Source organism: Marinobacter fonticola (genome assembly GCF_008122265.1).
In the GTDB taxonomy this organism is placed as follows: Bacteria; Pseudomonadota; Gammaproteobacteria; order Pseudomonadales; family Oleiphilaceae; genus Marinobacter_A; species Marinobacter_A fonticola.
In genome coordinates, this window is record NZ_CP043042.1 from 4,485,356 (window position 1) to 4,543,026 (window position 57,671).

Here is a 57,671-nt window from a genome sequence, read left to right on the forward strand (position 1 = left end):
CAAGGCAGTCGGGCGGCACCGATACGTGTTTAACCGTCCCAATGCGACTCCGGAACCCGCTGCACATGAAAATGTGCCAGCAGGCGGATTGTCGGCCGAATCAGGAACTGGAAACTGCCGATAATAAACAGCCAGATGGCCGCTGTTTCCAGGGACGGGTATAGAAACAACACACTGCCAACAAAGAACCATATCGCAATCATGAAATCGTTGAGGATGCTCAGGATTTCATAGCGGCGGCGAATAACCAGCTGTTCATGGCCGATGGTCAGGGTTAGCGGATTGTCCGTAGTGTCCTCTTGTTTCATTCTGCAAAGCTCCTGAGTGCAATGTGGCGTCACTGCCATTCTATGGAACCCGCGAACAAGTTGTCGAAACAAGGATGATCATGGTCTTGCTTCAGGCTCGGTTGCGGGCGAGCATGATCTACCTGCTGATGCGCCTCATGGGCACCCTGATAAATTGGCCTCATCCGGCGAGTAAATAATGGCCTGAGCACTGAAAGAGGAGGTCCTACTTCATATCAGCGCACGGTACGACGACGGTGCATGCCCGTGGCTGTACCTCCTCGCGTGTCCTGAGGCCTCAGGCCGGCATTGGCTCCCCCGCAACCGCCCGCAACGCCGCAGACGTTTCGCACCGATACTGCTCCGCATCGAACCGGCTTGTCTGCTGCCGGAACGCCCAGGTAAAGCTCGGCCAAAGCGCAGTGTTCTTGCCGTGTTCGTTGACGTACCAGCTGTTGCAGCCAGTCTCCCACACCGAACCGCCGGACTTGAACTGGAGCATGGCGTTGTATTTCACCTGCGGCTGCTCCTTCACTTCCACCGCGTCCCAGCTTTCCTGCTTCATCCGCGCCAGGGCATCCATCACGTACTGAATTTGGGACTCGATCATGTAGACCATCGAGCTGTGACCCAGCCCGGTGTTGGGGCCGACCAGCATGAAGAAGTTGGGGAAGCCGTGGACGGTGGTGCCCTTGTAGGCCTCGGCGCCCTCTTTCCAGGCGTCCAGCAGATCCTGCCCGTCGCGCCCGAAGATCATCCCCGGCGCGATCGGCTCCTGGGCCTTGAAACCGGTGCCGAAGATAATGGCGTCCACTTCCCGCTCCACGCCGTTCTTATCCATAACGCCCTTGGCGGTGACTTCCCGGATGCCGTCGGTGCGCACGTCCACATGCTCCTGGGCCAGGGCCGGGTAATAGTTGTTGGACAGCAGGATGCGCTTGCAGCCGATGGTGTAGTCCGGCGTGACTTTCTTGCGCAGTTTCTTGTCCGGGATCTGGCGGCGGATATGCCGGCGGGCCTCCAGTTCGGCGACCTTCATCAGCCGCGGATTGAGTGCCAGGGCCAGCACCCGGGCTTCCAGTTGCCAGTAGATGGAGTTGCGCAGGGCTGACTGCGCCGCCGGCATCCGGCGGAACAGCGCCTTTTCCCAGCCTTTCATCTCACGGTCCGGCTTGGGCATGACCCACGGCGGGGTACGCTGATACAGATCGACGCGGGCGGCCTGCTTCGCCACCTCAGGCACGAACTGGATAGCGCTGGCGCCGGTGCCGATCACGGCGATCCGCTTGCCTTTCAGGTCGTAGCGGTGGTCCCAGTCCTGGGAATGGAACATCTTGCCCCTGAACGTATCCAGCCCCTTGATCTTCGGGTACGACGGCGTACTCAGGCCGCCCATGCCGGACACCAGCACGTTGGCGTACATTGTCTCGAATTTCGGCAGTTCGGGATCGTCGATGTCCAGGGCGTCGCCGGGCTTGAGCCCCTTCTTCTGCATGTAGGCCCACAAAGCCGGACTATCGGCCGTCGCCAGCGTCCACAGGTTGCGCTGCTCATCATAGTGGGCGGCGGCCAGGTGGGTATTGAAGCGGATATGCGGCATCAGCCCGTACTTCTCGGCGCAGTGGCGCAGGTAGTCGAGAATCTCCGACTGCTGGGCGTACATGCGCGACCAGTTGGGATTCTGTTCGAACGAAAAGGAGTAAAGCGGCGACTGAACGTCGCAGGCACAGCCGGGATAATGGTTGTCGCGCCAGGTGCCGCCCACCTCGTTGCCCTGCTCGAGGATCACGAAGTCCTCATAGCCGGCTTCCTTCAGCTTGATCGCCATGCCCAGCCCGGCAAAACCGGTGCCGATAATCGCGATAGGCGTGTTCTTGCTCATAGCCATCCACCTCGTTGCCACCTCCGCTTGCGGAGGCCCATTGTTGTTCGAGTGATTCATGTAGACACTTGTCTACGTCGGTATACAGACGTATACATCAACAAGTAGACGCCTGTATACTTTCGCTGTTCAATAAATCGTCGTTTTGGCCCACACAGACAAGAAGGCGTCCTGATGAGCGTGATGACCGGAGGCAAACTGAAGCTGGTACAGGCGGCCCTGCGCCTGACCACGCAGAGTCGCAGCCTGACGTCGCTGGGTCTAAGGGAACTGGCCCGGGAAGCGGGATTGAATCCGAACACCTTCTACCGGCATTTTCGCAATCTCGACGAGTTCGGTTTACAGGTGCTGGGCTATATCGCCGAGGAAATGAAAGCGGGCGTCCGTGAGTTGCGTCGCATGGCGGAAAGCTCGGACCAGGCCTCACACGATACCGTGGCGTTCGTCTACAGCTACTTTCTCAGCAACCCGGCCGCGACCACCGTGGCGGTGCGTGAACTGCACGGACCTTCCGCCATTCTACGCCGCGCCCTGGAAGCCCAGCTGAACGCCAGCGCCCGGGAAATGGCGGAAGACATCATCGAGCGGGAGTTGGTCAGCGGGCTGGACGAGGCGACGATCCACGAGATTTCGCATATGACCATCCGCTACATCCTGTTCCGGGCCATGGACTATATCGAGAAGGCGGATCAGCGCGAACGGATCCAGTTGGAAACCGAGCGGTTCATCAACCGCCAGTTTCGGGGGGCGTTGGTGGAGCACCTGTCTCCAGAGGAGATTGCCGAACGGGTCAGTAAGCACTGACCCGCCGGCGGGCTGCCGGCCTTACTCGCCGGTGGTGTTATAGACGTAGGAATCGACGGTGCCGTCCGCATTGAAGCGCACCACCAGGTCTGTGGTCTCGGCATCGCTGAAGGCGGACCAGCGGTACTTGCCGTAGGTCCAGGTGCGTTTGCCGTCTTCCAGACCGGTACGCCAGGGCTCGCCAAACATTTCCTGGATCTCGGCGCGGGTGGTCTGATCGATCCTGATCTCGTCCACGTTGTGGGTGGCAAAGTCCTGACCCACTGTCGCGCAGCCTGCCACCAGTACCGCAGCCGTCAGAACACCGGCACCCAACAGCGATTTCATGCCTTGCATAACAACATCTCCGGGGGTTGATTTGCCTCCATCATACCGCTTCACCTGCCGCTTTCGATTACGGACCCGTAACGCCCCGGGGTCGCCGCGCAGGGCGCAAGAAGATCCGATGTCCGAAAAAGAAAAGCGCCAGACCGGCGAGAATCAGCCCGCTACCCAAAGCCAGTGCCGCCGAGATAATTTCCCCGTTGAGCCACTGCCCCAGGTACAGGGCAAACACGGGGGTAATCAGCGTTACCAGCGCCACCGTGCTGGCCGAGAGATGCCGCAGCACGTGGTAGTAGCTGACGAACCCCAGCAACGAACCGAATAGTGCGAGATACACAATCGCCCAGGGCGACGCCGACGACCAGTCGACTGACGGAACCGACCCATCCAGCACAAGCCAGGTGACCGCGAAAAACGGCTGGCTCAGCAGCAAGGTGCCAACCGTCTGCGCCAATGGATGCGCCGGCGACGCTGTTTTCTTGACCATGACCGCGCTATAGCTGAACAGCGCAACCGCCACCAGAATCAGTAACACGCCGGGAACAATGTCCCGACCGATTGCCACATCATCCAGAAAGATCGCCCCCAAACCGGCCAACGCAACGACACAGGCTATCCAGCGATAAACCGGCAGTGGTGGCTCATTCAGCAGCCATTGCGCGAGTAATGCCGACAACAAAGGCGAGAGCCCAAAAAGCACTGAGATAAGGCCTGACGGTACGGTCTGCGCCGCCACATAACTCAGGCTCAGCGCGCCATAAACACCGAGCAGCGCATAGCCGTATGCCCGCAGATGCGGCCCGCGCCAGGACAGCGGAATGCGCAACGCCCGCAGCAGCAGCCAACCCAGCACCGCGGCAATGGCCATACGGGACCACGCGGCCATGATGGGATGGATGGTTTCGCCACTCCAGACGATGCCGAGCGGCGTGGTGGACCAGACAAGAACGACGATCAGGTAAGCTGCCGGGACGTGCATGGGGTTCCTTCTCCAGTGGGCTCCGTAGAAAAAATCCCCTAAAACCCAACACCTCCGCCCCAACGAAAAAGACCGCAGGGCAAGAAGCGCTGCGGTCTTTGGGAGATTCGATTCTGATTCAGCAGTCGGCGTCTCCAGCCCCAGCGCATGACACACGGGCCCACAGGACCACGCGCATTAGGCGCGCCAGTCGGCGGGCGTCGGTCATTGCTGGAAGGCGGGTTGGCATCGAAGACTATTCCGGTTGGGAACGGTTGCTGAAACAGAAATCAAGCATGCCCGGCGGAGATAGAGGTGTCAACGCGAGATATTCACTGTTGCGGGCCGGTTTGGCTTCCTCCCTTGTATTTCGGCCTGGAAGCCAGCCTTGAACGCACTAACTCTTTGTTAACTGCCGCAGCCGCTCATAAAGCCGCTCGGCTTCCGAATTTCCGAGATCCATCGCCCGCTTTGCGTCTAACTTGGCTGCGTCAAAATCCTGCAAATGGTAGTAGGTGCCGGAACGTTCAAGGTAAGCGCGATCATCGTTTGGTTTCAGTGCGAGGTAGCTCTCCCAATAATCCAATATGTCCCGGGTTCTACCCTGTATGAACAAGGCATGGTCGGCCAGCTGGTAGTAGCGGAACTCGGTGGGGCTCATTCTGATAGCCCGATCCAAAATCACTTTCGCCTGTTCTGGCTGCCTGTCTTCTATCAGCTTCTTCGCCTGCCTGAACAGAGACTCTGCGCTTCCGGCGTCGCTTGCCCCTGCGTCCACGGGGGGAATATCGGACCTCTTCGCATACGACATCAACTTCACACGAAACTTGTTGATCCACTTGTCTTCGGGTTTGAGTTCATAGGCACGCTGGATATCAATGAGCGATTCATCGTAACGCTTGACCGCAGCAAACGACTTGGCGCGCCAGTAGTAATAATCTCCATCCTCTTTATCCTGTTTAATAGCGGCGTTGAAATCCGCCAGCGCTTTCTCATGATCGTCCTCGCGCGCATAGATCTTGCCTCTCATAAAGTAACTACGCGGGCGTCCGCCGTTTTCGATTGCAATTGAGAGAAACTCACTGGCTTTTGCGTATTCTTTGTTGATATACGCCATGCGTCCGGCTTCGTAGTAGGCGTAGGACAGCAACCGATGAAGTCGGGGATTAATATCGGCGTAGTGCTGCGCACTGGTCGCGAAGCCGACCATGGAAAGGGGTGAGCCTCCCCATTTGGGGTCCAGCGTTTCGATATAGTATTTCCGTGCCAGGTAGGTCGCGGGGTAGCGTGTCGTCGCTTGCTCCAGCGTGTAGAGCGCGCCCTTGTAGTTGCCGCCTGATTTGGCGATATTGATTCGAACACAGTAGGCCCAGAGAGTATCGGCTTCCAGGTCTAACGCCCGGGTCAGATCAGCCTGCGCCCGGTCCATGAACGCCCTCATCTGATCGATGTATTCCTGAGGGGTCTTGTCAATGTATGCGCCTCCACGGGCCTCCCATCCGCGATAAACCAGATAGGTTGCCCGTGCGAGATACCCTTGATACTGCTGCGGATATTGTGAAACCCAGCGGTCAAAGAGTACTTCCCAGGCAGGATCGTCCTGTCGGAATACTTGGTATACCTCCCGAAGGTGGGATTCGTTGCCGATATCCTTCTTGACGGCTTGCAAGCTGTCGGCCAGCACACGATTTAGCTGGTCGAATTTACCACTCTCAAAGAGTTTTCGTACCCGCAGGACTTCGCTTGCACTTGGATGGCTATAACTCGTCTGAGCTTTTGGAGCCGAAGCGCCTGGACGATTGCTCTGTACAGTTGAGACTGTTGAACTAGCAGCTGACGCCTTCTTTGATGCTTCTACGTTCTGCTTCTGTTGACCAGCCGGAGGCTTGTCGCTGAAGTGCGTCCGCCCATCCTTATCAACCCATTTGTAGAACTCCGCCTGAACCCCAAATGAGACAGACAGGCAAAGGAATACGATTAACCTGAATGTCTCGGACACTGTCGCTCCTTGCTTGATAATTGTAACTATGATTCGGTTTATCTTTCATTTCTTCAAACGCTTTCACTAGATTTAAACCAAACTCTAAAATCTTTATTTAACGCTAAAATTACAATCAAAATCAAACCTAAAATGGAAAGAAATACAAAACCAGGGAGATGTAAAGATTTTCCTTGATCATCTAAAAAAGGATATATACACCATGAATTCATTAACCATCCAAAATATAGAATAAAAAATCCTCGCCCTTTCTTATCGACCAAAAGATGCAATCCCAAAAAATATACAAAAACTCCAGGCGCAAAAGATAAATAGGCCGTGTTTGAATTGATATTATATTCACTACTCAATAGCTCGAGTGGAACCCCAAGAACTGGGCTAACAAGCATGATAAATCCAACCAAATAAGCAGCCCTTAAGACTTCCGGCAACCTGAAAAATATGTTAACAAACTGGTCACCGTGCAGACATCGTGGAACCATGTAAACCGCCTAACTCCCAACCGGTTTAAAGGACACTCAAAATTAATAATTAGGTTAATTTACCGAGACATGTCCAGTTCGCGAATATATCTTCTTATAGTCCATAGAATATATATTAGGATTAAATTTATAAAGATTGAAAAACCCAAGAAGAACAACCAAAGCATCATATTTTTGGACAAAACAACCTGGACATACGAAACAACTTCCGCGGAGGCCCGCTCGGAAATAAAGCCCAAAAAATTATCAAAAAATATATTTTCTGAAACATAGATCATACCGGCACCAAAAACAACCAAAATTATAAGCAAGCCTGCCGCAGGCCATACTCTTAGCTTTTGTAGTTTTAGATAAAGTTTTTCGCTTTCAGGAGTCGTCATAATAAACAGAACCTATTTCGCAATTGGTTTAATTGGGGCATGAAGCGCCTTCACCATCGCTATTATTAAACCCTCCATTAAGCTCTTTCAGGTTCTTCATGCTCTCCTCTATCTGCTTCATATCCTCACCATTTTTTATATTGTCAATCATTTCTACGGGCTTGGTAGCCCAGTCCCATATTGTCAGGCCTCCAGCAACTGCAGATAGTCCGAGTCCCACTGCAGCTGCGATAGGGTTACCCGTTGCAATACCAATTCCAATCAGACCGCCCCCGGTGGCACCTATTACTGCCGCAGTCGGTCCTACCCAGTTAGGCGCCAATCCAAATGGATCAACGAAGTTGATGGGGTTGCCAAGCACATAGCCATAAAGGTTTGTGTCTCCACCTGTAAAACTGATCGGATCCCGTGCTGTCCAACGCCCCGTACTAGGAAGATAGTCTCGATACCCGAACCTAATCAGCCCGGTATCGACATCTTTGATTCCACCACCAAACCCGAACGGAATCGTTAAACTCGGCTGGCTATCCGCAATCACATTGCCATAAGCATCGTACTCAATCGCTTTGATCACCTGACCCGCACTGTCGGCAATGATGCGTGGACTGCCCAACTGGTCGCTCAGCACGAAGTAGATCTCACCATTCTCGGTAAAACTGGTTGGGGTATGACCCAGCGTATACTCAAACCGCTGCTTAAGATTCCCTTCCCCATCATACGTAGCCAGCAGCGTCGTTTTGTCCTGCCAAAGGTAGTGTTCAACCACCTCACCATTTTTTAGCTTGGCAACCCGGTTACCCATCGCATTATGACGATACTCAATGACATGCTCCGGCGTTTCGACGCGCTTCAGCCGCCCTTGGCTACTGTACTCATAGGTCGTGACCTCATTGCCTTCCGGCGTTGACGTCGTTTTCTTGCTTAACCGACCGTTGGCATCGTACTCGTAGGTACTGTCGCCCGCGCCCTCCAGTTGATCGCCAAGATTGAAGCTGGCGCTTTGGGCCGAGATGCCTATTTCCAGACTTGTAGCCAGGGTGCGGTTACCGTTGGCGTCGTATTGATAGGTTTCGACCTGTTGGTCGTTCTTGTACACACCCGTCAAACGGTAATTGTCGTCATACTCGTAGCGGTACTCGATTTCCGCACCAGAGGGGAGCGTCTCGGTCTTGCCGATGATCTGGCCCACGCTGTTATGTTCAAGCTCGTAGCTGTAGGTCGCGTTCCCACCCACGGTGTTGGTTACCGCTGCCATTTCGCCATATGCGTTGTACACCAAGCTCTGGTCGAACACGCCGTCGCTGACGTTTGTGGGCAAGCCATGGTCCTGATGGCGCGTTATGGCAAAGCCATTGATGCCTGTCAGGAGGCCATCGGCATCATAACTGAGGTTCGTCTGGCCACCGGCATAGCTCAGGCTGCTAACCCGGAAGTCGGCGTTGTAGTCATACAGGATGCTTTCGTTGAGCTCGCCTTGGTAGCGGGCTTCCTTAAGCAAGGTCCCGTCCCAGGTGTAATTCAGCGATTCGCTTCCTTCGGAGACCTGACTGAGTTGGTCGCCATGATGGTAGGTGTAGAGAATGGCCCCCTCTGGCGTGTCTGTGCGACTCAGGCGATCACCGATGTAGCTATGCTCGATGCGCTGGCCGGATGGCAGTTCGATGGCCGTCAGTCGCCGATCCCGGTCGTACTCATACTGAGTGACCTCATCGAGCGGTGTACTTTCTTCAACGACCTTATCGATGCCGTTGAATTCGTAATCCCCTTAAATACTCAAACGAAGACGGGCCATGTTCTAAAACGCTTAAGTAATCCGCGCAAGGGGACGTTACTCACTTTCCCATTTGAATACTTTGACATGGTGAACCAATTCGGCGCCTTGATTCTGTTTATCACTGGACAGCTCATCACCACCCCAATCTTCCGTCATCAAATGTATATGATCAATTTCACTATGAGCGGCTAGCTTTAAGAGTTGCGAGACCAAGTCATTCAATCCGTTTGCATCTGCATGTATCTCAAGTTGTTCTGCTTCACTGTCCCATTCAAACGTCAACATAGAGCCTCTATCATTCAATTAGCCGGTCGCCCAAGGGGAGCTTCTTCTTGGGCAAAGCCGAGCTTGATGGTCGATGGACATCTACATGAGGCAGCTCTGTTCCTTTTTTATATTTTCCGCCTTTGTCGATGTAGTACTTTCTTCCAGTACGGGGGTTAATATAACTTCCCTTTCCCGTAGCAGGGTCAGGCCCTTTTAGTTCGAATCCTTTGTCGCGGAGCATCTTATCGATTTGCTGAGGAGTTTTTCCTTTGAATGGATTGCCACCTAACCCCTTTTCCGTAACCTTACTAAGCTTTCCGATCTTATCAAGCAGTCCGCCACCAACCGCGCCCATTGCCGCCGCAGCAGCTACTTGCCCTCCGTCGACACAACTCCAGGACTTACCCTCCACAATCATCTGCCAGGCCAAATCAGCACCCGCACCCACGATTGCGCCGACGATCCACGCAATTTCACCGGTTGGATCGACAAAGTTAACAGGATCGTTCGCCACGTATCCGTAAAGGTTCGTATCCCCACCCGCAAAACCAATCGGGTCCCGTGCCGTCCAGCGGCCTGTTTCTGCATCGTAGTCTCGAGACCCGAACCGGATCAGCCCAGTATCGCTATCTTTCAAGCCCCCCGCAAAACCAAAGGGAATCGTGATATTCGGATTGCTGTCACTGATCACATTGCCGTAAGCATCGTACTCGATGGCTTTGACCACTTGCCCCGCACTATCAGTAATCACCCTTGGACTGCCCAACTGGTCGGTCAACAGGTAATAGGTCTCGCCGTTATCGGTGAAGCTTGTGGGAGCATGACCCAGCGTATATTCGAAACGCTGACTAAGGTTGCCGTCCCCATCGTAGATGGCCAGCAGAGTGGTCTTGTCCTGCCACAGGTAGCGCTCCACCACTTCACCATCCTTGACCTTGGCAACCCGGTTGCCCAGGGCGTTGTGGCGGTATTCGATGGTATGTGCCGGGGTCTGTACCTGTTTGAGACGGCCCTGGCTGTCGTAGTCGTAAGTTGTGACATCCGTGCCGGTGGTTGTCTGGTTCAGACGGCCGTTGGCATCATAGCTGTAACTGGTGTTGCCCTGGCTTTGCAGTTGGTCGCCCAAGTTGTAGCTGGCCGTTGTACCGGACACGCCCCGTTCAGTGCTGGTGACCAGGGTTCGGTTACCGTTGGCGTCGTACTGGTATCGCTCCACCAACTGATTGTTCTTCGTCACCCCGGTCAGGCGGTAGAGATCATCGTACATGTAGCTGTACTCGTTGATCACTCCGCCCGGCAGGGTTTCCGTTTTGCCGACGATTTGGCCAACGCTGTTGTAGGTCAGTTCGTAATCGAAGGCCACAGCCTGATTCAGCTCGGTGCTGACGTCAGTGACTTCGCCGTGGCCGTTGTAGGCAAACGTTTTGTTCAGGGTGCCATCGTCCAGGCTTACCGGTAGGCCATGCTCGGTATGGCGGCTGATGGTGAAGCCGTGGATACCGGTTAGCAAGCCGTCCCGGTCATAGGCCAGGCTGGTGCTGTCGTCGGCATAGGACACCTGGCTGACCTGGAAGTTGGTATCGTGCTCATACTGGATGCCTTCGTTGAGCTCACCCTGATACCAGATTTCCTTCAGCAGGCTGCCATCCCAGGTGTAGGAGAGGGTTTCACTGCCTTCGCTGACCTGGCTGAGCTGGTCGCCGTGATGATAGTCGTAGAGGATTGCCCCTTCCGGCGTGTCAGTCCGAGTCAACCGGTTCTGGGTATAGGTGTGCTCCAGCCGTTCATCGGATGGCAGTTCAATCGCGGTCAGGCGGCGATCACGGTCGTACTCGTATTGGGTAGTTTCACCCAACGGGGTGGTTTCCGAGGTGACCCGGTTAATGCCGTTGAACGTGTTGTCGTGCTTGGCCGGACTTGGCACAACCAGCGTGGTTCGGTTGCCGTTCTCGTCGTACTCACTGAGCGTGGCATGGCCATCCGGGTAGGTGATCTTCGTGACGCGCCCCAGCAGGTCGTACTCGTAAAGCGTTTGTTTGCCATCAGCCGCGGTAATAGCCGTTACCTCACCACGACCTTCGGTGTCGTAGCTGTAGGTTGTGCTCCGGTCGCCCACGGTCTGCTCATCAAGGCGGCCACGCTGGTCGTATTTAAATAAGGTGTCCAGCATTCCCGCCACAGAGATGCTCTGAGTGAGCAAGGTGTCGGGGTCTACCACTTCGGCGACCACCCGGCCTTCGGCGGAAGTCTGGGTCAGGGTGCCGGCCCAGGCGTCCACCTCTGTTGTGCTGACATCACCGTTTACATCGGTGGTGATGTTATAGCGGGTGGTGTCCGCACCATTCTGGCCATACGTCTTCGTCATGGTTGTGGTGCTGGCAAGGCCGCTGGGCTGGGTGACTATGATAACGCTGGGTATTTCCTGCAACGTCTTGGAATCCAACACCTTGTCCACAACTATGGTTACACCGCCATATGAGGTGGTCTGCTGAAGTTGATCCGCCCGCAGAATATCCACCAGGGTGGAACCGTTCTTGTAAGTGGTCTCCTTGCGAACGTCCCCGTTGTCCAGGACCTTGCGCACCGTCTGATATTGATTACCTTCGGCCGTGGTGTAGCCGTATTCGTTGTGCCCAATGCCTAACCTGTTATCGAAGAAGTTCCACTGGCCGCCTTCCGGATCCTGGGTCTGGTAGACACGGCCGTTTCCATTGAATTCATGGGGGTAGCTGTAACCATTGGGATCAACCTTTTCGGTCAACAGGCCGCCAGGCTGGTAGAAGAACTGGTAGTTGCTACCGTCTTCGTAGGTAAGGGCGCTGAGGTTATTCTCCTCATCGACGGTCAGCTCGGTTACCTGGCCATCCGGCGCCACAATCCGCTGGGGCTTGCCTTCCGCATTCCGCTCAATAGATAGGATGTTGCCGAAACGGTCGGCAATTTCGTCGAGCTTACCGGCATCATTGTAAGAAAACCCAACCAGAGTTTTGCCACTGTCGAGATCGATGGTCGCAACGTGCTTGCCTTCGGAGTCAAAGCGGTACGGCATGCGGGCAGAGGACGCGGCGTCGCGTACACAGCGCACATGGTAGGCATCCGTCTTGTTGAATTGCTCGCTATTAAAGCTGGCGCTCTCGATTGCCCACGCCTGATCGTCGTTCTGGAAGTTGGTCGTGGAACTCCAGTAAGGCTTGCGGAAACTGGCATCCGGCGTCCAGTACTCGCCGTCGGGGAAGACCAGTTCGGTCTGGTGCTCGAACACATCGTTGGGGAGCACGTATAGGAGTTCGTTGATATTGGGCAGACGCCAGTCCTCGAAGCCTGCAAAGCTGGACGCTTCGCAATGTTGAATGCTGGATTCCCAATCCAGCTTGAGGCTGGCGTTGTCGGACGCATTCTGGGTCCAGTCGGCCAGGTTGAGGTTGGAGCCTTCAAATTCCGACTCCCAGAAGCGGCGGGTGGAGGCTTGAAATGAGAAACCTGGTCATCCAGTTTCCGCCCTCCATGCAAAACGAAGGAGCTGAAAGTTCCAAGGAAGCCGCTGGTTGAACCCTTAACGACAATCAGACAAACTGTCTCCATATATTAATAAGTGGTGACAACTTGTCTGATTCCGGCGCCTCCCCATCGTTCCGGGCGCAACTCCAAGCCCTTTTCCGCCAGCACGGTGGCCAGCTCCGTATGAGCGAGGCACTGGCACAGGGCATCAGCCGGTACCAGTTCTATCAACTCCGAGATGAAGGGCTGATCGAGCAAGTCAGTCGTGGCCTGTATCGGCTGTCGGATCTCCCACCGATTGAGAATCCCGATCTGGTGGCGGCCGTCACCCGTTTCCCCCATGCCGTGCTCTGTCTGATTTCTGCCCTGGACTGGCACGGCATCACCACGCAGATTCCCCACCAGGTGCACTTGGCGGTCGAGCGCGATGCTCGCCTGCCGGTTCTGGACTATCCCCCGATAACCGGTTACCGGTTCTCCGGGCAAGCCTTCAATAAAGGTATCGAGCAAGTCGAGGTAGATGGCAACACGCTGCAGGTCTATAGCCCGGAGAAAACTCTGGCGGATTGCTTCAAGTTCCGTAACCGCATTGGCATGGACGTAGTGCTGGAGGCCCTGGAGCTTTACCGGACCCGCAGACCCTTTCTGCCAGGCAAGCTGATGGAATGCGCCAGAATCTGCCGGGTTGCCAAAGTGATGGCCCCCTATGTGGAAGCCAAGCTATGAATAGAATAAAGAAGTGAAAGGAGTTCACTGTGGCTAGAAACATCACCGCGTCCGTGCGTCAGAAACTGCTGAATAAATCCCGGGAAGAGAAACGTCCGTTCCAGGAGCTGTTGCAATACTACGCGATGGAGCGATTTCTTTATCGATTGAGCCAATCGCCCCACAACACGTGCTTCACACTCAAGGGCGCTTTGATGCTATGGGCCATGCAGGGGCCGACCAGCCGCCCGACTCGCGACATTGATATGCTGGGCCAGACCAGCAACGAGCCTGGAGCTATTCTCGGTCAGGTTCGTGATGTGGTTGCCACAGAGGTGGTTGATGATGGCCTGCGTTTCGATTCGAGTACCCTGAAAGCAGAAGCCATTACTGAAGACGCGGATTATCAGGGCGTGAGGGTCACCTTTACCGGTCTTCTCGAGAACGCCAAAATCCCTATGCAGCTCGATATCGGTTTCGGCGATCCAATCTTTCCGTTTCCGTCCTGGCATGAGTTCCCGGCCTTGCTGGATTTCCCCACCGCCCGAATCCAGTGCTATACCCCGGAATCGTCCATCGCAGAGAAGTTCCAGGCGATGGTCAAATTGGGCGAGCTGAACAGCCGCATGAAGGATTTCTACGATATCTGGCTGCTTTCGCGCCAACATGACTTTGCCTTGGCGAATCTTTCCGGCGCTGTAGTAAGAACGTTTGAGCGGAGAAACACGAAGGTTCCAGAAAGCAGTCCTTTTTCTGACGCGTTTGTGGACAGTAAGCAGTCACAATGGCAGGCGTTCCGGAAACGCCTTGGCCAGCCTCATGTGCCGGAGGCGTTCGCGCAGGTAGTGGCGGCAGTGACTGAATTTCTTGCACCCGTGATGGCGAATCACGCCGCTGGCGCCCCCGAGCAAATCTGGCACCCACCCGGTCCATGGAGTCGGCAGGCCGATGGCTAGCTTATTTCGGAAGACGACATCGAACAGTCGCTGCTGCATCGCGACCAGCATATCTACGAAATATCGCGCTGAATTCAGTGTTCTATGACCGTATGGTCTTCAAAGAGAAATGCGGCAACGTGTTTGAACTCGTAGTGGAGTTTGCTGCCTCTGGTTGGAAGTGGGTTGCTTGCGGGAACCGCACAAACAACATCACGGAGCCACCCTAGGCTTTGCGAACGGCACCTTAGCACACGACATGCGTGTGTTCGGGGGCCCCCTAATAAGAGCCCCGCATAGAATCGGGTTCGGCTATTAAAAAAGCTTCGCCAACGACTTCTTGGCAAACGGCTCCACTTCACCGATACGGCCTTCTTTCACCTTCACCAGCCACTCCGGGTCCTGCAGTAACGCGCGGCCGACGGCGATCAGCTCGAACTCGTTGTTGTTCATCCGCTCGACCAGTTCGTCGATGCCGGACTGCTCCACCGCTTCTTTCTTGCTGGCGAAGGTGCCGCTGATGAAGTCTTCGGTGAGGCCGACGCTGCCGACGGACATGGTGGGCTTGCCTGAAAGCTTCTGGGTCCAGCCGGCCAGGTTGAGGTCGGAGCCTTCGAATTCCGGCTCCCAGAAGCGGCGGGTAGAGGCATGGAAGATGTCGACACCCGCCTCGACCAGCGGCTTGAGGAACTGCTCAAGCTCTTCCGGCGTCTTGGCCAGCTTGGCGTCGTAGTCCTGCATCTTCCATTGGGAAAACCGCAGCATGATGGGGAAATCCGGGCCCACACGGTGGCGCACGGCTTCGATAATCTCGATGGCGAAACGCTGACGGTTGGCCATGCTGCCGCCGTATTCGTCATCACGCTGGTTGGTGCCTTCCCAGAAGAACTGATCGATGATGTAGCCGTGGGCGCCGTGAATCTCGACGCCGTCAAAGCCCAGCGCCTTGGCGTCCTGGGCGGCGTCCGCAAACGCATTGACCACATCGGCGATGTCTTCCTTGGTCATGGCCTTGCCGTTGGGTTTGTCCGGCGCGTACAAACCGGACGGGCTGTAGCCAGGTACCTTGGGGTCCGGCTCCATGCCTTCACGGCGTACTGCGCCGACATGCCAAAGTTGCGGGAAAATAGCGCCGCCGGCGGCATGTACCGCATCGACCACAGTCTTCCAGCCCGCCAGGGCTTCGGTGCCGTGGAAGAACGGGACGTTTTCATATCCATTCGCTGCCGGGTGGTTGACCGTGGTGCCCTCGGTGATCAGCAGCCCCACACCCCCTTCCGCGCGGCGACGGTAGTAGTCGACCACCTTCTCACCCGGTACGTTGCCTGGTGAGAAGTTGCGGGTCATCGGCGCCATGGCGACGCGGTTACGCAGGGTGAGGTCGTTGATCTCAAACGGTTCAAAAAGCGGGCCCAGATTCATGGACATGGAACAGGTCTCCAGGAAAGATCGACAGTCGGCAGATCACCGGCTAAATTTGGTTTCATAATGAAACTCTATTTAATCTGGTTTTAAAATGCAACCCTATTCGATAGACTCGAACCATGGCTAGAAAACGTTTTGACGATTCCACATGTTCCGTCGCCCGGGCCCTGAACGAGGTCGGGGACTGGTGGTCGCTGCTGATCGTACTGCAGGCGATGTACGGCACCCGCCGTTTCGTCGATTTCCAGCAGGAGCTGGGGATTGCCCGCAATATCCTCTGCGATCGCTTGGCGCGATTGGTGGACAATGAGGTGTTGCGCAAAGAGGACGTGGGCGAGCACGGTTCCCGCCATGAATATCGCTTGACGGAAAAAGGCCGGGATCTGTTCCCGGTGGTAATCGCCCTGCGCCAGTGGGGGGATAAATGGAATCCGTCTCCGGACCAGGCACCGCTGGACCTGCGCGATCGCGAAACCGGCCAGCCCATCCAGCCAATGACGGTACAGAGTGCCGGCGGCAAGCCGCTGACCATCCGCGATGTCTTCATGCCGCATCTTGAGGGCAAGGCTCCGTCGAAAACCAAAGTTGGCTAGAGTTGGCTAGTGAAGCATTTCTCAGACGTGCGCGGGATGTTGGTGCTTTAGTCTCGAGGACGCAGACCGTCTGCCTGAAGCTTATTGAAGGCAGGCGTTTAAACGAAGAAAGCCGGGACGATGCCCGGCTTTCTTGCTACTGGTGCGGCAGACGCTCAGTCCTGCCGACGCGCCTGTCCACCTTGGCGATTGCCCGATGAACGTGCGTCCTGACTGCGTCCACGGCCCTGGGCGTTACCACCCGGCCGGCCTTGGCGGCCATTGTTGCCGTTCCGGCCACCGTTACCCCGGCCCCGGTTTTGATCCGGCTTGGCCTTGGCGGTAATCGCCACACTCGGCTCGTAGCCGGTGATGACTTCCCGCGGCAGCTCCTTCTTGATCAGTTTTTCGATCCCCACCAGCAGCTTGCCTTCATCAGCGCTGACCAGGGATACCGCATGGCCGCTTTCGCCCGCCCGTCCGGTGCGGCCGATACGGTGCACGTAATCTTCCGGTACGTTGGGCAGTTCGAAATTCACCACCTGCGGCAACTGTTTGATATCCAGGCCGCGGGCCGCGATATCGGTGGCTACCAGCACGCGGATCTCGCCGCCTTTGAAGTCGGCCAGCGCCCGGGTACGGGCATTCTGGGATTTATTGCCATGGATCGCGGCAGCGGTGATGCCGTCTTTTTCCAGCTTTTGGCTCAGGCGATTGGCACCGTGCTTGGTGCGGGTAAATACCAGCACCTGCTGCCAGTCGTTGTCTGAAACCAGTTGGCTCAGCAGCGCCGACTTGCGGTTTTGGTCCACCGGGTGGATGGTCTGCTTGATGGCTTCAACCGTGGTGTTGCGCGGCGCGACTTCCACCAGCACCGGGCTATCCAGCAGGCCTTCCGCCAGCTTACGGATATCCGGCGAGAAGGTGGCCGAGAACATCAGATTCTGGCGTTGCTTCGGCAACAGGGCCAGGATCTTGCGGATATCGCGAATGAAGCCCATATCCAGCATGCGATCCGCTTCGTCCAGCACCAGCATATCCAGGCCGTCGAAGTTGACCATGCCCTGCTGGTGCAGATCCAGCAATCGGCCCGGGGTGGCGACCAGTACGTCCACGCCCTGACGCAGGGTGCGGATCTGCGGGTTGATTTTTACGCCGCCGAAGACGACGGCGGAACGGACTGACTGGTGGCGGCCATACAGGGCCACACTTTCACCCACTTGGGCGGCCAATTCACGGGTGGGCGCAAGGATCAGTGCCCGTACGCCCTTGCCGCGGCGCGGCAGTTCTGACAGCCGCTGTAATAGGGGTAACGTGAAGCCAGCTGTCTTGCCGGTACCGGTCTGGGCAGCCGCCATAACGTCCTTGCCGGACAATACGGCGGGAATAGCCTGGGCCTGGATCGGCGACGGGGTCTCGTAACCTCTTTCTTTAGTGGCACGGACGAGCGATTCGGACAGGCCGAGAGACTCAAAACTCATAGATAAACTCTCTTGTGATACCCGTCCAGCACGTCGAATACGCTGCGGATATCATGAAAAAAACGACTGCAGGCGCGCGAAAAATTTGGCGGCGCCGCCCTCTGAAAGGTCGTATGAAGTGGGGTCGCCGCGTGAAAAGCGGCATCCTTCGAGGTAGGAACGGAATGCAGAATAACAGACACACGCCGGTAAAACGATCATTGTTCGCTGTGGATAACCGCTATGTCCCGAATCGCTCCAGTTATTAAAACGGGATTAGCGCTGGGCTGTCGCCAGCACACCACCAAAGAATAGGAAGGTCGTCCCGGCCGTGCGGTTCATGATCCGGCCACCCCGCTCCGACACCAACCAACGCCGGGCACGTTTGGCGAACAGGGCGTACACGAGATGGACGGCAACGACGATGCCGGCATAAGTCAGCGACAGCGCCGCGAACTGCACGCCGTAATCCGCCGTTGAATCGATGAACTGGGGAAAAATCGAGAGAAAGAACAGCACCACCTTGGGATTGGTAAGCTGAATGGCGATGCCTTCGGCAAAGCGGTTGCGAAAGCGGTCCGCCGCGGTATCCGTCGCGACTGAAAGGTTTAACGACGGCGCACGCCAGAGTCTGATCCCCAGGTAGACCAGATAAGCGGCGCCCACAAACTTGAGTACGGTAAAGGCTTTCGCGGACGTCGCGAGCAGTACGCCCAGGCTGGTGGCGGATATAACGGCCACCACCAGAGCGCCACAGGCAACCCCGAGGATACCGCCCAACGTACCGCGCCGGCCCGAACGCAGGGCGTTGGATAAGGTCATCACGACACCGGGACCGGGGCTAAGCACCGTCGCTGTCGCCATTAATAGAAAGAGCAGGTAGAGCTGCACCCGACACTCCAGTCAGCAGAAACTCGCCAGCATTGCTTGAGGACGACGGCAAAGCCGGGCGACACTTAATGGGGTATAAACCCGCACGCTATCGTGGGACACGACCTCAACGACAAGGACATGGAAGCATGAAAACGTGGCTCGAGGAAGTAAAGCTGACGGGCGACACCGTTAGTTTGGTGCCCCTTTCCTCCGATCACCGGGACGCCCTGGTCGAAGCCTCCTCCGATGGACGGCTCTGGGAACTCTGGTTTACCGGCGCGCCTTCAGCGGAGACCGTTGACAGCTATATCGAAAGTGCATTGGCCGACAAGGTCAGAGGCGTTGCCCTGCCTTTCGTGGTTTTTGAGAACCGGACAGGGCGCATCATCGGCTCCACCCGCTACTGCCATGCCGAACCCGAGCACCGCCGGCTGGAGATCGGCTACACCTGGTATGCCCAGCGTTTCCAGCGCACCACGGTGAATACCGAATGCAAGCAACTGCTACTCACGCACGCCTTCGAAACCCTCCGAACCGTCGCTGTGGAATTCCGCACTCATTGGCATAACGAGGCCTCCCGCCGCGCCATTGCCCGACTCGGGGCCAAGCAGGACGGCGTACTGCGCAATCACCGGATCGAGCCGGATGGCGCCTATCGCGACACTGTCGTGTTTTCGATCATCGAGCATGAATGGCCGACCGTGAAGAAGTCCCTTGCCTTCAAGTTGGCCCGGTTGCGGGAAAGAGCTAATGGCGGCTAGCGTTACTGATTGGACGAACGCCAAGGAAAGACTGAAAATAGGCGGACATTCCTGTTACGGAGCTATATCTCATGGGCATTAAGCCCTGTTCCTTTTTTTTGGCCGTGCTGGTCGGCTTTGCCACCACACCGATCAACGCTGATATCGTCAAGCCCTTCTCGACCATGTCCGGCCTCGACGATGGCTGGTCGGCGCTGGATTTTCCCCGGGTCGACCGCCACACCCGCTATACCCTGATTACCGAGGACGAGACGCAAGTCGTCCAGGCCGATACCGATAACAGCGCATCAGGCCGTATTGCCCGGATATCCATCGAGCCCGGCGAGAAAATGCTCCTGCGCTGGCGCTGGAAAGTCAGCAGCGTCTATGAAAACGGCGATGCCCGGCAAAAGAACGGTGACGATTACCCTGCCCGTATATACGTGGCCTTCGCCTTCCAGCCGGAAAAGGCGGGTCTGCTGGAAAGGGCCAAACGCAAGGCGGTGGAGGTTTTTTACGGCAACGAGCTACCGGGCAATGCCCTGAATTACATCTGGGCCAATCGTCTGCCGTTGGGCGCCATGGTGCCCAACCCCTATACCGACGAAACCCGTATGATCGCCGTCACCAGTGGCGGCGAGAAAGCTGGAGAATGGGTTACGGTTGAACGGGATATCGTCTCTGACTATCGCACGGCCTTCGGCGAACCGCCGCCAACGATTATCGGGATCGGCATCATGACGGATTCCGATAACACCGGCGAGTCGGCAACGGCCTGGTACGGCGATATAGAACTGATCCGAATAGAGCCGTCCCAGAAGGCCGCCGGGGACGCATCCTGAGCGCATAGGTCTACTCGCCCAGTCCCTTGACTCCGGAACCCACGGCTCTTACGTCAGCGGTATCCCTGACCGGCAAATCGGGGAACCCCGGCAGCCTGGCATTCATCGCTGGCTCTGGCTCGAACGGCAGCTCATCGCGTGCCTGCAATCGCTGGTAGGCGGCATCGAAGTCGGCCTGAAATTGTCGCGCGTGCTCGTCTTTCAGGGAAAAGAGCCAGGTTGCTACAGTTTCAAGAAGGAAGGACTGGCGGAGGTCAGCCATCGGCTCCGTCCGGCCAAGCGCCTCTATGGGTTCGCGGTAGTCGATCAAATAATCGCCGCGCGCCAAGCGCAACATATCGACGGCGGACTCATGGGTTGCGGAATAGCTCAGGCGGGTACCCGATTGCTGGTTCAGATAGCTCGCCAGACCGCCGTACGTGTATCCGGAAACCAAAATCAGAGGACGGTTGCGCAGGTCATCGAACTGCCTGACAGGCGGGGTACCTTTAAGATGCCAGGCGCTTAGCTCGATCCGCAACGGTATGGATTCGCTGACAAGTACATGGTCCTGGAGCGTTGGAATGTAAGTGAGGCCGGGCCAAACGTCGATGCGGCCTTCGCGCAGATAAAGATAGAGCCGGCTGGGCGGCAAATAGATGAATTCGGTCCGGTAGCCTGCCTCCGCGGCAACCCTGCGGGTTAGCTCGATAAAACTTCCGGCAGCGTTGCCTTGCGCGTCCTGAAATTCGTAGGGAGGAAATTCCACGTAGCCAATGCGCAATGTGGGCCGCTGGGACCAGGCGGTCGCGGAATAAAGGCAGATCAACACCACCAGAAGGCCTTTACAACGGAACAGCGCCCGCTGCATAAAACTGCCACAATCCTTTGCCACTCAAATACTCCCGGCTCTGAATCGAGCCCTGTCCGAATCCATTCATCCGTATCCATTTACCGATGAGACGATTATCGCAAGGGCTTCACGTTCAGCCAACGAATAATTAACGAGTGCCCCTTAACAGATAAGCTGGATGCCCCACGAATGATTGCGTTACCGATGCCAGCATCCCGATTGGTCTGTCTGTCACCGAAGGCGGACTGAAGGGCCAATGGTGCAGGTCATCACGACGCTTAAGCTGTACACTAATCAGCCAGCAGTCAGCATGGTAGGACATTATGCCGCCCACATCACTTAGCCATTGGCAAAACCAGGCCTCGGCCCTCCTCAGTGGCTTTCTCGGCGACTGGCTGGAAGCCCGGGCCAACCCTTTGGCCGTCCCCATGCAGCTCTTTAATCATGATCGGGCGCTCTCGCTGGATACGTTGGCCACGGAGGCGGGCGCGGAGCATAGGCGTACGCTGATCATCCTTATCCATGGCTTGACCGAGCTGGAAACGATCTGGGATTTCCCTGGCCAACCCGGCTACAACTACGCCACCGCGCTAAGCGAGCCCCTCGGTGCCACGGCTTTAACCCTGCGCTACAACTCTGGACGTGCAATCTACCAGAACGGCCGCGACCTCTCCGAGATGCTCGAACAACTGGTCGGTGCCTGGCCCGTGCCCGTGGAAAATCTGGTACTGGTGGGCCATAGCATGGGCGGACTGCTGATTCGCAGCGCCTGTCATTACGGCGCGGAGAACGCGTGCGGTTGGACCGAGCGCCTGGATAGCTGTATTTATTTGGGATCGCCCCACGACGGCTCGTGGCTGGCGCGTCTGGCCCACGGAACCACGGACCTGATGCAGCAGCTCCCACGGGATTATCTAAAGGCTGTGGCGGATTTGATTAATCTGCGCAGCGTCGGCATTCGCAATCTCAATCAGGGTGTGGTGACCGAGGGAGACAACGAAACTGCGCCCTTGATGGCAGGTGTGCGACACTTCGCCGTATCGGGCCTGCTCGGCCGCCAGCGCAATCATCCGGTCAACGCCCTGATCGGCGACGCTTTGGTGCATGAAGGTAGCGCCTGCGGCCAGGGCCAGGACGACTGGTGTCTGGATGGCACGGCGACCTTTCCGGGCATCCATCATATTCGTCTCGCCCACCACCCAAGGGTGCTGGCGCAATTGGAGGAATGGCTGCAATGAAGACAACACCCCCCGTATCGCGCCGGGACTGGTGGCTGGGCGTAATCGATCTGACCACCGCCGGTGTGGACGTTACCGCGACCCGGCTTGAAGCCGTGCATCTATCGATTGCAGACGAGACCTTCAACATTCTGGCCCGGATTCCCGTCACCCGCCCGGTCAGTCAGCGGGTGCGGCAACTGCATCACGGCATTTCGACTGTGAGCTATCGCACCGTCAGTGGAACGGCGCGGACCTTGAATAGCTGGTTGAGAGCCAGCGGGTAGTGAAGACTGGGGTCCTAGAGTAGGACCCTAGAGCCCGTTGACGTTTGGCCTAAGCCCCTGTGTCTGAATAGCTAACGCAAAATGATCAGCGGGCTGCGGCTGGTCTTGAGCATGTTGGTGGTGGTGCTTCCCACCAAAAACTGACGGATGCGGGAATGGCCATAGGCGCCCATCACCAGTAGATCGATGGCGTGCTCTTCCTGGTAGGCATGCAGCGTTTTTTCCACGTCTCCGGCGCGGATGCTCAGGTGAACCTCGCAGCCGGCCGCCGTGAGCTTTTGCTCTGCGGCTTTGAGCTGAGCCCGGGCGGTCTCGGATTCGGTGCCTACCATGACCAAGTGGAGCGGGAAATCGCGAAAGATCGGACTATTGGACAGCAGGTCCACGCCCCGCTGGACGGTTTCGCTGCCATCAAACGCCAGCATGGCACTGCGCGGCGGACTGAACTCGTCCGGCACCAAAAGGATGGGATGGTGCAGGGTGCGAATAACGGTTTCAAGCTGGCTACCGATATGGTCGTCGCGGTCGCTGCTGCTCTCGCCGTGCAATCCCATCACCAATAGGCGGATTTTATTTTCTATATCCAGCAGGCTTTCCGCCAAATCGCCGTGGCGCTGACGCTGCTGGACCGCCTCCACGCCATCCTCCCGCACCCTCGCCTGGGCCGCCTCCAGCATGTGCCGTCCTTGATCGAGTGCAAGGCGGCTGCGTTTCTGATCCAGCTCCGCCAGCTCTTCCAGTAGATGCTCGCGGCTGCCGAGACCGATGCTGCCCGCCAGGTCCGGTTCGGTGGGGTAGCGCTGCTGGTCCAACACGTGGAACAGCATCAGCGGCGCCGTGAGCCGGAGGGTGGCCCAGGCAGCATAGTCACAGACGGCCATGGTCGATCGTGAACCATCGATACATGCGACAACATTGGACATCGTTCCCTCCTATTTCGGCGCTCTGTTTCAGCACTCTGTTTCGGCGCTCGCCGCGCCCCGCCATCTTTCGTTCCCAGTGTGCCTTGAACCGATAGCCGGCGTCACGCAGCCATTCAGATGAAGTTGACCACACATAATAGGCCGACGGTTCCCATAACCAGGGTATACGGGAACGCCATCACCACCATTCGGCCGTAGGACAGCCTAACCAACGGCGCGATGGCCGAGGTCAGCAAAAATAGAAACGCCGCCTGGCCGTTCGGCGTGGCCACGCTGGGCAGGTTGGTGCCGGTGTTGATCGCCACCGCCAGCTTCTCGAAGTGAGCCTGGGAGATGGCACCCGACTCCAGCGCCTGTTTGATTTCGCTGATGTAGACCGTAGCCACGAAAACATTATCGCTGATCATCGACAGCAGGCCGTTGGCCACAAAAAACATGCCCGGCTGCTGGGACTCAGGCAGACTCAGCACATAGTTGATGACCGGCGTGAACAAGTGCTGCTCGTGGATCACCGCGACGATGGCGAAAAACACGATCAGTAGCGAGGTGAACGGCAGCGCTTCCTGGAATGCCTTGCCGATTTGGTGCTCATCGGTAATGCCGGTAAAGGACGTGATCAGGATGATGACCAGCAGGCCGATCAAGCCCACTTCGGCCAGATGGAACGCCAAACCGACCACCAGGACAATCGCGGCCAATCCCTGGATCCAGAGAGCAGCGCGATCAGAAGCGGTACGGCGAGCGCGCTCGTTGGCGGCGAATTCTTCCAGCACCTGACGCACCGGTTTGGGCAGGCGAGCCCCGTAACCGAACCAGCGCAGTTTCTCCAGCACCAAACAGGTGAACAGGCCGGCGACCAATACCGGCAGGCTCACCGGCGCCGTGCGCTGGAAGAAAGTGGCAAAATCCCAGCCCACTTCCTTGGCAATCAGCAAGTTCTGAGGCTCGCCCACCATAGTGGCAACACCACCCAGGGCGGTGCCGACAGCACCGTGCATCAGCAGGCTGCGAAGAAACGCGCGGAAATCCTCCAGATCCTCCCGGTGTAATTCGATGACACTTTCATCCGAATTGGCGTTGTGGTCGTCGTGATGGTAGCCCTTGCCCGAAGCCACCTTGTGGTAGACCGAATAGAAACCGACCGCAACGCTGATAATGACCGCGGTGACCGTCAAAGCATCGAGAAACGCCGAAAGAAACGCAGCCGCGAGGGAGAACAGTAGCGACAGCTTGGACTTGGACCGTACACCCACCAGAATCTGGGTAAACGTGACCAGTAGCAGGTCCTTCATGAAGTAGATGCCCGCCACCATGAACATCAGCAGCATGATCACCGGCAGGTTGTGCAGGACCTCCAGATAAACCGCATCCGCCGACGTCATGCCGATGAGCAGGGCCTCGATCGCCAGCAACCCGCCGGGCTGGAGTGGGTAGCATTTCAACGCCATCGCCAGCGTGAAGATGAACTCGCCGACCAGTAGCCAACCCGCGACGCCAGGGCCAAGTGCCCATAGCACCAGAGGATTGATGGCAAGGAAAAGTAGAATCGCCTGCTTGTACCAGGTCGGCGCATTGCCGAGAAAATTCGCGGTAAAGCCGCCAAATACAGTGGTTGGCATGGTATCCGCCGTCGTTTTTAGTTGTTGGAACGAGTCAATTGTTGTTTGAGATCGAAAGGAAGGGAACTTGAGCCGGATTAGGGCCGCTATATAAAGCGCGAGCACGGCATGGGGCGTCCCTGAGTCAAACCAGGCACATTGCCCGGCTCAACAAAAACCGGCGGAATAATAGCAAAACGCCGGCAGCTTTGTTACTGCCGCCATGTAAATGCCATCCATGGTCTGCTGCGCAGCCGCGCCTTCTCGAAAGCGAGTCTGCGACTGACCGGATTTAACAGAGCGTCGCCTTGTCCGGGTTGAATAGGCGAAACATCTTGATTCGCTTCAAATGATAATAATTTTCATTTGTATTTTTATCCAACTTCGACCTATCTTGAGGCTAGAGCACTAGGCAGTCGGCATGAACTGAAGAGGGGAGAGAAAGCATGAGCGAGCAAGTGACCCAAATGGCGGGATCGCCCACATCGCTGTGTCAGGCATGGCGCAAGTTGAGGCTTCAAGTGCAGGGCGACAACGTCAGAAAAACCAAGCCCACGAACAAGCGGAGCGCAGCACTAGGCCCACCTCTGGGGAGGACCTAGTGTGCCATGCTAGCGCGCAGTGCTGATGGTCTGAGCCGTCGAGGGATTTTCTACCGCATCGGCCAGCATTTCTGCAGTGATGGCGGAGAGCGTCCAACCCAGGTGACCATGACCGGTGTTATAGAACACGGTTGGCAGCCGACCCGGCCCGACCCGTGGCATCATGTTCGGCAGCATCGGCCGCAGCCCCGCCCAGGGTACGACCCGGCGCGTGCTCACGCCTGGGAAACATTGCTCGACCCAGGTCACTAGCGGCTGAACCCGGTTTGCTCGGATATCCCGGTTGTAGCCGCTGAATTCGGCCGTACCCGCCACCCGGAAACGGTCGTCGCCCAATCGACTGGTGACGATCTTGGTTTCATCGTCCAGCAGGCTGACGGTGGGCGCGGACTCTTGGGACTGCGGCTCGTCCAGGTGGACGGTGATCGAGTAGCCCTTAACCGGATAAATATTCACCCGGTCGCCGAGCTTGGCGGCCAGGGCACGGCTTCCCACGCCCGCACAGACGACCAGGCCATCGAACTCATGGCGCTGTTCATCCTCGCCGTCGCTTGACGTGACCCAGGCGCGGCTCTGGTCGGCGCCCAAATCAGTGACCGCGTGGCCGTAACGAGTTTCCACGCCCAGCCGCTCGGTAGCCGCAGCCAGGCCCTGCGTAAATTTGTGGATATCGCCCGTGGAATCGCTCTCCGTGAAGAAGCCGCCGTAATAGGTACCCGCCAGTGTCGGTTCGATGGCACGCATCTCTTCCGGCGTTACCGCACGGCGCTCAAGGCCCCCGGCTGCCAGCAGCTTGGTGACGTTCGCGGCGTGATCGAAGCCGGCCTTTTTGCGGTAGATATGCAGAATACCGCGACGCTCCAGATCGAAATCGATGCCCTCGTTCTTGGCCCACTCAAATAGGTGGTCTCGGGCGGCGATCGCCAAGCGCGCCGTTTCGGTGGTATTGGTTTCGTACTGGGGTATGGCGGCGATGAACTCGGCGAACCAGCTCAGCTTATGCCAGGAGGGCTTAGGGTTGACCAGCAAAGGCGCATCGTTGCGCATCATCCAGCGCAGGCCCTTAACGATGGTTTTCCAGTTGTTCCAGACTTCGGCGTTGGAGGCCGACAACTGCCCGCCATTGGCGAAAGACGTTTCCATCGCCGCGTAGCGGTGTTTTTCGAAGACAGTGACGTCGAGGCCACGCTTGGCCAAGGTGTAGGCGGTCGTAATACCGGTAATACCGCCGCCAATAACAGCAATACGTTTCATGATCATCTCCAGGCGCGTCGGGGTCAGCTTTCTACACAACTGCAGAAAGCACCCCTTCCGTCACTGAACCTGAGAGATTCACGCGCCGCTACACAAGTCCAGCGACCGCTTGCTCCTTCGGTGTGCCAACTGACGCAGATGTCGGCAGCTCTTCGGAAAGTGTCCCGTGATAGCGGTCCTTTTGCCTGAGAGTTTCCGGGGCAGTTGCTCCTTCGGCGCCGACCACACCGCAGTGTGGATCAGTCTCTCCCGCTATCACGTCGAATAATGGTGTTTATTTTGATCCGTAGCGGAAAGATAGCAGATATGCCGTTGGTAAAAAACATACCGCGCAAAACAGGCGTCGGTTGCCATAGGCTGACGCTAGGCTACGGGGCCGGAGGCCCCGGACCGGATATCTTTTATTCGACCGTCACACTCTTGGCCAAGTTGCGCGGCTGGTCCACATCGGTGCCTTTCAGTACAGCCACATGGTAGGACAGCAACTGCAACGGCACCGTATACACAATCGGCGCGGTAATCGGGTGAACTGCCGGGATCGACATCACATGGACGCCATCGTCCTCTGCCAGACCCGCTTCACCGTCGGCGAACACGAACAGCTCACCGCCCCGGGCACGAACCTCTTCCAGGTTGGACATGAGCTTTTCCATCATCATGTTATTGGGCGCCACGGTGACGACCGGCATTTCGCTGTCCACCAGGGCCAGCGGACCATGCTTGAGTTCGCCGGCGGGGTAGGCTTCCGCGTGGATATAGGAAATTTCCTTAAGCTTGAGGGCCCCTTCCAGGGCGACCGGGAACATGGCGCCCCGGCCCAGGAACAGGCTGTGGTGTTTGTCGATGAAGGCGCGGCTCAGATCGGCAATCTTGCCGTCCAGCGCGAGGACTTGTTCAACCTGTTTCGGCAACTGACGCAGCGCCTGGACAATTTCAGCTTCTTTCTCATTCCCCAGGCCATTACGACGGGCGAGTGCCAGGGTAAAGATCAGCAAAGCGGTAAGCTGGGTCGTGAACGCCTTGGTGGACGCAACGCCGATTTCCGGACCGGCCTGAGTCATGACCACTAAGTCGGATTCGCGGACCAGCGAACTGCCCGGCACGTTGCATACCGCCAGAGCTGCCCGGAAACCGGCCTGTTTGGCCTGGCGAAGTGCGGCCAGGGTATCGGCGGTCTCACCGGACTGGGAGATGGTTAGAAAGAGGGTATCGGGCTGTATCACGTGGCTGCGGTAACGGAATTCCGAGGCTACTTCCACTGAACAGGGCACGCCGGCCAGTTCTTCGATCCAGTAACGCGCCACCATACCGGCATGGTAACTGGTGCCGCAGGCAACGATCTGGACGTGACGGATATCCGCCAATAGATTCTCGGCGTCGGTGCCCAATGCCTGTTCCAGCACCTTACTGTCGGTCAGGCGGCCCTCCATGGTGGCCTGAATCACCTTGGGCTGCTCGTAGATTTCCTTGAGCATAAAGTGACGGTACTCGCCTTTATCGGCGGCGTCATGGCCGTGTTCGTAGCGGTGCGTTGGGCGCTCAACCGCTTGGCCGTCGCGATCCCAAAGACGTACGTTGTCTTTGCGGATTTCCGCCACATCGCCTTCTTCCAGGTAGATGAAGCGATCCGTTACCGGGAGCAAAGCCAACGGGTCGGAAGCGGCAAAATTCTCGCCGATACCCACACCCACAACCAGCGGGCTCCCTTCCCGGCTGACGATGATTCGCTCAGGATCGTCCGCATGGAGCACGGCCAGGGCGAAAGCGCCGCGCAGTTCGGCGATAGACGCCTTCACCGCCTCGAGCAAATCGCCGGCCTTGCGGAAATGCGATTCGATCAGATGGGCCACCACTTCGGTGTCGGTCTGGGAGGTGAAATTGAAGCCCTCGCCCTTCAGGCGTTCCCGCAGCGGCTGATAATTCTCAATAATACCGTTATGGACGATCGCCAGCCGCTCGCCGGACATGTGCGGATGGGCATTCTGCCGGGAAGGCTCCCCGTGGGTCGCCCAACGGGTATGGGCGATGCCCACGAGTCCGCGATTCGGCGAGGTTTTCAGGACGTCGGCCAAAGCGCTGACCTTGCCCACTTCCCGCTCCCGTACTAACGCGCCCGTTGGGTCCAACACTGCCATACCCGCAGAGTCGTAACCCCGGTATTCAAGCCGCCGCAGCCCCTCCAGCAAAATGGCCGGGACATCCCTTTCCGATACTGCACCTACAATTCCACACATACCTTTGTCCTAAACCTCGGTTATCGAGCCGGCTTAACGGCGAATCCATCGACTATTTCTTTTGCGGACGCGCCCAATCCTGAATGTTGCGCTGGCGACCGCGAGCAACAGCCAGCTCGTCGGCTTCGACGTCTCGAGTGATGGTGGAGCCGGCGCCGATAGTTGCGCCTTCGGCCACCGTCACCGGTGCGACCAATGCGGTATTGGAACCGACAAAGACGTCGTCGCCCAGACGGGTCTGGTGTTTGTTCACCCCATCATAGTTGCAGGTGATGGTGCCTGCACCCACATTCACATTACGGCCCAGCAAGGCATCGCCGACATAACTGAGATGATTGATCTTGCTGCCTTCGCCAACAATGGCCTTCTTGGTTTCGACGAAGTTACCCACTTTGGCGCCTTTTGCCAGCTCGGTGCCGGGACGTAGGCGAGCAAAGGGGCCGACCTGGGCGCCGGGTCCGACATCGGCGCCGTCAATCACGGAGTGGGCTTCGATCTGCGCACCTTCGCGCAGGACGGCATTGCGGATGAAGCAGTGGGGGCCGATAGCGACATTGGACTCAACGGTCACTTCACCCTCGAACACCACATTGACGTCGATGGTGGCGTCCTGGCCGACAGTAAGCCTGCCGCGCACATCGATTCGCGCGGGGTCGGCCAAGGTGGCGCCTTCGGTCATGAGCCGGCGGGCCTCCTCCGCTTGGTACCAACGTTCCAGCTCAGCCAGCTGGACGCGATTGTTCACGCCCTGCACTTCAAAGCCGGTGAGCGGATGAGCCACCTTGACGCCTACATTTTCTTTCACTGCCATGGCGATGACGTCGGTCAGGTAATATTCGCCCTGGGCATTACTGTTGGAGAGCTTCGGCAACCATTCCTTCAACTGGCGGGCCGACACGCCGAGAATGCCCGTATTCACTTCCCGGATACGCAGTTGTTCGCTGTTAGCGTCCTTTTGCTCGACGATGGACTGAACGTTGCCGCCGGTATCCCGCACGATGCGGCCATAGCCATCGGGATTGTCCAGCTCCACAGTGAGCAGTGCGATAGCGGCTTCGCTGACCTGATCAGCCAGGTGCTGAAGCGTTTCCGGCCGGGTCAACGGGACGTCGCCGTAGAGAATCAGAACCCGCGCCTCATCGGGTAGGTTGGGCAGGGCTTGGGCCACGGCATGGCCGGTGCCGAGCTGCTCTGACTGAAGCGCCCACTGGATATCCTCCGCCGGGGTCTCCGCGCGCACCTGATCGGCACCGTGGCCGATAACACCGTGAATGCCGGAAGCCCCGAGGGCCCGGGCAGTATCGATGACATGGTGAAGCATCGGTTTACCGGCGACCTTGTGAAGGACCTTGGGCAGGCTCGATTTCATGCGCGAGCCCTGACCGGCGGCGAGGATAACGACGTGGAGGGGTTGGGTCATAGCAGTCTGGATTCCTTGAAACGTAGAACGGTCGGTCCGTCACTCGGCGGCAGAGGGCGACCACGAAACAAAAAAGCCGCATCCTTCTATAACGGCACCGGGTACGGTGGCTACGTCAGGATGCGGCTTTCGAGTCTACCAGTAGATGCGTCAGGCGTCAGCGTGAGTTCCGCAGCTGCTGAATCGTTCTCAGCTTGGCGACGGCTTCGGCCAGCTCCACTGCTGCACGACCGTACTCGAACTCACCGGTCTTGTTCGCCAGAGCTTTCTCGGCTTCGCGCTGCGCTTGCTGGGCCGCCGCTTCGTCGACGTCTTTGGCACGGGTTGCCGTGTCAGCCAACAACGTGACTACCGAGGGCTGAACTTCAAGGTAACCACCGGAGACGTAGAGAATTTCCTCTTCACCACCCTGCTTGATCACCCGCACCGGACCCGGCTTGAGTTGAGTTAGCAGCGGGGTGTGTCCTGGTGCGATACCCAGATCACCTTCGGAGCCGGCCGCGATCAGCATCTCGACCAGCCCGGAGAAGATCTTCGTTTCAGCACTGACGACATCACAATGTATGGTCATAGCCATTTTTAGCCTCTTTGATCAGTCAGGAAGACGGCCTTACTTCTCTTTGGCCTTCATTTCCTTCGCTTTCTCAACGGCTTCCTCGATGGTACCGACCATGTAGAACGCCTGCTCAGGCATATCGTCATAGTCACCGTTCAGGATACCCTTGAAGCTGGCGATCGTCTCTTTCAGCGCCACATACTTACCTGGCGAGCCGGTGAAGACTTCTGCCACGTGGAACGGCTGGGACAGGAAGCGCTCAATCTTACGGGCGCGGGCAACAGTCAGCTTGTCTTCTTCCGACAGCTCGTCCATACCCAGAATGGCGATGATGTCCTTCAGCTCTTTGAAACGCTGCAGGTTCGTTTGCACGCCACGGGCCACTTCATAATGCTCCTGACCAATCACTAGCGGATCCAACTGACGAGAGGTGGAATCCAGCGGATCGATCGCCGGGTAGATACCCTTGGAAGCAATATCACGGCTCAGTACCACGGTCGCATCCAGGTGCGAGAAGGTGGTGGCCGGCGACGGGTCGGTCAAGTCATCCGCCGGTACGTAGACCGCCTGGATAGAGGTGATGGAACCGGTCTTGGTGGAGGTGATCCGCTCCTGCAACTGGCCCATCTCCTCGGCCAATGTCGGCTGGTAACCTACCGCGGACGGCATACGACCCAGCAGGGCCGAAACTTCGGTACCGGCCAAGGTGTAACGGTAGATGTTGTCGACGAACAACAGAACGTCGCGGCCTTCTTCACGGAACTTCTCGGCAATGGTCAGGCCGGTCAGGGCCACACGCAGACGGTTCCCGGGAGGCTCGTTCATCTGGCCGTAAACCATCGCCACCTTGTCGAGAACGTTGGACTCCTTCATTTCATAGTAGAAGTCGTTACCCTCACGGGTACGCTCGCCGACACCGGCGAATACGGACAGACCGGAGTGTTCTTTGGCGATGTTGTTGATCAGCTCCATCATGTTGACGGTCTTACCAACACCCGCGCCCCCGAACAGGCCAACCTTACCGCCCTTGGCGAAAGGACAGATCAGGTCGATGACCTTGATACCGGTTTCAAGCAGGTCCGCTGAAGCAGCCTGATCGGCGTAACCCGGTGCCTTGCGGTGGATCTCCCAACGCTCTTCTTCGCCGATTTCGCCGGCTTCGTCGATGGGACGCCCCAGCACGTCCATGATACGGCCCAGAGTCTGGGTGCCGACCGGGACGGAAATGGCGGCGTTGGTGTTCTCGGCCTTCATGCCACGCTTGAGGCCTTCGGTACTGCCCATGGCGATGGTTCGAACGATGCCGTCACCCAGCTGCTGCTGGACTTCCAGAGTCGTCTCGCCACCTTCAAGCAGCAGGGCGTCATATACTTTGGGTACGGAGTCACGTGGAAATTCCACGTCGATAACCGCGCCAATGATCTGAACGATGTGTCCGCTACTCATGCTCGGTTCCTCGTTATCTTGTAGTCACTAAAGCCAGTAGTCACTAAACAAATAGCCACTAAAACCAGTTGGATCGTGAGGTCATCAGACCGACGCTGCACCGCTCACGATTTCCGAAATCTCTTGGGTGATCGCTGCCTGACGGGCCTTGTTGTAGGCCAGCTGCAGGTCGTTGATGATGTCGCCGGCGTTATCGGTGGCGCTCTTCATAGCAATCATTCGCGCCGCCTGCTCACAGGCCAGGTTTTCCATCACACCCTGATAAACTTGAGATTCGATGTAACGTGTCAGAAGACCATCGAGAATCTGCCGGGCGTCCGGCTCGTAGATGTAATCCCACTGGTTCTTTTTGACGTCTTCATCTGTATCGGCGGGCAATGGCAGCAGTTGCTCGATCTCGGGACTCTGGGTCATGGTGTTCACGAATGCGTTACTGACCAGGTAGAGACGATCGATCTTGCCTTCCTCGAACGCGTCGAGCATGACCTTGACGTTGCCGATCAATTGTTCGGCACTGGGGGAGTCCCCCAGTTGGGTCAGCGCCGCGACGACGTTACCGCCATAGTTGCGGAAAAAGGAGGCGCCTTTCTGCCCAATAGCACAGAGGTCGGCTTCCACGCCCTTTTCCTTCCATTGCCGCATGTCCCGGACTAGGGTCTTGAACAGGTTGATGTTCAAGCCGCCACAGAGGCCACGATCCGAGGAGATCACGATATAGCCCACACGCTTGACATCGCGCTCGACCATGAACGGATGCGTATATTGGGCATTTGCCTTGGCAATATGCCCGATGACCTGCCGCATCTTCTCCGCATACGGGCGGGTCGCCTGCATGCGGTCCTGAGCCTTGCGCATCTTACTCGCCGCCACCATTTCCATGGCGGAGGTGATCTTCTGCGTGCTCTTGATGCTGGAGATCTGGTTACGTATTTCTTTTCCGACGGCCATAACTCACTGCCTTTTCAAGTTAGACACTCGCGAGCCTGAAACTGACAGGGCCCGCCGGTGGGGCGGGCCTGCGGCTTACCAGGTCTGAGTGGTCTTGAATTTCTCGATTGCAGCTTTCAGGTCCGCGGCGATCTCGTCGTTGTAATCGCCCTTCTCGTTGATCTTGGCCAGGAGCTCAGACTGTTCGCTGCGCATCCAATCCATCAGGGCGGCTTCGAATGCAACCACCTTGTCGACATCAACGTCGTCGAGGAAACCTTCGTTTGCTGCATATAGAACCGTACCCATTTCAGCCACGGACATCGGGCTGTACTGGTTCTGCTTCATCAATTCGGTGACACGCTGACCGTGCTCGAGCTGCTTACGGGTCGCCTCGTCCAGATCAGACGCAAACTGGGCGAAAGCCGCCAGTTCACGGTACTGAGCCAGAGCCAGACGGATACCGCCACCCAGCTTCTTCATGATTTTGGTCTGCGCGGAACCACCGACCCGGGAAACCGACACACCGGCGTTCATCGCCGGACGGATACCGGAGTTGAACAGGTTGGTTTCCAGGAAGATCTGACCGTCGGTAATCGAGATTACGTTGGTCGGTACGAACGCGGACACGTCGCCGGCCTGGGTTTCGATCAGCGGCAGGGCCGTCAGGGAACCGGTCTTGCCTTTGACTTCGCCGTTGGTCATCTGCTCAACGTAGTCAGCGTTAACGCGGGAAGCGCGCTCCAGCAGACGCGAGTGCAGGTAGAAAACGTCACCTGGGTAGGCCTCACGACCGGGCGGACGACGCAGCAGCAGGGAGATCTGACGATAGGCCACGGCCTGCTTGGACAGGTCGTCGAAGACAATCAACGCGTCTTCGCCGCGGTCGCGGAAGTATTCACCCATGGACGTACCGGAATACGGTGCCAGGAACTGCATAGCGGCCGGATCGGCAGCGCCGGCCGCAACCACGATGGTATGGTCCATAGCGCCGTGCTCTTCCAGCTTGCGCACCACGGCGGCAATGGAAGACTGCTTCTGGCCGACGGCGACATAGATACACTTGATGCCGCTGTCTTTCTGGTTGATGATCGCATCGATCGCCACAGCGGTCTTACCGATCTGGCGGTCGCCGATGATCAGCTCACGCTGGCCGCGACCGATAGGCACCATGGTGTCGATGGCTTTCAGACCGGTCTGGACCGGCTGGTCGACGGACTGACGAGCGATAACGCCCGGCGCGACTTTCTCGATCGGAGCGGTCAGCTCGGTGCCCAGATCACCCTTACCGTCAATCACGTTACCCAGTGCATCGACGACGCGGCCCAGCAGTTGCTCACCGACGGGCACTTCCAGGATACGACCGGTACAACGGACTTTACCGCCTTCTTCAAGACCTTCGTAATCACCCAGAACAACCGCACCGACGGAATCGCGCTCGAGGTTGAGCGCCATGCCGAAAATACCGTTGTCGAATTCAATCATCTCGCCATACATGACGTCGGCGAGACCGTGGACACGCACGATGCCGTCGGAGACCGACAGGATCGTACCTTCGTTGCGTGCTTCGGAAGAGATATCGAGTTTCTCGATTCTCTTCTTAATGATGTCACTGATCTCGGATGGATTCAGTTGCTGCATGCCTTTATCCTCAAACCTTGTGCTGAAATCAGGAGCCCAGTGCTTCGGCCAGCTTGGCGATCTTTCCGCGTACCGAGGCGTCGATAACCATGTCGCCAGCGCGGATTACCACACCCCCGATCAGGGCGGGATCGACCTTGGTTGCAAGACTCACTTTGCGATCCAGTTTCTTTGACAGTGCCTGGCTGAGCGTCTGCTGTTGCTCTTCTGTCAGCTCGAACGGCGCACTCACCTCAACATCCACAATGCGCTCGATATCGGCACGGTAGGTGTTATAGAGGTCGTTGATTTCCGGCAGCAGCGCCAGGCGTTTGCCTTGGGACAGGATGGATACAAAATTCCTGAACTGCTCGGAAACTGAGCCGTCGTAGAGGTCAATCAAGACTTCAGCCTTGCGCTCTTCATTCAGGTTGGGATTACCCAGAAGAGTACGCATGTCACTGTCAGACGTGACCTGTGCGGCAAAAGACAGCGAATCGGACCATTCGGCCAGTTGATTCTGGTCCTGAGCGGTCTGAAACGCAGCTTTTGCGTAGGGCCGGGCTAGCGTTATCAGTTCTGCCATGATGAACCTCTTTTAGAGTTCCGCTGCCAGCTTGTTCAGCATTTCGCTGTGCTTGTCGGCATCGACAGAGGTTTCCAGGATCTTCTCGGCGCCGGCAATCGCAATGGCAGCGATTTCCGCACGCAGCGCTTCCCGGGCCTGATTACGCTCCTGCTCGATTTCGGCCTTGGCCTGCTCAATCAGCTTCTGACCTTCCTTGCGGGCATCGTCTTTCGATGCTTCCACAATCTGATTGGCACGCTTGTTTGCCTGCTCGATCAGGGCCGCGGCCTCCTGTTTGGCTTCACGCAGTTCCTGGGCGGCTTTGTCCTGCGCCAGCTCCAGATCACGTGCAGCACGGTCGGAGGCGGCCAGACCATCAGCGATCTTCTTTTGTCGTTCCTGCAGGGCCGTCATGATCGGCGGCCAGACATACTTCATGCAGAAGACGACAAAGATAAAGAACGCGATGGCTTGACCGATCAGTGTCAAATTAATGTTCACGTCTTCACCTCTCGCCTGTCGTATAAGGGTCGTTCAAATCGGGTTCGCCTCTTGCGAGGCGGGACATTAACCGACCTGAGCGACGAACGGGTTGGCGAAGGTGAAGAACAGTGCAATACCAACACCGATCATGGTGACGGCGTCCAACAGACCGGCAACGATGAACATCTTGACCTGCAGCATCGGGGTCATTTCCGGCTGACGCGCAGCGCCTTCCAGGAATTTGCCACCCAGGATACCGAAGCCAATCGCAGTACCCAGGGCACCCAGGCCGATCAGCAATGCAACAGCAATCGCGGTCATTCCAACTACAGTTTCCATGATAACTCCCAGTTTCAGTTAGGTTTTCAAGTTAAGGGTTTAGGGTTTAAAAGTTTCAGCATTTCAACTACGGATTCGGTGTCTCAAAAACTAGTGATTATCTTCATGCGCCATGCTCAGGTACACGATGGTCAGCATCATGAAGATAAATGCCTGCAGCGTGATAATCAGAATGTGGAAAATAGCCCAGGGCACGGACAGCGTCCACTGCGCCCACAGCGGCAACAATGCAATCAGGATGAAGATCAGCTCGCCCGCGTAGAGGTTACCGAAAAGACGCAGTGCCAGTGAAACCGGCTTGGCCAGCAAGCTCACGCCTTCCAGCAGCAGGTTGACCGGGATCAGCAGGATCTTCAGGAAAATATTGTCAGAGGAGAACGGATGCAGAGTCAGCTCGCCGAGGAAACCGCCCAGGCCTTTGACCTTCAGGCTGTAATAAATAATCAGCGCGAAAACGGACAGCGACATGCCCAGGGTAATGTTGACGTCGGTCGTGGGGACCACCTTCATGTATTCGACGCCCGCGGCATGGAACAGCTGGGGCAGGAAATCCACCGGCACCAGGTCCATCAGGTTCATCAGGAAGACCCAGCAGAAGATGGTCAGCGCCAGCGGCGCTATGACCTTGTTCCGACCGTGGAAGGTTTCCTTCACACTGTTGTCGACAAACTCGACCATGATTTCAACGAAATTCTGCAGCCCACCCGGGACGCCCGTCGTGGCGCGCTTTGCTGCAATGCGGAACAAGGCCAGAAAAACAATACCGAGGAAAACCGCCCACCCGAGAGAATCCACGTGCAGGGCCCAAAACCCCATGCTGGACGCTTCTTCGCCGTTCTGCGCCAGGGTCCAGGTCGATTCTTGGAGAACCGTCCCGTCGACCCGCTCGTAGCCGGCGGGCAACTTGCCATAGGTCAAGTTGGTGAGGTGGTGCACGATGTATTCTGATGCAGTGCCTGCCATAGTATTCTCTCAGGTCCTGTTAGCTTCGCTGCGGTCCGCCGCTCGCGATGAGGGGCGTGAGCCAGTTCGTCACTAGCATGATCGCAAATGTTAAAAAAAGCGCCGCTACATCGAGCGGCTGAATCCATTTAAACGCCATCGTGAAGAGGACGGCGCACAAGATGAGCTTGCCGGCCTCACCCTGGTAAAAAGAACTGACTATCTGCTTCGCGGAACGCGCCCCGGCATGCCGGAATGCCTTGCGGGCGAAATAAGCATTGGGAAGCAAAAAGATGAAGCCTCCCAAAAAGGCGGAATAACTGGCAACCGTACTCTTCAATAAAAAGGCCAGACCCATAAGGATGACGATGCCGGTCTGGAACGTGAGCCACCGAAGTACGGGGGGGCGATTGATACCTTGATGCTTAGCTTTCGCCATTGAAGCCCCACACATAACCGGATACGGTCACTACCTGCACAAGCGCCCGAGATTATATGTTTTCAGGGTGTATGAATCAACAAAACCGCCCGGTTAACGGGCACCTGCATAGGAACCTGCGCGTCGAGATGGCACCGGTGGTTGTGGAAAACCGAAATAACCACAACATGTAGTGTTTTGTTCTGATATTGCGCCTAAATAGACTGGTTCTGGCGTTTATTTGATATGGCCGAGAATGCCATCCAGTTCGTCCAGCGAAGTGTACTCGATCACCAGTTTACCCTTGCCGCGTTGGCCGTGGTCGATCTGTACCCGGGCACCCAAGCGCTCTGCCAAATCGTTCTGTAATGCTCGGATATTGGGATCGACTTCGCCTTTGCGCGACTTCTTCGACGACGGATTTTCCTGCTGGATACGACGCACCAGCGCTTCGGTCTGGCGTACCGACAGTGACTTGGACACGACCTGGCGTGCCACTTGCGCCTGCTGCTCCGGCGGCAGGGTCAGCATGGCCCGGCCGTGCCCCATCTCCAGGTCGCCGTGCTCAAGCATGGTTCGAACATCTTCGGCCAGGCCGATCAATCGCAATAGATTGGTGATGGTCGTGCGGGACTTGCCCACCGCTTCGGCGACCTGGCCCTGAGTCAGGCCGAACTCGTCCTGCAAGCGCTGTAAGGCAAACGCTTCTTCGATGGGATTGAGGTTTTCGCGCTGAATGTTCTCGATCAGCGCCATGGCGATGGCTGCTTCGTCCGGCACATCGCGGATGATCGCAGGGATACGATCCAATTCAGCCAACTGAGTAGCCCGCCAGCGACGTTCGCCCGCGATCAGCTCGAAGCGGCCTTCCGGCAACGGACGCAACACAACGGGCTGCATCACGCCCTGCTGACGGATGGAGTCGGCCAGTTCCTGCAAGGCCGTCTGATCCATGTCCCGGCGCGGCTGGTAGCGGCTGCGCTGAATCAGGTCGACCGGAATCTCCCGCAATTCGCCGTCGTGCTCGCTAACATCCCGGTCCAGGTTGACCTTGGAGCCCGCCAGCAATGCGCCTAATCCGCGCTCGCCCAATCCTCGTTTTTTCGCCGCCATCGTTTCCGTCATTCTGTTATCAGTGTTATCGAAGAATTTTCAGAGCTATCGGAGAGAGTCCGATGTCATCGACGAACTACCGGTACCGGCTCAGACGGCGACCGGTTGCGTCGGGCGTTGCTGTCCGTTACGCCGGACCATTTCGCCCGCCAGGGCCAGGTAGGCAATCGCGCCTTTGGAGGTACGATCATATTTGAGTGCCGGCACCCCATAGCTGGGCGCCTCGGCCAGGCGTACGTTGCGGGGGATAACCGCTTTATAGACCTTATCGCCGAAATATTCGTTGAGCTGGGCAGACACATCCAGCGTCAGGCTGTTACGTGGGTCGTACATGGTACGCAGGATCCCTTCCAGCGCCAGCTGCGGGTTCACGGTTTCCTGGATCTGCTCCACCGTGTTCATCAATGCCGCCAAACCTTCCAGCGCATAGTACTCGCACTGCATGGGAATCAGCACACTATCGGCCGCCGATAGCGCATTGACCGTCAACAGGTTCAGCGACGGCGGACAGTCCACCAGAATATAGTCGTAGCGATCCCGCACGCTATTGAGCTGCAAACGCAGGCGGTGCTCACGGCCAATCTCGTTCATCAACTCGACTTCCGCCGCGGTCAGGTCACCGTTGGCCGGTAGAATATCGTAGCCGGAGGCCTCCGCATGCACGATGACATCGGCAGCCGACTGGCGTTTTGTGAGCACGTCATAGCCTGACAGGCCCAGGGCATTCTTGTCCACGCCGCTGCCCATCGTCGCGTTTCCCTGCGGATCCATATCCACCAGCAATACGCGACGCTTGGTCGCGCTTAGGGAGGCTGCCAGATTCACGCAAGTGGTGGTCTTACCCACACCGCCTTTCTGGTTAGTCACCGCGATGACTCGCGCCATGGTTAGCCTCCTGTCGTCCGAACGCGATCAATGATAAGCAAGTGACGTGCCCCGCCACAACCGGGAATCGTCAGCTCGATATTGTCCGCTAATTGCCAGGCGCTGGGCAGCGCAGCCAGTTCATCATCGGGGAACTGTCCCTTCATGGCCAGAAACTGGCCATCCTGCGCCAGCATATGCCCGCACCAGTCGACCAGATTTTCCAGAGCGGTGAACGCACGGCTGGTGATTTGCTGGAAAGGCTGCTGCGGACAGACGTCCTCGGCCCGGGCATGGATCACCTCGACATTGTCCAAACCCAATTCAAGCACACATTGGGTGAGGAAGCGGGTTTTCTTACTATTGCTGTCGAGCAGGGTGAATCGGCGCTCGGGAAACGCCAAAGCCAGCGGAATACCGGGTAGACCGCCGCCCGCGCCAACATCCAGCACGGCATCCGCATGGATATAAGGCATGATCGCCAAGCTGTCGAGCAACTGGCGCGATACCATTTGCGAGGGATCCCGCACCGCGGTCAGGTTATAGGCTTTGTTCCACTTCTGCAGTAACCCCAAAAACGCCAGTTGGCCTTCCTGGGTCACCGGATCGAGTGCGATCTCAAGGCGCTGTAAGCCGGCTTCCAACTGCGCCGGCCAGGCGGTATCGATAGGCGCACTCATGCAGACTGCTTGCGCAACAGGTCCCGTTTTTTCAGGTGCACCAGCAGTTGCGAGATCGCCGCCGGTGTCACGCCCTGGATCCGCGATGCCTGAGCCACGGTTTCCGGACGCACATCCTTGAGCTTCTGCTTGATCTCGTTGGACAGACCGCCCACCGTGTCATAGTCCAGATCCACCGGTAGCGGCAGATTTTCGTTGCGGCGCAGGCGCTCGATCTCGGCTTCCTGACGCGAGATGTAGCCTTCGTACTTCACCTCGATCTCCACCTGGGTAGATACGATCTCGCCCGCATGCTCGCCGGTGATATCGGCGATATGGGCGTAGCTGATCTCCGGGCGGCGCAGCAGATCCGCCAGGGTATGCTCTTTCTGCAGAGGCTTTTGCAGGTGCTGGCTGGCGCGCTCGGCTTCCGGCGTATTCGGATGCACGTGAGTCTTGTCCAGGCGCTGGCGCTCGACGGCGATGGCGTCACGCTTGGTGTTGAACTGCTGCCAGCGACGCTCGTCCACCAGCCCCAGTTTGTAGCCGGTCTCGGTCAGGCGAAGATCGGCGTTGTCCTCGCGCAGGATCAAACGATACTCGGCACGGCTGGTGAACATCCGATAGGGTTCGGACGTCCCCATGGTGATCAAATCGTCTACCAACACACCCAGATAGGCTTCGTCCCGGCGCGGGTACCAGCTGTCTTTCTCCTGGGCCCGCAGCGCGGCGTTGATACCCGCCAGCAGGCCCTGGGCGCCGGCTTCTTCATAGCCGGTGGTGCCGTTGATCTGCCCGGCGAAGTACAGGCCGGCGATGAACTTGGTTTCCAGCGTGTGGCGCAGGTCCTGCGGGTTCAGGTAGTCATACTCGATGGCATAACCCGGTCGTGTGATGTGGGCATTCTCGAAGCCCGGAATCGAACGCACCGCCTTGAGCTGGATATCGAACGGCAAACTGGTTGAGATGCCGTTGGGATACAGCTCTTTGGTCGTCAGACCTTCCGGCTCGACAAAAATCTGGTGGGAGTCTTTATCGGCAAATCGACTCACCTTGTCCTCGATGGACGGGCAGTAACGCGGGCCGACACCCTCGATATCGCCGGCAAACATCGGCGAGCGATCAAAACCGCTGCGGATGATGTCGTGGGTTTCCTCGGTGGTGCGGGTGACGTAACAGCACACCTGTTCCGGGTGCTGCTCGCGAGAACCCAGGAACGACATCACCGGCGTCGGGTCGTCGCCCCATTGCTCCTGCATAACGGAAAAATCCACCGAACGGCTGTCGATGCGTGGGGGCGTGCCGGTTTTCAGGCGACCCACGTTGAACGGGAGTTCGCGCAGACGCTGGGCCAGCGCAATCGCGGGGGGATCGCCCGCCCGGCCACCGGCATGGTTCTTGAGCCCCATGTGGATAACGCCACCCAGGAACGTGCCGGTCGTCAGCACCACGGTTTCGGCGTTGAAGCGGATACCGGTCTGAGTCACGACACCGCGGACCTGTTCGCCTTCGACGATTAAATCGTCCGCCGCCTGCTGGAAAATGGTCAGGTTAGGCTGGTTTTCCAGAATGTGGCGGATCGCCGCTTTATACAGCACGCGGTCGGCCTGGGCGCGGGTTGCCCGCACTGCGGGTCCCTTGCGCGAGTTGAGCACCCGGAACTGGATGCCGGCCTGGTCGGTGGCCATCGCCATGGCGCCGCCCAGAGCATCGATTTCCTTGACCAGGTGGCTCTTACCGATACCGCCGATGGCCGGATTGCAGGACATCTGGCCCAGGGTTTCAATATTGTGAGTCAGCAACAGCGTACGGGAACCCATGCGCGCCGCCGCCAGGGCAGCTTCGGTACCGGCATGGCCGCCGCCGATTACGATGACATCGAAACGATCCGGGAATTCCACGTTACACCTCGAGAGACGGGGGAACTTCTGGTTAAGCCTGTGGGCGATTCTGCGAGCCTTAAGGGCCTCTCTGGCAAGGCGCGAGTCGCTAATAGACTTTACTCAGGGGTTCCTCGACAAAATGGGGGCGAAGTATACCGTTTACCTCGTAAAAATTGCAGGGGTAATGCGCAATTTTTAACCAGCCCAAAAAGCAAACCCGTTCAGTTGTTCCAGTTTTGCTAAAAATTACTTATGCGTCATGTGTTTGCCGAGCGCTTTTGAGAAATGTTTTCAATAAAGTTATCCACATTCAGGGCAGCTTTTGAGAAGCTTAAAAAATGCAGTAAATCATTGTTATTTAACAGCTAAGTATAATCTATTCATTAATCGCCCAGAGGTTATCCCTGAACTTATCCACAATATCCGAAATTTTACCGACCGACTCAGACGGCATGGCCTTGCAAGCGGGCTAGTTGGCATTCCCCCGTAACGTTATAGCGCTCGGCAAAAAAGAAGTGCTCGAAACCAACCACAGTCCCCGACGCCTAAATCTGATCGTTCCGAGGCGCCTGAGCCTCCGAAGCCAGAGACCCTGAGCTGCCATTCTGGCGAATCTGCGCATCCAGCGCCTTTTCCACCGCGTTGGTGGACTTGGCAAACCGGGCGATCAGGCTATAGAGCACCGGTATAATGAACAGGGTCAGCGTCGTGGCAAAGACCAACCCGCCGAGCACCACTACACCAATCGCGGCACGGCTTTCAGCGCCGGCGCCGGTAGCGATAACCAGGGGAACTGCGCCGAAAACGGTCGAAATGGTGGTCATCAACACTGGCCGGAAACGCAATATCGATCCCTTCACGATAGCATCGTGGACACTGTAGCCCTCGTCCCGCAGCTGATTGGCGAACTCCACGATCAAAATACCGTTCTTCGCCATCAGCCCCAGCAACATGATGATCCCGATCTGACTGTAGATATTGAGACTGATGCCCGAGAGCGCCAAGGCGATCAGTGCCCCGGTGACCGCCAGCGGCACCGACAGCATAATGATCAGCGGGTGGATCCAGCTCTCGAACTGGGCCGCCAGCACCAGGAACACGATGATGAAAGCCAGGATGAAGGTCACATAGATCGCGTTGGACGACTCCTCGAATTCGCGGCTCAGACCTTTGTAACTGACCCTCGCCTCGGGTGGCAAGTTATCGACAGACAGTTGATTCATGTATTCCAGCGCGGTCCCCAAATCGTAGCCCGGCGCCAGCGAGCCGCTGATCACCACCGCCGGCAGCCGGTCGACGCGGCGCAGGTCCGGGTTCGCACCGATTTCCTTCAGGTTCACCAACGCCCCCAAAGGCACCAGTTCGCCGCCTTCACGGGGACGCAGGAAGATACTGCTGAGATCCGACGGCGTGGCCCGGTCCGCATCGCCCGCTTGCAGGATGACGTCGTATTCCCGCCCGCGATCGAGGTAGGTGGTCACTTGCCGCGATGCGAGCATGGTCTGCAGGGTTAAACCGACATCTTCGACCGTCACATCCAGGTCCGCGGCGCGCTGGCGATCCAGGGTAACGCGCAGTTCCGGGCGGGTCAGTTCGAAGTCGGTTTCCAGGTTCAGCAGGTTGGGATTCTCTTTCGCACGCTCGAGGATTTCCTCACTCCAACGCTGGACCGTGTCATAGTCCGGCCCGCCGATCACAAACTCGATAGGCTGATTGAAACCCCGTTGTCCCAGACCCGGCGGATTCACCGCCACCGAGCGCACGCCCGGCACCTCCGCCAGCTTCGGGAACAGCTCGGCGCTGATCGTCTGCTGCTTGACATCTCGGTCGTCCCAGGACGTCAGGCCCATGATCAGGAACGCGTTGTCGGCTTCCTCCCGGAAGCCGACAATGGCCAATAGACGGTCAGCCGCGCCCTGTTCGATATAGGGGAGCAGCCGCTCTTCGATCTTCTTTACGTGGTGGTCGGTGTATTCCACTGTCGATCCCCGTGGCGCCTTGGTGGGCATGATGATGATGCCGCGGTCTTCGGTGGGCGCCAGCTCCTGAGGCAAGGACGGGAAAATGACCGCCGCCATGAGGATGCCCGCCAGCCCAAGGCCCAGCAACAAACCCGGCTGGCGCAGGGAGAAACGCAGGAGTTTTTCATAGCCGTTATTGAGCGCGCCAAAGACACGTTCCGATGCTGCCCACAGGCGATGGCCCTCGACCGTCTCGGGGCTATGCTTGAGCCATTTGGAGCAAAGCATCGGTGTCAGGGTTAGGGCCACCAAGCTGGAAACGATCACCGCGCTGGCCAGGGTGAACCCGAACTCGCCGAACAGACGCCCGATGTTGCCACCCATAAACGAGATGGGCACGAACACCGCTACCAGTGTCAGCGTGGTGGCAATAACCGCGAAGGCCACCTGGCGGGCGCCATAATACGAGGCGAGCAGGGGAGGTTCGCCTTCATCGATGCGGCGCTGGATGTTCTCCAAAACCACGATGGCATCGTCCACCACCAGGCCGATCGCCAGGATGATCGCCAATAGGGTCAGCACGTTGATGGAAAAACCCAGCGTGCCCAAACCGATAAAAGCGCCAATGACCGCCACCGGAATGGTCACGGCCGGGATCAGTGTGGCCCGCCAAGAGCGCAGGAACACGAAGATCACCAGAATAACCAGGGCAATGGCGATTCCTAGCGTCACCATGACTTCCTTGATCGAGGCGCGGATAAAGATGGATTCGTCGTAGCTCTGCTGGATAGTGACTTCCGGCGGCAGGGTCTCGCGGATCTTCGCCATCTCGGCCCGCACCCGGTCGGACACCGCCACCGTATTGGCCTTGGACTGACGGATAACGCCCATCCCGATTGCGGTGCGGCCGTTGGCCCGCAAGCGGCTGGTATCGGACTCCACACCCATCACGACATTAGCGACTTCGCCCAGGCGCAGCAGGTCATTGCCGTCTCGCCGAACCACCAGGTTGCGAAACTCCTCGACGGTGGATAGCCGGCCTTCGGCGCGGACCGTGAAGTCCCGGGTGCGAGATTCGATAGAACCCGCGGGCAATTCGACGTTATTGGCGCGCAGCGCGTCTTCCACCTCCGCCACTGTGATATTGCGCGACGCCAGTTTTTCCTGGTCCAGCCAAACGCGGATCGCATAACGCCGTTCGCCGCCAATCTGCACATCGGCCACGCCATCCAGCACCGAGAGACGATCTACCAGCACCCGCTCGGCAAAGTCGCTGAGTTGGGCGCTATCCCAAACCTCACTTTGCAAGGTCACCCACATCATGGGGCGGGCGTCGGAGTCAGCCTTGCGCACAACAGGCGGATCCGCTTCTTCCGGAAGCTGATCGATGACACGCGACACCGCATCCCGCACGTCATTGGCAGCGACGTCGATATCACGCGAGGTATTGAATTCGATGGATGTGCGGGACTCGCCCTGTTCGGTGCTCGACTCAATGGATCGAATACCTTCGACACCACTGATGGCCCCCTCGATTACCTGGGTAATTTGGGTATCCACCACCTCGGCGGCGGCGCCGGTGTAGTCCGTGGAGATCGACACTTCAGGCGGGTCTATATCGGGGTATTCGCGCACCGGCAGCCCACGTAGCGCCGCCAGGCCGAACACCAGAATCAGCAAGCTGATGACCGTCGCAAAAACCGGCCGCTTGATGGAGATGTCGGACAAAACCATGCTTAACCCTCGCGCCGGTTCGGCCAGTCGCCACCGATCAAGGCGTTGTCGCCTTCCAGCACACTGACCGCGTCGCCGGTGCTAAGCCGGTCCTGTCCGGTAATAATCACTGCGTCGTCCGGAGCCAGGCCACTAACCACTTCCACCTTGCCTGGCTCACGGGTACCTAACGCCAGCGTCTGGCGACGCGCCTCACCGTCCACGGCAATAAACACATACTGGTTGTCGCCACGGGTAAGCACCGCCTGCTCGGGAATCACCAGCGCCCGGCGGCTCTGCAGCGTCAGCGAAACCGCCATGAACAGGCCTGGCCGCAGCTTCTTGCCGGGGTTGTCGATCACGGCTTTCACCGGTAGCGAGCGACTAAGCGGATTAAGCCGCGTCCCCAGTTCCGAGAGTTCACCGCCGAACGCTTCGCCAGGAAAGGCCGCGGTGCTGGACCGCAGAACCTGGCCCCGGGTGATCTGACCCAGGTAACGCTCGGGCACCGAGAACGTCAATTCCATTCGATCAACGGCATCCAGCGTGGTGACGCTGTCACCGATATTCAGGTAGGTGCCGACACTGACGTCCCGCAGACCCACCACGCCGGCAAAAGGCGCTTCGATCCGATGGTTGTCCAGGCGGGTTTCAGCGGCAATCTTTTGCGCCTGGGCCACGTTAACGGCTGTGCGCAATTCATCCACCTGAGACTGGGAAATACTGTTGTTGGACTGCAGGCGCGAAGCCCGGTCGTATTTGGTGCGGGCATCCTGCAATTGGGCTTCGGCGACCTGGAGATCCGCACGCGCCTGACGGGCGTCGAGCTGGACCAGTAGCTGGCCCTTGTCCACCGGCTGGCCCTCGTCGAAGTTGAGTTCGACGATCCGGCCGCTCACCTCGGCGGTAATCATAACGTCTTCCCGGGCCTGGAGCGTGCCCACCGCTTCCACCCTATCCCGGACTTCCGCCATCCGCGGGTAGACGATGTTGACGTTGGCCGGCGGACGCTGTCGCTGCTCCGCGGTGGTGCCAGCCTGCTGCTGCATCCACAGAAAACCGGCGCCGCCTGCTGCCAGTACAAGCACGATAAAGGCAATCAGGATCTGCCTGCCCATGGCCCTCTCCATTAACTTGAGCTGGAGCCACCGGCCCCGCCAACTGTTTATTATTCACCCGGTTTATTGTTCATCCGGCGTTTGCCGCTGAATCACCAGAACAATCTCGCCCACCGTTACGCCCCACTTGCTCATCTCGGTTTCGTTGACCACCGTGTCGGGCGTAACCGCATACATCCAGTCATCCATACGCACGTCCAGGGTGCCATCGCCGTATGGCACTTCCAGGACATAATTCATGTGGAGGGCATTCCCGCGCCATTGCATCAGCCCAGGCTCGACCACATCGCCAGCGGTCGCCCGGTAGCCGGTTTCGACGGGCTCCAGCTTCCATATACGAGTCTGGACTTCGCCATCGTCGAAGCGGAATTCTTCGTCGAGGGTGCCGACACCCTGCGCGTTCCAGCTCGCCGTGATATCGGCATCGAACGTGCGGATTACTTCGCCGGAAAAGTCTTTGACGATTCCCCGCGCGGTTAGTTCACCCTGAAAGAACGTGCGCGGTTCAAGTACCGGCTGCTGACCCGCGTAATCGGTCAACGCCGGTCCCGTGCAGCCACTGATCAGTCCACAACCGAAAATTACGCCGATGAGACCTTTCGCACCACCCCCAAAGCGCCCCCGAAAGTAACTTTGCATAACCTTTACACTCCCACCGAATGGCCGTTGTTTCGGGTTTTTACGCAGAACCGCCTGTGACGGACCAGACAGGCCACAAGGGCCTTCCCGCCATTCAGCCCATTGGCTAAACCGACAACGGCCCCGGCGCTTACCGTCAATGGCAGACTCCCAAGATTGTCGTACAACGTGCAGCAACCCATGGCCGGCCGCGTGGCACGAGCCTGACCGACCGTTTGTACCGCACCAAAGGTGACACTATGCCGACTTACAAGGCGCCGTTGCGCGACATGACATTCCTCCTCAACGAGGTCTTCGACTATCCCAGGCATTACGCGTCGCTGAAATCCGGCGCGGACGTCACGCCGGATATCGTCGATGCCGTCCTGGGCGAGTGCGCCCGTTTCTGCGAAGACGTCCTCAGCCCGTTGTACCGAACTGGCGACGAGGAAGGCTGCATGCTGGCGAACGGCGAAGTCACCACGCCCCAGGGTTATAAAGAAGCCTACCGGCAGTATGTGATGGGCGGCTGGCAAGGACTCTCTGCCCCGGAGGATGTGGGCGGCCAGGGTCTGCCCGCCTCCATGGGCCTGTTCAAGCAGGAAATGATGGGAACCGCCAACTGGCCGTTCAGCATGTATCCGGGGCTGTCGCTAGGGGCGATGAATACCATCCAGTTACACGGTAGCGACGACCAGCGCCAAACCTACCTGGTACCGCTGACCGAAGGCCGCTGGGCCGGCACCATGTGCTTGACCGAATCCCAGTGCGGCACCGACCTGGGGCAAGTAAAGACCAAAGCCCAACCCCAGGCCGACGGCAGCTACAAGATTACCGGTACCAAGATTTTCATTTCCTCCGGTGATCACGACCTGACCGAAAACATCGTGCACATCGTGCTGGCACGCCTGCCGGATGCGCCGAAAGGCACCCAGGGCATCTCGCTGTTTATCGTGCCAAAACGCCTTCCTGACGCGCAGGGCAATGCCGGCGAACGCAACGGCGTCACCTGCGGCGGTCTGGAAAAGAAAATGGGCATCAACGCCTCGGCGACTTGCGTGATGCACTTCGACGAGGCCACCGGCTTCCTGATTGGCCCGGAAAACGAAGGCCTCGACTGCATGTTCACCTTTATGAATACCGCCCGGATTGGTACGGCCATTCAAGGCGTAGGGCCAGCCGAGCTGTCCTATCAATGGGCGCTGGACTATGCCAAGGAGCGCCGTTCCATGCGCGCCTTGTCCGGCAGTAAGGAGCCGGACCAAATAGCCGACAGTCTGATTCACCACGCCGACGTGCGGCGCATGCTACTGACCCAGAAGGCGTTCGCCGAAGGCGGCCGGGCGATGCTTTACTACGCGGCCCGCCTAGCGGATCACATGGTGGAAGGGTATCTGGAAGGCGACGAAGAAAAAGCGGCAACCTACGACGACAAGCTCGGCTTCCTCACGCCTATCCTCAAGGGCTTTCTGACCGAAATGGGTTGCGAGGCGGCCAGCCTGGGCATGCAGGTATTCGGCGGCCATGGCTACATCCGCGAGCATGGTATGGAGCAGATCGTGCGCGATACCAAAATCGCGACACTTTACGAAGGCACCACCGGCATACAGGCGCTGGACCTCCTTGGCCGTAAGGTCATGCTTATGACGCAGGGCGGCGCCGTACGCGAATTCACCCTGCGCATCTCCAACTGGGCCCGCCGCCAGGTCACCCATAAGAAGATCCGCCCCTTTGCCTGGACGCTTCTGAAGCTGGCCGCCCAGTGGAACGTGCTCACGGTGCGCCTGATGCTAATCGCCCGCAAAGACCGGGATATTATCAGCGCCGCGGCCCATGATTTCCTGATGTTCAGCGGCTACGTGACCATGGCCTATATGTGGGCTCGGATGGCGGTCGTTGCCTACGACAAACTCGAGAACGGCGGCGACGAATCCGAGGCTTTCTACCGTGCCAAGATCGCCACTGCGGAATTCTACTTCGACCGGCTGCTACCCCGTGCTCAGGCCCACGCCACCAGCATGCTTTCTCCCACCCGCAACTTGATGCAGCTGGATGCCGAGGATATGGCTTTCACGGGCTAAACCGTTCCTTTAGGCCGCAGCGGCATTGCGAGTGTGCTGTCCGACGCCTGCGGCCGACATTCCGCCCAGACTGTGATCTGTGACCGACGCCCGGCGCGGTATTCGATGCCATAATCGAGGAAGCCAAAGTGTCCCGGGCCACCGCTGACCCTGCCTTACCGGTAGTCCGATCTATCACCGACCCGTAGGGATACACGCCATGATGTCACGCATCCTGCCTGTTCGCGTTTTGCTGTCGCTCGTTCTCTTCAGTCTGCTCAGTGCCTGCTCGACCTCGTCCACCAACACCACGATCGTAAAGAAAGAAATCCTCGACGAGACGGAAAAAGCCTATGAGAGTCTGGTGGTCCTGGCCGCCACCGCCAACCCGGTCTACCGCAACGCCATCGAGAACGCGCTGGCCGAGGAACTGATCCAAAGAGACTTCCGTGTCTTTCGCTTCAAGAACGGCGACTTGCCCTGGGACGATAAGGCTGCCCTGCGCAAAAAAGTGGCCGAGCAAGCCGAGGAGACCGGCGCCGACGGCGTGTTGGTGGTTAGCTTCGTACGCCGGGAAGACCAGGACGACTACGTGTCGATGCAAGTCATCCAGGAACCGATCGTGACCGGCATCGGCACCCACGCCCAAACCTATATGCGGACGACGGTACAACCGGGCTATTACGAGACCAAGAACACCTACGTACTCAAAACCACCCTGTTCGATGTGGAGAGCGAAGCGGCGGTCTGGCGTCTATACTCTGATACTGTCAATCCCGGTTCAGTGGAGGACGGCGCTCATCATTTTGCGGTTGCTGTGGCAGCGGTCCTGGAAGAAGACATTCAACACAGCGAGTAACCCATGAAGCAACGGACGCCTCTCATTGCCTCGATCCTGTCCGCGCTGGCCCTCACCGGCTGCGCCGGCCCGCAGTCGGTTTCCCTGGGGACCGACGATCCCTGCCAGTCCTTGCATGAGGTGGTCGCGGATTATCCCAGCGGTTTCGCTGATTTTCGCGGTAAAGCGAGCAACTTCAATTTGCTAACGGTGTATCGCGCTAAGGAACAGATTATCGACGGAGAATGTGAGATTTGGGCTTGGAACCAGCAGGATACGGCTTATGCCTGCACGGTGACGGCACCCAGTCAGGACGTCGCCGCTCAGCGGCACGAACGAACCCGTGATTTTATTCAGTCGTGCCTGGGCAATGCGTGGCGGGCCTCGGATGTGGAGCGCATACGCGACGGCGAAGCCGGGGGTATTATTACCCGTTTTTCCAGCCCGGAATCGCCGGCGATGGTGTCGGTCCACAGCATCATTCGCACCACCGGAGCGCAGGACCAGCGGTCGACGGCGCTCTACATCGGCAGCCCCGCCCGGATCGACAGCCTGACAGAATAGACACCGAGCGGTGCCGAGACGCCCTACCGTTCACTCTCAAGACAGCAAAAAGCCGGTAACAGGCCACGCCCGATACCGGCTTTTTCCAATCAAAACGATCCGCTAGAGGCCGTACTTGTCTTCGATAGCTTCGTACATGCCGTTCTGACGGATGGTTTCCAGACCTTTATTCAGCTCTTGGATGACCTGCTCCGGCGTGTTCTGGTTCATGGCCAGATAGAGCTCTGTCTTATTGAAAGAATAGACCGGTACCAGTCCTTCCACATCCTGCTGGGAGGCGAAATAGGGACCCGCCAGACGGTCGGCGATCCACAGATCGATCTGCTCGAGCGCCAGGCGCTTGGGGTTGAGGTCGTCACTGTCGAGCTGCGACACCGTATAGCCACGCTTGAGCAGGTAGTCGGTCATGACGTCGCCGCGGTAGCCACCGATCGTCATGCCCTTGGCGTCTTCCAGATCATCCATCTCAAGATCGCTGCCCGGCGGCGCAAAAATTGTCCAAAGGTTGCGGGTTAGCGGGCCGACCCACTTGAACTGCGGCGCGCGGTCTTCGGTATAGGTGGTGCAGAAGATGCCGTGATTGGGCTTGTCCAGAACACGATTGTAGCCGTAATCCCAGTTGCGAAGCTTAATGATGTACTCCAGCTCCGTGTGGGACATGATCGCCTTGACCATCTCCGTGCACAGACCGTCGATATCATCGCCCTTATGTTCGAACGCACGCCCAGAGGCGCTCATGTTATAGGGTGGGAAGTTTTCGGTGTAGAAATAGAGCTTGTCGGCAGCATGAACACCGGCAGCCGGAACCAGAAGCAGGGCGAGCAACCCCAGAACGAGCATTTTGCGCATGGCAGGGAATCTCCACGATTTCTATTGCTTCGCCGATCGGAATACATCCGGACGAAAGGTAAATCGGCAGAAAGTCTACCCCAAGCCAGGGTCGCAATGCGTCTGAATCCCTGTTCGTTTTTGTAAAGACGCTGACTGCAAGTTTATGAAAGAAAAAGTGAATTTTTATTCAATTTTTTGAAAGAGAGCCGATGGAAGGTTTGGTACTCGCTTACTGGGAACGGAGACTAACCCAGTTCCGTCATCTCCACTAATCACGTCTACACCTATAAGTTCCGCCGCATACGGGATCGATCCTAGGTACACGTCAAAAAAATCGCCCGACCATTAGGCCGGGCGTTTCTCTCTACAACGACCGTTCTCTGCGGACTGGCATCGACTCCGTCAGCAAGACTCTCGCTGTTTGCCCTTTCTTGATCGGAGTAGCCTGGTCGTATTTTTTGCGGGGCGCTTTGCCAATCAGGCAAGGAAGTCCAGAATGAGACGGGTGGTTTCTCCGGGCTGCTCGTCGGTTACCCAATGACCGGCATCCTTGATCCAGACCAGCTCTGCATTCGGAATAGCATCCGCCAACATCGGGCCATATTCCGGTTTTTGGAAACTGTCCTTGTCACCCCACAAAATCAGCGTATCGATCTTTATATTAGGGAGTTCACCAGCAATTGCTTGAGTATATTCCTTGTTGAGCCGACGCATGTTGCGGAAGAATGCCGCCTTACCTTCGGCACTATTCCAAGGCTTGATATAGATATCTTTCAACTCTTCGGTCATTACCGCAGGATCGTGTACGCCATTAGGCATGAAGTCGCGCATCGTACCGATGAATTCTTCGACACTGGTCGATTCTTCGACACCCGGCTCTAACATCCGCTTAAATTCCGGAATCGGCCAGGAATCGAAACACACACTGTCAATGAGTATCTGGCGACGTACACGCTCAGGGTGGTTAACAGCCATCAGTTGTCCGATGCCACCGCCAATATCATGGGATATGATATCGGCACGCGGCACACCCAGCGCGTCCATCAGTTTGACTAAAATACGGGTTTGGGCATTGATAGAGACATCAGCATCCCGCGGCATTTCGGACTCGCCATAGTTGAGCATGTCCGGAGCAATGACACGATACTTCTCTGCCATTTTGGGCATGATTTCGCGCCACATGAATTTGTTTGTCGGGATACCGTGAATCAGGAAAACCGGGGCACCTTCACCCATTTCCCGATAGGCAATGTGATGCCCCTCAATCATCGCGTAGCGTGTTTCAGCAGAATCCATCTTGGCTATTTCGTTGCTCATTCCAACCTCATCTTCCATGTCGCAGATTGATTTCTACAAGCTTTCGAACAGCTTGCATGCCTGAAAGGCCTTATCTACTACCGGTACATCTCAATATTATTGAGTGATTACTCAATTAATAGCAATGATGGGTTAGATGCTGCCAGCCGACAAGCATCAATACGCTACAGACAACAATCAGCGGACGAATGGTGGCGGTCGGTAGGACCGGCCATAGGCCGGCTTGCCAGAACTAATCTGATTAGATTGACACGTTGTGGCGATAATTATTGGCTTATTTACCAATACAAAAACTGCTGAATATCTTCCCTAACAAATCATCCGGCGTCATAGCACCGGTAATTTCCCCCAGCGCATCCTGCGCCATACGCAGGTCTTCGGCCAGTAATTCACCCGCACCGTAACCTTCCAGTTGGGCCTGGCCCTGGAGCAGGCAATCCTGCGCTTTCTGTAAAGCGACCAGATGGCGACGGCGGGCGAGGAAGCCGCCTTCGGTGGTGGTGGCGAAGCCCATACAAGCCTTTAGGTGTTCCCGCAGCACATCCACGCCGTCGCCGGATTTGGCGGCGATGCGTACGATAGGGGCGACGGCATCTTCGGTGAAACCTGCAGTCTCACCGCTCAAATCCACTTTGTTACGAATCACGGTTAAGGGTGCGCCTTCCGGCAGCTGATGAATGAAGTCAGGCCAGAGGGCTTGGGGATGAGTTTCACTGGTCGTCGTGGCATCGACCATCAACAAGATCCGGTCCGCCTGGCGGATTTCCTCCCAGGCCCGGGCAATGCCGATTTTTTCCACTTCATCCGGGCTATCACGCAGGCCCGCGGTATCGATCACATGCAAAGGCATCCCATCGATGTGGATATGTTCGCGCAGTACGTCCCGGGTGGTGCCTTCGATGGCAGTGACGATGGCAGCTTCGCGACCGGCCAGGACGTTGAGCAAGCTGGATTTTCCAGCGTTGGGCCGTCCCGCAATGACGACCCGCATACCATCGCGCAGGATAGTGCCTTGCTGGGCTTCAGCCAGGATAATCGCCAAGTCATCCATGATGGTTTGCAGGTCGCCTGCCACCTTGCCATCCGCCAGGAAATCGATCTCTTCTTCGGGAAAGTCGATGGCCGCTTCCACGTAGATCCGCAGGTGGGTGAGAGCCGCTACCAGGGCTTCGATACGCTGGGAGAATGCGCCTTGTAGCGAGCGTATCGCACAACGGGCGGCCTGCTCCGAACTACTTTCGATCAGATCGGCAATGGCTTCAGCTTGGGTCAAGTCCATCTTGTCGTTGAGGAAGGCGCGCTCGGAAAACTCGCCCGGCCGCGCCAGCCGCGCACCCTGTTCGCACACTTCCCGTAGCAGCAAATCCAGGATCACCGTGCCGCCATGGCCATGGAGTTCAAATACATCCTCGCCGGTAAACGAATGCGGATTGGGGAAGTAGAGGCCCAAGCCTTCGTCGATCACCGAGCCGTTACGGGCACGAAAGGGACCGTAATGGGCATAGCGTGGCTTGGGCACGAATCCCAGAAGGCGCTGGGCGATGGACCCGGCCTCGGGGCCGGACAGGCGGATGATGCCCACACCGGCCCGCCCGGGCGCAGTGGCAATGGCAGCAATGGTATCGGTGGTGCTCATAGGTTAGTTACCGGTACGGCTTCCAGTGTGCATCGATCAGTCGGAACTGCATGCTAAACGAAACAGGGCTCCATGCGGAGCCCTGTCATTCGGTTTGTTGTGGCCTGGGAACAATGCCAGGTCAGGACTTCTTGCCGACGCCTTCAGCCTCGATCTTGCGGGTGATGTACCACTGCTGGGCAATGGACAGCACGTTGTTGACCAGCCAGTACAGTACCAGACCCGCCGGGAACCACAGGAAGAAGACGGTAAAAATCAGCGGCATCAGCTTCATTACCTTGGCCTGCATCGGATCCGGAGGCGTTGGGTTAAGGCTCATCTGGATGAACATACTGGCGCCCATCAGAATCGGCAGAATGAAGTAGGGGTCCATCACCGACAGGTCATGTATCCACAGCATAAACGGTGCATGACGCAGCTGGACGCTTTCGAACAGCACCCAATACAGCGAAATGAATACCGGCATCTGCACCAGGATCGGCAAACAGCCGCCCAACGGGTTGATCTTTTCCCGCTTGTAGAGGGCCATCATTTCCTGGGACATGCGTTGACGATCGTCGCCGTAAAGCTCTCGCAGCCGGGTCAGTTGCGGTGCCACCGCGCGCATGCGCGCCATCGAACGGTAACTGGTGGCCGAGAGCTTGAAGAACACCAGCTTCACCGACATCGTCAGTAGAATAATGGCGACGCCCCAATTGCCGACTAGATCGTGGAACCAGTCCAGAACGATGAAAAGGGGCAGGGCAATAAAGAAAAGGAAGCCAAAGTCGACGGTACGATCCAGGTTCGGTGCAACCGTTTCCAGACGTTCGATAATCTTGGGACCGACGTAGGCGCGGGCGCCAACCTCTACCTGTTGGCCGGGCTCGACAGTGGTTGACCCGCTGACGAAACCCATCACCGTCAGGTTGTTGCGTTGGGTGGTCTGGTATTGATGCTTGCTGTCAGCGTCGGGAATCCAGGCACTGAGGAAGTAATGCTGCAAGAAGGCGATCCAGCCACCCTCGGCGGTGCGATTGACGGGACTCTCCCGCAGATCGTCGAAATCGTACTTTTCGTAAGGATCGTCGTTGGTGCTCAGGACCATCCCCAGGAACGCTTGAATCCCCAGACTTTGCTGCGCAGTGGGGTCGCCGCTGGAATCGCGAACGATTTTGCCGGCAAAGTTGCCCTGCCAGGTCGAGTCGGACTGGTTATCGATCACATAGCTAACGTCGATTTCGTAGCTGTCCCGCTGCAGGGTGTAGCGCTTGGTGACCTTGACGCCGCTATCGCCGGTAAAGGTCAGGTCGACGGTGAGCGTATCGGCACCTTCGGCCAGAGTCAGGTTGCTGTCCTGGGCCACCTGGTAGGAGGGCACCGGCCCGTTGCGGGAGGCATCAAACCCATCGCGTCCAATCAAGCCGCTTTCCAATACGTAGGTACGGAACTGGTTGTTCTGCAGCAGTTTGAGCGGCGTGGGATTGTTTTGGGACTCGCGGTAGTCCAAAAGCGAGGCCCGGGTAATATTGCCCCCGGCCAGGTTGATGTCCAGCTCGAGCACATCCGTGCGCAGAGTAATCTGCTTGCCGGAATCGCTGGCTTGTACCGTTGAACCTTCCACCTCGGTTTGGTCCTGGTCTTCAGGGGTGGCGAACTCGTTGCTACCGGACTCCTGGTTCGTGCGATTGGCAGGTGCGTTCAGCTCCGGTGTGTCGGATCCGTCCTGTTCGGCAGTTTGCGCAACCGGCTGCTGCTGCGGGGCCTGGTGATAGTCTTCGTTCCAGGCGAGCACCATCAGATAACTGACAATGGCAAGGCCTATCCAGAGGATTGTTCTTTGAATATCCATAGGTTCAATGTGTCGGCTGGTTTGAATGGTAAGAACAGTGCTTGTGGTGCTCGCTTTTTGTGTGTTCCTGACCGGACTTTGGCGGTATGGGATCATACCCCCCGGCAGACCAGGGATGACAGCGTAACAGTCGACGCAGAGTCAGGTAACCGCCGCGCAGGATACCATGAGTTTCAATGGCTTCCATCGCGTAGGACGAACACGTGGGGTAGTGACGACAGTGACTGGCCATCATGGGACTGATGGCATACCGGTAAAACCGGATGGGAAGCAGAACGAGCTGTCGCATCATCAGATCCGGTACCTCGGGTCAGCCGGAGGCAGTATCCGCTCGACGGGCTTTGCGCCGCAAGCGCTGCCACAGCTCATTGAGAACGCGGTGAACGGCCGGATTCTCCAGATCAGCAAGACCTTGACGCCCCAACACCACAATATCCATGGCAGGCAGGTCAGGCTGCTGGCGAAAGGTTTCCCGTACCAGACGCTTGATTCGATTGCGCTGGACGGCAAGCCGTAGGTTTTTCTTCGAAAAAATCAAACCGATCCTGGCATGCCCCAAATCGTTAGGGGTCGCCAGTATCAGAAAATGCCGGTCAGGGACTCGGACCGTCACTTGGCTGAAAACCCCGCTGTAATCACGGGGCTTTAGCAAGCGATCCTGCTTGGAAAACGTTCCTGTCGGCATTTTAACCTGTCAGCCCGAATCAGGCAGACAGGCGGACGCGACCTTTGGCACGACGACGGGAAATCACTTTGCGGCCGTTGGCAGTAGCCATGCGGGCACGAAAACCG

At 57.6% G+C, this 57,671-nt stretch carries 52 protein-coding genes and 1 riboswitch (1 of these 53 cut by a window edge); of the genes, 11 read left to right on the forward strand and 41 right to left on the reverse strand.

The genetic code is table 11. The annotated features are described in order from the left end of the window. Positions 1-29: 29 nt before the first annotated feature. Positions 30-308 carry a YrhK family protein gene (locus FXO11_RS19955; protein WP_148864683.1) on the reverse strand — a complete coding sequence of 93 codons (279 nt, stop codon included), beginning with the start codon at positions 306-308 and terminating at the stop codon, positions 30-32. Positions 309-585: 277 nt separating this feature from the next. Continuing rightward, entirely contained in the window at positions 586-2,169 is a 1,584-nt protein-coding gene (locus FXO11_RS19960) for a flavin-containing monooxygenase (RefSeq protein WP_148864684.1), read from the reverse strand. A gap of 174 nt (positions 2,170-2,343) precedes the next feature. Between FXO11_RS19960 and FXO11_RS19965 the strand changes: the two genes are divergently transcribed. After that, complete coding sequence (locus FXO11_RS19965) at positions 2,344-2,973, forward strand: TetR family transcriptional regulator (RefSeq protein ID WP_148864685.1); 630 nt, start codon at positions 2,344-2,346, stop codon at positions 2,971-2,973. A gap of 21 nt (positions 2,974-2,994) precedes the next feature. Here FXO11_RS19965 and bamE read toward each other — a convergent pair whose 3' ends face one another. The 7 genes from bamE to FXO11_RS20000 all read right to left on the reverse strand — a co-directional run bounded on the left by bamE (position 2,995) and on the right by FXO11_RS20000 (position 12,572). Continuing rightward, entirely contained in the window at positions 2,995-3,309 is a 315-nt protein-coding gene (gene bamE / locus FXO11_RS19970) for an outer membrane protein assembly factor BamE domain-containing protein (RefSeq protein ID WP_148864686.1), read from the reverse strand. Positions 3,310-3,367: 58 nt separating this feature from the next. Then, entirely contained in the window at positions 3,368-4,276 is a 909-nt protein-coding gene (locus FXO11_RS19975; protein ID WP_148864687.1) for a DMT family transporter, read from the reverse strand. A 376-nt stretch (positions 4,277-4,652) separates the two neighbouring features. Next, complete coding sequence (locus tag FXO11_RS19980) at positions 4,653-6,254, reverse strand: DUF4124 domain-containing protein (protein WP_148864688.1); 1,602 nt, start codon at positions 6,252-6,254, stop codon at positions 4,653-4,655. A gap of 53 nt (positions 6,255-6,307) precedes the next feature. Further along, the gene (locus FXO11_RS19985; protein WP_148864689.1) at positions 6,308-6,736 is read right to left on the reverse strand and encodes a hypothetical protein; all 429 of its coding nucleotides are present in this window, start codon (positions 6,734-6,736) and stop codon (positions 6,308-6,310) included. Positions 6,737-7,144: 408 nt separating this feature from the next. Further along, the gene (locus tag FXO11_RS19990; protein WP_148864690.1) at positions 7,145-8,614 is read right to left on the reverse strand and encodes an RHS repeat domain-containing protein; all 1,470 of its coding nucleotides are present in this window, start codon (positions 8,612-8,614) and stop codon (positions 7,145-7,147) included. A 330-nt stretch (positions 8,615-8,944) separates the two neighbouring features. Further along, a complete protein-coding gene (locus FXO11_RS20685) occupies positions 8,945-9,175 on the reverse strand; it encodes an Imm32 family immunity protein (RefSeq protein ID WP_148864691.1) in 231 nt (76 codons plus the stop codon). Between the two features lie 10 nt (positions 9,176-9,185). Next, positions 9,186-12,572: an RHS repeat-associated core domain-containing protein gene (locus FXO11_RS20000; RefSeq protein ID WP_227546174.1), complete on the reverse strand. Its 3,387-nt coding sequence runs from the start codon at positions 12,570-12,572 to the stop codon at positions 9,186-9,188. Between the two features lie 188 nt (positions 12,573-12,760). On the opposite strand from FXO11_RS20000, the gene FXO11_RS20005 reads away from it, so the two are divergent. Together FXO11_RS20005 and FXO11_RS20010 are read left to right on the forward strand one after the other, a co-directional pair. Then, on the forward strand, positions 12,761-13,381 hold the full coding sequence (locus FXO11_RS20005) for a type IV toxin-antitoxin system AbiEi family antitoxin domain-containing protein (RefSeq protein WP_227545986.1): 621 nt from the start codon (positions 12,761-12,763) through the stop codon (positions 13,379-13,381). A gap of 29 nt (positions 13,382-13,410) precedes the next feature. Next, on the forward strand, positions 13,411-14,316 hold the full coding sequence (locus FXO11_RS20010; RefSeq protein ID WP_148864693.1) for a nucleotidyl transferase AbiEii/AbiGii toxin family protein: 906 nt from the start codon (positions 13,411-13,413) through the stop codon (positions 14,314-14,316). Between the two features lie 294 nt (positions 14,317-14,610). Here the strand turns inward: FXO11_RS20010 and FXO11_RS20015 are convergent, their stop codons facing one another. Next, a complete protein-coding gene (locus tag FXO11_RS20015; protein WP_148864694.1) occupies positions 14,611-15,723 on the reverse strand; it encodes an NADH:flavin oxidoreductase in 1,113 nt (370 codons plus the stop codon). A 116-nt stretch (positions 15,724-15,839) separates the two neighbouring features. On the opposite strand from FXO11_RS20015, the gene FXO11_RS20020 reads away from it, so the two are divergent. Then, positions 15,840-16,313, forward strand: a complete 474-nt coding sequence (locus FXO11_RS20020; RefSeq protein ID WP_148864695.1) for a winged helix-turn-helix transcriptional regulator — start codon at positions 15,840-15,842, stop codon at positions 16,311-16,313. 155 nt (positions 16,314-16,468) lie between these two features. Here FXO11_RS20020 and FXO11_RS20025 read toward each other — a convergent pair whose 3' ends face one another. Then, positions 16,469-17,773, reverse strand: coding sequence for a DEAD/DEAH box helicase (locus FXO11_RS20025; RefSeq protein WP_148864696.1), 1,305 nt, complete (start codon positions 17,771-17,773; stop codon positions 16,469-16,471). Positions 17,774-18,028: 255 nt separating this feature from the next. Next, positions 18,029-18,643, reverse strand: a complete 615-nt coding sequence (locus tag FXO11_RS20030) for a LysE family translocator (protein ID WP_148864697.1) — start codon at positions 18,641-18,643, stop codon at positions 18,029-18,031. Between the two features lie 128 nt (positions 18,644-18,771). Between FXO11_RS20030 and FXO11_RS20035 the strand changes: the two genes are divergently transcribed. Both FXO11_RS20035 and FXO11_RS20040 read left to right on the forward strand, forming a co-directional pair. After that, positions 18,772-19,386, forward strand: a complete 615-nt coding sequence (locus FXO11_RS20035) for a GNAT family N-acetyltransferase (RefSeq protein ID WP_148864698.1) — start codon at positions 18,772-18,774, stop codon at positions 19,384-19,386. A 71-nt stretch (positions 19,387-19,457) separates the two neighbouring features. Beyond that, a complete protein-coding gene (locus FXO11_RS20040) occupies positions 19,458-20,207 on the forward strand; it encodes a DUF3047 domain-containing protein (RefSeq protein WP_148864699.1) in 750 nt (249 codons plus the stop codon). A gap of 10 nt (positions 20,208-20,217) precedes the next feature. Here the strand turns inward: FXO11_RS20040 and FXO11_RS20045 are convergent, their stop codons facing one another. After that, complete coding sequence (locus tag FXO11_RS20045; RefSeq protein ID WP_148864700.1) at positions 20,218-21,081, reverse strand: substrate-binding periplasmic protein; 864 nt, start codon at positions 21,079-21,081, stop codon at positions 20,218-20,220. Between the two features lie 281 nt (positions 21,082-21,362). On the opposite strand from FXO11_RS20045, the gene FXO11_RS20050 reads away from it, so the two are divergent. After that, positions 21,363-22,277: an esterase/lipase family protein gene (locus FXO11_RS20050; protein ID WP_148864701.1), complete on the forward strand. Its 915-nt coding sequence runs from the start codon at positions 21,363-21,365 to the stop codon at positions 22,275-22,277. Continuing rightward, complete coding sequence (locus tag FXO11_RS20055; protein ID WP_148864702.1) at positions 22,274-22,543, forward strand: hypothetical protein; 270 nt, start codon at positions 22,274-22,276, stop codon at positions 22,541-22,543. The genes FXO11_RS20050 and FXO11_RS20055 overlap by 4 nt, the downstream gene beginning before the upstream one ends. A 71-nt stretch (positions 22,544-22,614) precedes the next feature. Here FXO11_RS20055 and FXO11_RS20060 read toward each other — a convergent pair whose 3' ends face one another. The 21 genes from FXO11_RS20060 to FXO11_RS20160 all read right to left on the reverse strand — a co-directional run bounded on the left by FXO11_RS20060 (position 22,615) and on the right by FXO11_RS20160 (position 47,823). Next, complete coding sequence (locus FXO11_RS20060; RefSeq protein WP_148864703.1) at positions 22,615-23,466, reverse strand: universal stress protein; 852 nt, start codon at positions 23,464-23,466, stop codon at positions 22,615-22,617. Positions 23,467-23,579: 113 nt separating this feature from the next. Beyond that, entirely contained in the window at positions 23,580-25,085 is a 1,506-nt protein-coding gene (gene nhaB / locus FXO11_RS20065) for a sodium/proton antiporter NhaB (protein ID WP_148864704.1), read from the reverse strand. Positions 25,086-25,675: 590 nt separating this feature from the next. Then, complete coding sequence (locus tag FXO11_RS20070; RefSeq protein ID WP_148864705.1) at positions 25,676-26,920, reverse strand: D-amino acid dehydrogenase; 1,245 nt, start codon at positions 26,918-26,920, stop codon at positions 25,676-25,678. Between the two features lie 163 nt (positions 26,921-27,083). Continuing rightward, positions 27,084-27,182, reverse strand: a riboswitch (glycine riboswitch). Positions 27,183-27,321: 139 nt separating this feature from the next. Then, positions 27,322-29,154, reverse strand: coding sequence for a glutamine--fructose-6-phosphate transaminase (isomerizing) (glmS, locus tag FXO11_RS20075; RefSeq protein WP_148864706.1), 1,833 nt, complete (start codon positions 29,152-29,154; stop codon positions 27,322-27,324). Positions 29,155-29,206: 52 nt separating this feature from the next. Then, entirely contained in the window at positions 29,207-30,574 is a 1,368-nt protein-coding gene (glmU, locus tag FXO11_RS20080; protein ID WP_148864707.1) for a bifunctional UDP-N-acetylglucosamine diphosphorylase/glucosamine-1-phosphate N-acetyltransferase GlmU, read from the reverse strand. Positions 30,575-30,731: 157 nt separating this feature from the next. Beyond that, positions 30,732-31,151 (reverse strand): F0F1 ATP synthase subunit epsilon, encoded by a 420-nt coding sequence (locus FXO11_RS20085; protein ID WP_148864708.1) that lies wholly within the window; start codon positions 31,149-31,151, stop codon positions 30,732-30,734. 33 nt (positions 31,152-31,184) lie between these two features. After that, the gene (atpD, locus tag FXO11_RS20090; protein ID WP_148864709.1) at positions 31,185-32,576 is read right to left on the reverse strand and encodes a F0F1 ATP synthase subunit beta; all 1,392 of its coding nucleotides are present in this window, start codon (positions 32,574-32,576) and stop codon (positions 31,185-31,187) included. A gap of 84 nt (positions 32,577-32,660) precedes the next feature. Then, positions 32,661-33,524, reverse strand: coding sequence for a F0F1 ATP synthase subunit gamma (atpG, locus tag FXO11_RS20095; RefSeq protein ID WP_148864710.1), 864 nt, complete (start codon positions 33,522-33,524; stop codon positions 32,661-32,663). Between the two features lie 75 nt (positions 33,525-33,599). Beyond that, positions 33,600-35,144 carry a F0F1 ATP synthase subunit alpha gene (gene atpA / locus FXO11_RS20100; protein WP_148864711.1) on the reverse strand — a complete coding sequence of 515 codons (1,545 nt, stop codon included), beginning with the start codon at positions 35,142-35,144 and terminating at the stop codon, positions 33,600-33,602. A 28-nt stretch (positions 35,145-35,172) separates the two neighbouring features. After that, positions 35,173-35,709, reverse strand: a complete 537-nt coding sequence (locus FXO11_RS20105; protein WP_148864712.1) for a F0F1 ATP synthase subunit delta — start codon at positions 35,707-35,709, stop codon at positions 35,173-35,175. A gap of 12 nt (positions 35,710-35,721) precedes the next feature. Further along, entirely contained in the window at positions 35,722-36,192 is a 471-nt protein-coding gene (locus tag FXO11_RS20110) for a F0F1 ATP synthase subunit B (RefSeq protein ID WP_148864713.1), read from the reverse strand. Between the two features lie 66 nt (positions 36,193-36,258). Next, positions 36,259-36,513 carry a F0F1 ATP synthase subunit C gene (gene atpE / locus FXO11_RS20115; RefSeq protein WP_004579640.1) on the reverse strand — a complete coding sequence of 85 codons (255 nt, stop codon included), beginning with the start codon at positions 36,511-36,513 and terminating at the stop codon, positions 36,259-36,261. Positions 36,514-36,603: 90 nt separating this feature from the next. Beyond that, the gene (gene atpB / locus FXO11_RS20120; protein ID WP_148864714.1) at positions 36,604-37,476 is read right to left on the reverse strand and encodes a F0F1 ATP synthase subunit A; all 873 of its coding nucleotides are present in this window, start codon (positions 37,474-37,476) and stop codon (positions 36,604-36,606) included. A gap of 19 nt (positions 37,477-37,495) precedes the next feature. Continuing rightward, a complete protein-coding gene (locus FXO11_RS20125; protein WP_148864715.1) occupies positions 37,496-37,894 on the reverse strand; it encodes a F0F1 ATP synthase subunit I in 399 nt (132 codons plus the stop codon). Between the two features lie 216 nt (positions 37,895-38,110). Then, positions 38,111-38,986 (reverse strand): ParB/RepB/Spo0J family partition protein, encoded by an 876-nt coding sequence (locus FXO11_RS20130; RefSeq protein ID WP_148865001.1) that lies wholly within the window; start codon positions 38,984-38,986, stop codon positions 38,111-38,113. 90 nt (positions 38,987-39,076) lie between these two features. After that, positions 39,077-39,871 carry a ParA family protein gene (locus FXO11_RS20135; RefSeq protein WP_148864716.1) on the reverse strand — a complete coding sequence of 265 codons (795 nt, stop codon included), beginning with the start codon at positions 39,869-39,871 and terminating at the stop codon, positions 39,077-39,079. 2 nt (positions 39,872-39,873) lie between these two features. After that, complete coding sequence (gene rsmG, locus FXO11_RS20140) at positions 39,874-40,530, reverse strand: 16S rRNA (guanine(527)-N(7))-methyltransferase RsmG (protein WP_148864717.1); 657 nt, start codon at positions 40,528-40,530, stop codon at positions 39,874-39,876. After that, positions 40,527-42,410: a tRNA uridine-5-carboxymethylaminomethyl(34) synthesis enzyme MnmG gene (gene mnmG / locus FXO11_RS20145; RefSeq protein ID WP_148864718.1), complete on the reverse strand. Its 1,884-nt coding sequence runs from the start codon at positions 42,408-42,410 to the stop codon at positions 40,527-40,529. The genes rsmG and mnmG overlap by 4 nt, the downstream gene beginning before the upstream one ends. Positions 42,411-42,937: 527 nt before the next feature. Further along, positions 42,938-46,087, reverse strand: a complete 3,150-nt coding sequence (locus FXO11_RS20150; protein WP_148864719.1) for an efflux RND transporter permease subunit — start codon at positions 46,085-46,087, stop codon at positions 42,938-42,940. Between the two features lie 2 nt (positions 46,088-46,089). Beyond that, positions 46,090-47,184 (reverse strand): efflux RND transporter periplasmic adaptor subunit, encoded by a 1,095-nt coding sequence (locus tag FXO11_RS20155; RefSeq protein WP_148864720.1) that lies wholly within the window; start codon positions 47,182-47,184, stop codon positions 46,090-46,092. A gap of 63 nt (positions 47,185-47,247) precedes the next feature. Then, positions 47,248-47,823, reverse strand: coding sequence for a DUF3833 domain-containing protein (locus FXO11_RS20160; protein WP_148864721.1), 576 nt, complete (start codon positions 47,821-47,823; stop codon positions 47,248-47,250). A gap of 239 nt (positions 47,824-48,062) precedes the next feature. On the opposite strand from FXO11_RS20160, the gene FXO11_RS20165 reads away from it, so the two are divergent. The 3 genes from FXO11_RS20165 (at position 48,063) to FXO11_RS20175 (ending at position 51,264) form a co-directional block, all read left to right on the forward strand. After that, positions 48,063-49,883 (forward strand): acyl-CoA dehydrogenase C-terminal domain-containing protein, encoded by a 1,821-nt coding sequence (locus FXO11_RS20165; protein WP_148864722.1) that lies wholly within the window; start codon positions 48,063-48,065, stop codon positions 49,881-49,883. A 199-nt stretch (positions 49,884-50,082) separates the two neighbouring features. Beyond that, positions 50,083-50,721, forward strand: coding sequence for a hypothetical protein (locus FXO11_RS20170; protein WP_148864723.1), 639 nt, complete (start codon positions 50,083-50,085; stop codon positions 50,719-50,721). A 3-nt stretch (positions 50,722-50,724) separates the two neighbouring features. After that, entirely contained in the window at positions 50,725-51,264 is a 540-nt protein-coding gene (locus tag FXO11_RS20175) for a hypothetical protein (protein ID WP_148864724.1), read from the forward strand. 102 nt (positions 51,265-51,366) lie between these two features. Here the strand turns inward: FXO11_RS20175 and FXO11_RS20180 are convergent, their stop codons facing one another. From FXO11_RS20180 to rpmH, 7 genes are all read right to left on the reverse strand, one after another. Then, complete coding sequence (locus tag FXO11_RS20180; RefSeq protein ID WP_148864725.1) at positions 51,367-52,113, reverse strand: substrate-binding periplasmic protein; 747 nt, start codon at positions 52,111-52,113, stop codon at positions 51,367-51,369. Positions 52,114-52,572: 459 nt separating this feature from the next. After that, the gene (locus FXO11_RS20185; RefSeq protein WP_227545987.1) at positions 52,573-53,412 is read right to left on the reverse strand and encodes an alpha/beta fold hydrolase; all 840 of its coding nucleotides are present in this window, start codon (positions 53,410-53,412) and stop codon (positions 52,573-52,575) included. 274 nt (positions 53,413-53,686) lie between these two features. Continuing rightward, positions 53,687-55,048 carry a tRNA uridine-5-carboxymethylaminomethyl(34) synthesis GTPase MnmE gene (gene mnmE, locus FXO11_RS20190; protein ID WP_148864726.1) on the reverse strand — a complete coding sequence of 454 codons (1,362 nt, stop codon included), beginning with the start codon at positions 55,046-55,048 and terminating at the stop codon, positions 53,687-53,689. 121 nt (positions 55,049-55,169) lie between these two features. Beyond that, a complete protein-coding gene (gene yidC / locus FXO11_RS20195) occupies positions 55,170-56,879 on the reverse strand; it encodes a membrane protein insertase YidC (protein WP_148864727.1) in 1,710 nt (569 codons plus the stop codon). Positions 56,880-56,883: 4 nt separating this feature from the next. Next, positions 56,884-57,168 carry a membrane protein insertion efficiency factor YidD gene (gene yidD / locus FXO11_RS20200; protein ID WP_227546175.1) on the reverse strand — a complete coding sequence of 95 codons (285 nt, stop codon included), beginning with the start codon at positions 57,166-57,168 and terminating at the stop codon, positions 56,884-56,886. A 21-nt stretch (positions 57,169-57,189) separates the two neighbouring features. Beyond that, positions 57,190-57,564: a ribonuclease P protein component gene (gene rnpA / locus FXO11_RS20205; RefSeq protein ID WP_148864729.1), complete on the reverse strand. Its 375-nt coding sequence runs from the start codon at positions 57,562-57,564 to the stop codon at positions 57,190-57,192. A 19-nt stretch (positions 57,565-57,583) separates the two neighbouring features. Further along, positions 57,584-57,671, reverse strand: partial view of a 50S ribosomal protein L34 gene (rpmH, locus tag FXO11_RS20210; RefSeq protein WP_082146510.1) — the 3' portion only. 47 nt of this gene lie beyond the right edge of the window; 88 of the gene's 135 nt are visible here — the last part of the coding sequence; the start codon falls outside the window, past its right edge — the gene reads right to left on this strand; the stop codon is at positions 57,584-57,586.

What these genes read in the sequence shown, in the direction of transcription:
- FXO11_RS19975 (WP_148864687.1), bottom strand. Translation starts at nt 4,276, where the DNA reads ATGCACGTCCCGGCAGCTTACCTGATCGTCGTTCTTGTCTGGTCCACC.
- glmU (WP_148864707.1), bottom strand. Translation starts at nt 30,574, where the DNA reads ATGACCCAACCCCTCCACGTCGTTATCCTCGCCGCCGGTCAGGGCTCG.
- FXO11_RS20125 (WP_148864715.1), bottom strand. Translation starts at nt 37,894, where the DNA reads ATGGCGAAAGCTAAGCATCAAGGTATCAATCGCCCCCCCGTACTTCGG.
- atpE (WP_004579640.1), bottom strand. Translation starts at nt 36,513, where the DNA reads ATGGAAACTGTAGTTGGAATGACCGCGATTGCTGTTGCATTGCTGATC.
- FXO11_RS20025 (WP_148864696.1), bottom strand. Translation starts at nt 17,773, where the DNA reads ATGAGTTTTGAGTCTCTCGGCCTGTCCGAATCGCTCGTCCGTGCCACT.
- atpG (WP_148864710.1), bottom strand. Translation starts at nt 33,524, where the DNA reads ATGGCCGTCGGAAAAGAAATACGTAACCAGATCTCCAGCATCAAGAGC.
- atpD (WP_148864709.1), bottom strand. Translation starts at nt 32,576, where the DNA reads ATGAGTAGCGGACACATCGTTCAGATCATTGGCGCGGTTATCGACGTG.
- FXO11_RS20150 (WP_148864719.1), bottom strand. Translation starts at nt 46,087, where the DNA reads ATGGTTTTGTCCGACATCTCCATCAAGCGGCCGGTTTTTGCGACGGTC.
- yidD (WP_227546175.1), bottom strand. Translation starts at nt 57,168, where the DNA reads ATGCGACAGCTCGTTCTGCTTCCCATCCGGTTTTACCGGTATGCCATC.
- FXO11_RS19955 (WP_148864683.1), bottom strand. Translation starts at nt 308, where the DNA reads ATGAAACAAGAGGACACTACGGACAATCCGCTAACCCTGACCATCGGC.
- FXO11_RS20105 (WP_148864712.1), bottom strand. Translation starts at nt 35,709, where the DNA reads ATGGCAGAACTGATAACGCTAGCCCGGCCCTACGCAAAAGCTGCGTTT.
- FXO11_RS20020 (WP_148864695.1), top strand. Translation starts at nt 15,840, where the DNA reads ATGGCTAGAAAACGTTTTGACGATTCCACATGTTCCGTCGCCCGGGCC.
- atpA (WP_148864711.1), bottom strand. Translation starts at nt 35,144, where the DNA reads ATGCAGCAACTGAATCCATCCGAGATCAGTGACATCATTAAGAAGAGA.
- FXO11_RS20130 (WP_148865001.1), bottom strand. Translation starts at nt 38,986, where the DNA reads ATGGCGGCGAAAAAACGAGGATTGGGCGAGCGCGGATTAGGCGCATTG.
- FXO11_RS20180 (WP_148864725.1), bottom strand. Translation starts at nt 52,113, where the DNA reads ATGCGCAAAATGCTCGTTCTGGGGTTGCTCGCCCTGCTTCTGGTTCCG.
- FXO11_RS20165 (WP_148864722.1), top strand. Translation starts at nt 48,063, where the DNA reads ATGCCGACTTACAAGGCGCCGTTGCGCGACATGACATTCCTCCTCAAC.
- FXO11_RS19985 (WP_148864689.1), bottom strand. Translation starts at nt 6,736, where the DNA reads ATGGTTCCACGATGTCTGCACGGTGACCAGTTTGTTAACATATTTTTC.
- FXO11_RS20070 (WP_148864705.1), bottom strand. Translation starts at nt 26,920, where the DNA reads ATGAAACGTATTGCTGTTATTGGCGGCGGTATTACCGGTATTACGACC.
- FXO11_RS20015 (WP_148864694.1), bottom strand. Translation starts at nt 15,723, where the DNA reads ATGTCCATGAATCTGGGCCCGCTTTTTGAACCGTTTGAGATCAACGAC.
- FXO11_RS19965 (WP_148864685.1), top strand. Translation starts at nt 2,344, where the DNA reads ATGAGCGTGATGACCGGAGGCAAACTGAAGCTGGTACAGGCGGCCCTG.
- FXO11_RS20155 (WP_148864720.1), bottom strand. Translation starts at nt 47,184, where the DNA reads ATGGGCAGGCAGATCCTGATTGCCTTTATCGTGCTTGTACTGGCAGCA.
- bamE (WP_148864686.1), bottom strand. Translation starts at nt 3,309, where the DNA reads ATGCAAGGCATGAAATCGCTGTTGGGTGCCGGTGTTCTGACGGCTGCG.
- FXO11_RS20185 (WP_227545987.1), bottom strand. Translation starts at nt 53,412, where the DNA reads ATGAGCAACGAAATAGCCAAGATGGATTCTGCTGAAACACGCTACGCG.
- FXO11_RS20685 (WP_148864691.1), bottom strand. Translation starts at nt 9,175, where the DNA reads ATGTTGACGTTTGAATGGGACAGTGAAGCAGAACAACTTGAGATACAT.
- FXO11_RS20060 (WP_148864703.1), bottom strand. Translation starts at nt 23,466, where the DNA reads ATGTCCAATGTTGTCGCATGTATCGATGGTTCACGATCGACCATGGCC.
- rsmG (WP_148864717.1), bottom strand. Translation starts at nt 40,530, where the DNA reads ATGAGTGCGCCTATCGATACCGCCTGGCCGGCGCAGTTGGAAGCCGGC.
- rnpA (WP_148864729.1), bottom strand. Translation starts at nt 57,564, where the DNA reads ATGCCGACAGGAACGTTTTCCAAGCAGGATCGCTTGCTAAAGCCCCGT.
- nhaB (WP_148864704.1), bottom strand. Translation starts at nt 25,085, where the DNA reads ATGCCAACCACTGTATTTGGCGGCTTTACCGCGAATTTTCTCGGCAAT.
- FXO11_RS20175 (WP_148864724.1), top strand. Translation starts at nt 50,725, where the DNA reads ATGAAGCAACGGACGCCTCTCATTGCCTCGATCCTGTCCGCGCTGGCC.
- FXO11_RS20035 (WP_148864698.1), top strand. Translation starts at nt 18,772, where the DNA reads ATGAAAACGTGGCTCGAGGAAGTAAAGCTGACGGGCGACACCGTTAGT.
- FXO11_RS20050 (WP_148864701.1), top strand. Translation starts at nt 21,363, where the DNA reads ATGCCGCCCACATCACTTAGCCATTGGCAAAACCAGGCCTCGGCCCTC.
- FXO11_RS20040 (WP_148864699.1), top strand. Translation starts at nt 19,458, where the DNA reads ATGGGCATTAAGCCCTGTTCCTTTTTTTTGGCCGTGCTGGTCGGCTTT.
- glmS (WP_148864706.1), bottom strand. Translation starts at nt 29,154, where the DNA reads ATGTGTGGAATTGTAGGTGCAGTATCGGAAAGGGATGTCCCGGCCATT.
- mnmE (WP_148864726.1), bottom strand. Translation starts at nt 55,048, where the DNA reads ATGAGCACCACCGATACCATTGCTGCCATTGCCACTGCGCCCGGGCGG.
- FXO11_RS20055 (WP_148864702.1), top strand. Translation starts at nt 22,274, where the DNA reads ATGAAGACAACACCCCCCGTATCGCGCCGGGACTGGTGGCTGGGCGTA.
- FXO11_RS20085 (WP_148864708.1), bottom strand. Translation starts at nt 31,151, where the DNA reads ATGGCTATGACCATACATTGTGATGTCGTCAGTGCTGAAACGAAGATC.
- atpB (WP_148864714.1), bottom strand. Translation starts at nt 37,476, where the DNA reads ATGGCAGGCACTGCATCAGAATACATCGTGCACCACCTCACCAACTTG.
- yidC (WP_148864727.1), bottom strand. Translation starts at nt 56,879, where the DNA reads ATGGATATTCAAAGAACAATCCTCTGGATAGGCCTTGCCATTGTCAGT.
- FXO11_RS20135 (WP_148864716.1), bottom strand. Translation starts at nt 39,871, where the DNA reads ATGGCGCGAGTCATCGCGGTGACTAACCAGAAAGGCGGTGTGGGTAAG.
- FXO11_RS20170 (WP_148864723.1), top strand. Translation starts at nt 50,083, where the DNA reads ATGATGTCACGCATCCTGCCTGTTCGCGTTTTGCTGTCGCTCGTTCTC.
- FXO11_RS20160 (WP_148864721.1), bottom strand. Translation starts at nt 47,823, where the DNA reads ATGCAAAGTTACTTTCGGGGGCGCTTTGGGGGTGGTGCGAAAGGTCTC.
- FXO11_RS19960 (WP_148864684.1), bottom strand. Translation starts at nt 2,169, where the DNA reads ATGAGCAAGAACACGCCTATCGCGATTATCGGCACCGGTTTTGCCGGG.